Below are 46,131 nucleotides of genomic sequence, written 5' to 3'. Positions count from 1 at the left end.
GGAGTCAGAAAACAAGGCTACAACGTTATAATGTGACTCCTGAGTAAAAACCCTGTTTACTCTACCCCCACCCTGTCCCGCCCCCTCAATAGGGGGCGGAGACGTAGCATGAAGTGTAGTCTTAATTACTGACTTATGAGTAACTAATACCAAGAAACTCTCAAAGACATGAATCGCAAACGTCTTCTCTTTACGCTGATCACAGCGGGCTTGTTCGGTATTGTCTTTGTGACGTTCGGCATGCGCACAAGCGATGACAAAAAGCCTGCGCCGGTAGCGGCCATCAAGCCGGCGCTGACAGTGACCACCACGCAACCGCAAGACACGAATCTGCCTGTGACGATTAGCGCCAACGGCAATATCGCGGCGTGGCAAGAGGCCAGCATCGGCACCGAGACCAATGGCTTGCGACTGGACGAGGTGCGTGTCAATGTGGGCGACGTTGTCCAACGCGGTCAGGTGCTGGCCACCTTCGCGTCCGACACGATGGAGGCCGACCTGGCGCAAGTGCGCGCCGCTCTTGCCGAGGCCGAGGCCGCGTTGGCCGAGGCAGCCGCGAATGGACAGCGTGCGCGCAATCTTCAAACCAGGGACGCCCTGAGTGCGCAGCAGATCAACCAGTACCTCACCGCCGAGCGTACCGCCCAGGCGCGGCTAGAGGCGCAGCGCGCGGCGATCAAGGTGCAACAGCTACGCTTGCAGCAAACGCAAGTGCTGGCGCCTGACGATGGTGTAATCTCGGCACGCAGCGCCACGGTGGGCGCCGTCCTGCCGAGTGGGCAGGAGCTGTTTCGCATGATCCGTCAGAGCCGGCTTGAGTGGCGTGCTGAAGTTTCATCCGCCGAACTCGCGTCGTTGAAACCCGGCATGAGCGTGATCGTCAGGCCCGCTAATGTGACCCCTATCAAGGGTATAGTGCGCATGGTGGCGCCGACCGTCGAAGTGCAGACCCGCAACGGCTTGGTATATGTTGACTTACCGACACCAGGTGCGGCCAAGGCAGGCATGTTCGCACGCGGCGAATTCGAGGTCGGCAGCGGTCAGGGGCTGACGCTGCCGCAAAGTGCGGTGTTACTGCGTGACGGCTTCAGCTATGTCTTCCGTGTCGGCCCCGACTCGAAGGTCGCTGAGGTCAAGGTTACAGTTGGACGCCGTGTGGGTGACCGCATCGAGATCATCAGTGGACTCGATGTCTTGGCGCACGTGGTTGCCGCCGGTGGCGGCTTTCTGGCCGATGGTGACAGGGTGCGAGTGGTCGAGGCGGCGGCGGTAAAGTCAGCAGCGTCCAGCATTACCACGGCAACTCAGTAACAGAGATAAGGGCGCCTCTAAAAATGAACGTTTCCGCCTGGTCAATCCGCAATCCGATTCCGGCGATCCTGTTGTTCATTATGCTCACGTTGGTGGGCCTGATGAGCTTTCGGGCGATGAAAATCCAGAACTTCCCCGACATAGACCTGCCCACCGTGACGGTGACAGCGTCGCTGCCGGGCGCCTCTCCCGTGCAACTCGAAACCGAGGTCGCGCGCAAGATTGAAAATTCGATCGCCACGCTGCAAGGCGTGAAGCACATTTACACCAAGGTGCAGGACGGCGCCGCCATCATCACGGTGGAGTTCCGGCTGGAAAAACCCACCCAGCAGGCATTGGATGACGTGCGCGACGCCGTCACCCGCGTGCGCTCCGATCTGCCAGGTGACCTGCGCGACCCGATCATCTCGAAAATGGAATTGTCGGGCGCGCCAATCCTTACCTACACCGTGGCTTCCAGCCGCATGGACGATGAAGCCCTGAGCTGGTTTGTAGACAACACCATTACTAAATCCATGCTCCACGTGCGCGGTGTGGGCGCGGTCGCGCGGGTGGGGGGTGTGACGCGTGAAGTGCGTGTCGAGCTTGACCCGGCGCGGTTGCAGGCGCTCAATGCCACGGCAGCCGATATTTCACGTCAGTTGCGCCAGATACAGCAAGAGGCCTCGGGCGGCCGCACCGACGTGGGCGGCGCCGAACAGTCGGTGCGCACTATCGCTACCGTACAGTCGGCTGAAGAACTGGCGCGCATGGAAATCGCGTTGTCCGATGGCCGTCGCATTCGCCTCAACCAGGTGGCGCTGGTGACGGACACGGTGGCAGAGCAGCGCTCTGCGGCGCTGCTCAATGGCCAGCCGGTGGTCGGTTTCGAAGTCACGCGCAGCCGCGGCGCCGGTGAGGTGGACGTGGCGGCCGGCGTGCGCAAGGAGCTGGAAAAGCTCAAAGCCGCGCACCTCGATGTCGTTGTAACGGAAGCGTTCAACTTCGTAGACCCGGTGCAGGAAAACTACAACGGCTCGATGTTGCTGCTGTACGAGGGCGCCATCCTCGCGGTGATCGTGGTGTGGCTCTTCCTGCGCGACTGGCGCGCCACTCTGGTGGCCGCCATCGCACTGCCGTTGTCGGCGATCCCGACGTTCGCGCTCATGCACCTGTTCGGCTTCACCATCAACGTGGTCACGCTGCTGTCGTTGTCGCTGGTGGTGGGCATTCTGGTGGACGACGCCATCGTCGAGATCGAAAACATCATGCGTCACCTGCGCATGGGCAAGACGCCGTTCCAAGCGGCGATGGAGGCGGCCGACGAGATTGGTCTTGCGGTCATTGCCACCACCTTCACGCTGATTGCCGTGTTTCTACCCACCGCGTTCATGAGTGGCGTGCCGGGTAAGTTCTTTGTGCAGTTCGGCTGGACGGCAGCCATCGCCGTGTTCTTCTCGCTGGTGGTCGCGCGCATGCTGACGCCGATGATGGCGGCCTACATCCTCAAGGCGCCGAAGCGCGAATACCGCGAGCCGAGCTGGATGGCGCTATACATGCGCTGGGCCCGGTGGTGCCTGAAACACCGCGTGCTCACCACGCTGGCCGCGGTCGGCTTCTTGGTGGGCTCGTTCGCGCTGGTGCCGTTGCTGCCTACCGGCTTCATCCCGCCCGACGACCTGTCGCAAACGCAGGTGATCATTTCTTTACCGCCGGGCAGCACTTTCACGCAGACTTATGCGGCGGCAGAACAGGCGCGCGAGATCGTGCAGCAGAACCCGCATGTGAAGCTGGTGTACACGGCCATAGGCGGCGGCAACACCGGCGGCGATCCGTTCGCGCCCGGCGGTGCGGTCGAGGTGCGCAAGGCCACCCTCACCATCAACATGACGCCGCGCGGCGAGCGCCGGGGCTTAAGCAAACAAACCATTGAATCGCAGTTGCGCGAAGCGGTGAGCGTGCTGCCCGGCGCACGTATCAAGGTGGGCTTAGGCGGCTCAAACGAGAAGTATGTGCTGGTACTGGCTGGAGAAGACGGGCGCGTGCTCACCGACTACGCGCGCCGGGTGGAACGTGATCTGCGCACCATTCCCGGCATCGGCAACGTGACCTCCACCTCCAGCCTGGTGCGGCCCGAACTGATGGTGCGACCTGATTTTGCGCGCGCCGCCGACCTTGGTGTGACGTCTGCGGCCATCGCTGACACGTTGCGCATTGCGACATCTGGTGATTACGATCAGAGTCTGGCCAAGCTCAATCTGTCGCAACGCCAGGTGCCGGTGGTGGTGAAGCTCAAAGCCGATGCACGCACCGATCTCGATCTGCTGTCACGCCTGGCCGTGCCGGGCGCGCGCGGTCCGGTGATGCTCGGCAACGTAGCCACACTGGCCATTGACAGCGGGCCGGCCGAGATTGACCGTTACGACCGGCTGCGCAACATCAACTTCGAGATTGAGCTGAACCAGCAGCCGCTGGGCAGCGTGGAGAGGCAGGCGCTTGCGCTGCCCAGCCTGCGGAATCTGCCTGCTGGCGTGATTCAGACTAGCGTAGGCGATGCCGAGGCAATGGCTGATCTGTTTTCGAGCTTTGGTCTGGCCATGCTCACTGGCGTGCTGTGTATCTACATCGTACTGGTGCTGCTATTCAAGGACTTCGTGCAGCCCGTGACGATTCTGGCAGCGCTGGTGCTCTCGATCCCCGGCGCTTTCCTTGCACTGTTCATCACTCAGACTGCCATCTCAATGCCGTCCATGATCGGTTTGATTATGCTGATGGGCATTGCCACCAAGAACTCAATTCTACTGGTGGAGTACGCCATCACGGCGCGACGTGACCGTGGCCTGACGCGCGGAGAAGCGCTGCTCGATGCCTGCCACAAACGCGCACGACCCATCGTGATGACCACCATCGCCATGGGTGCGGGCATGCTGCCCATTGCGCTGGGTATCGGCGTTGATCCGAGCTTCCGTGCCCCGATGGCCATCGTCGTGATCGGCGGGCTGATTACCTCCACCTTCCTGAGCCTGCTCATCATTCCGGTGCTGTTCACCTATGTAGACGACATGGTGCAGTGGCTGTTACGGCACATCAAGCGCGGACCTGCGGCGCCTTCTGCGCCGAAGGCGGGCGATGGTCTGGAACAGGCGAAATTATCATGACCAGCGGAGAGAATAAATAATTGGCGCGCCCTAGAGGATTCGAACCTCTGACCTTTGGGATCGGAACCCAACGCTCTATCCAACTGAGCTAAGGGCGCAAGTAAAGAACAAGTTGCGCGCAGCGCCTCGGCTCGCCCCCTTCTCCCCCTGGGAGAAGGGGTGGGGATGAGGGCAAGGGAGGGCTAGGATACCTACTCCCGACTTAGCCGTCTATGCAGGTATTCCTGGTTACCGCCCTGGTCGCGCTCAAAACAAATCACAATACAATGCTAACATGTTGTTTTATATATTTTTTATAAACAACATCTTGACTCTCCGGTATTTGCCGCTATCATTATTAGCACTCGATGTAGATGAGTGCTAATAACCCCCATCTATTGTATTATAGAGAGCCACACGCACAGATATTAACCCCTTTTTTGCTTTGTAAGGAGATAGAAGACAATGAATATTCGTCCGTTGCATGATCGCGTGCTGATACGCCGGCTGGAAGAAGAGCGTACCACTGCCGGTGGTATCGTGATCCCTGATAACGTCGCCGAGAAGCCCAGCCGCGGTGAGGTAGTCGCCGTGGGCAAGGGCAAGATTCTCGATAACGGGAGCGTGCACCCGCTGGATGTAAAGGCCGGTGACAAGGTCCTGTTTGGCAAATACGCCGGCACCGAGGTGCCCGGCAGCAAGGAACTGCTCATGATGCGCGAAGACGACATCATGGGTGTCATCCAGTAAGTCCTGACAGGCCTGGATCCATTAACTTTCTAATCAAGAGGAATTCGCTATGGCAGCAAAAGACGTAAAATTTGGATATGACGCGCGTAGCCGCATGGCCAAGGGCGTTAATATTTTGGCCGATGCCGTGAAGGTTACCCTCGGGCCGCGTGGCCGGAACGTGGTGATAGATTCGAGCTATGGCGGCGCACCCACCGTCACCAAGGACGGCGTGTCCGTGGCCAAGGGCATCGAGCTGAAGGACAAGTTTGAGAACATGGGCGCCCAGATGGTGAAAGAGGTCGCTTCCAAGACCTCCGACGTGGCCGGCGATGGCACGACGACCGCCACCGTATTGGCGCAATCCATCCTCAAGGAGGGCCTGAAGGCCGTGGCCGCCGGGATGAACCCGATGGACCTGAAGCGCGGCATAGACAAGGCCGTCACCGCCGCCGTCGAGGCGCTGAAGAAGATGTCCAAGCCCTGCACCGACGATAAGGCGATCGCCCAGGTCGGCACTATCTCCGCCAATGCTGACAAGGACATCGGCGACATCATCGCCAAGGCCATGTCCAAGGTCGGGAAGGAAGGCGTCATCACCGTGGAAGAGGCCTCCGGCTTTGAAAATGAGCTGGATGTCGTTGAAGGTATGCAGTTCGACCGCGGTTATCTCTCTCCCTATTTCGTCAACAACCAGCAGCTCATGAGCTGCGACCTCGAAAACCCGCTGATTCTGATCTACGACAAGAAGATCTCCAACATCCGCGAGATGTTGCCGGTGCTGGAAGGCGTCGCCAAGGCCGGCCGCCCCCTGCTGATCGTCGCCGAGGACGTGGAAGGCGAAGCGCTCGCCACATTGGTGGTGAACAACCTGCGTGGCGTGGTGAAGTGCTGCGCGGTGAAGGCGCCCGGTTTCGGCGAGCGCCGCAAAGCCATGGAGTCGGATATCGCTGTGCTCACCGGCGCGAATCTGATTGCCGAGGAGCTGGGCTTGACGCTGGAGAAGGCCGGCATCGGCGATTTGGGTTCCGCGAAGCGCGTCAACGTGACCAAGGAATACTGCACCATCATTGACGGCGCCGGTAATGCCAAGGATATCCAGGACCGCATCAAGCTGATCCGTAATCAGATCGAAGAGGCGACCACCGACTACGACAAGGAAAAACTGCAAGAACGCGTAGCCAAACTGGCGGGCGGTGTGGCCGTCATCAAGGTCGGCGCCGGCAGCGAGATCGAGATGAAGGAAAAGAAGGCGCGCGTGGAAGACGCCCTGCATGCGACTCGTGCGGCCGTTGAGGAAGGTGTGGTGCCGGGCGGCGGTGTGGCCCTGGTGCGCGCGCTGAAGGCGGTTGACAAGCTCAAGGGCGATAACGAAGACCAGAATGTCGGCATCACTATCGCGCGCCGCGCGATGGAAGAGCCGCTGCGCCAGATCGTGGAAAACGCCGGCGTCGAAAGCTCCGTGGTGCTGGCCAAGGTGGCCGAGGGCGACGGCAATTTCGGTTACAACGCGGCGAGCGGCGAGTACGGCGACATGGTGGCCATGGGTGTGATTGACCCGACCAAGGTGACGCGTACCGCGCTGCAGAACGCTTCATCGGTGGCCGGCTTGATGCTTACCACTGAGGCCATGATCGCCGAGTTGCCTAGCGACAAGGGTGAACCGAAGGATATGGTTGACCACGGCGGCATGGGCATGATGTAAACAAACCAAGCTCCTGTATAGGGTGCTGAGCCCCATCTGGCGACAGATGGGGCTTTTTTTTGCTATATAACTTCGCCTTTTGATCCGATGCTGTGTTGCAGCTTGTCTGCGCTCCTCACATACTTCTCTGTATGCTGTGCTGTACACGGAGGTACGAATGTCGCGAGCGCAGGACGCGCAGGAGCGACCGGTGCTCGACTGCGCTGCGCCTTGCCTCGGATCAAAATTCTCGTTCTATCGCTTTGGGTTCTTTAAGATGTTTCTTTCAAAAAATGTACTAGAAGCCTTACCCTCTGCGCTAAGCGAGCACGTCGCCATCTATTGGCAGACCTTTGTGGAGGCCGCCACAGAAAGTGGTGTAGCCATCCCTGCTCATCCCGATTTTTTGAAGGTCTTGCATCGGGTGTGGGCATGCAGTGAATTTGTGGCGCAAAGCTGTATCCATTCCCCGACGCTCCTGGCTGACCTCCTGCATAGCGGTGACCTGCTGAGGGAGTATTCGCCCCATACCTATCGGCGGCAACTGCAAAGTGTACTGGGCACAAGCGCAGATGAGCGCGAACTGGGGGTGGTCCTGCGGCAGGTGCGGCGGCGCGAGATGGTGCGTATCGCCTGGCGCGACCTGGCCGGCTGGGCCAAGTTGGACGAGACCCTGCGAGACCTCTCGCTGTTTGCGGAGGCCTGTGTCGAATCGGCGCTGGACGCGCTGCATGCCTGGCAGGCGGCTGAACTGGGTTGGCCCTGCAGCGGAAGCGGCGAGCCGCAGTCGCTGGTGGTCATCGGGATGGGAAAGCTGGGCGGGGGTGAACTGAATTTTTCATCGGATATTGATCTGGTCTTCGCCTACCCCGATGAAGGTGAGACGCTCGGCCGCCGGCGTCGTGTCAGTAATGAGGAATATTTCGTCAGGCTGGCGCAGCGCCTGATCGCGGGGCTTGATACGCCGACCGGCGAGGGCTTGGTGTTCCGGGTAGACAGCCGGTTGCGTCCGTTCGGCGAGAGCGGTCCGCTGGCCCTGAGTTTTGAGGCGATGGAGGATTATTACCAGACCCACGGGCGCGAGTGGGAACGCTATGCCTTTATCAAGGCGCGCGTCGTGGCGGGCGACCGCGTGGCGGGGTCGCGCCTGATGCGGACGCTAAAGCCGTTCGTCTATCGCCGCTACCTGGACTTCGGCGCCTTCGAGTCCCTGCGCGACATGAAGGCGTTGATTGCGCAAGAGATCCGGCGCAAGGGCATGGAGGGTAATATCAAGCTGGGCCGGGGCGGAATACGTGAGGTCGAATTTATCGGACAGGTCTTCCAACTCATCCGCGGCGGGCGGGACGCCAGGCTGCAGCGGCCCGAACTGCTGCCTATTTTAGAGACTCTCAGCGCGACCGGGTATCTGCCCGATTACGTGGCACGCGAACTCGCGGAGAGTTATGTCTTTCTGCGCCAAGTGGAAAACCGTCTGCAAGAGGCCGCCGACGAGCAGACCCACAGCCTGCCGGCGGACGAGGCCGGGCGGCTGCGCCTGGCCTACTCGATGGGCTATGACAATCGGGAGGTTTTTGAGCACGCTTTAGATATGCACCGCAGACGCGTGCAAAGCCATTTTGAGCAAGTGTTCACCGCGCCCCAGGCCGAGCAATCAGTTGACGCGAACCGGCCGGACTTGACCGGTCTCTGGCTGGGGTCGCTGGAGGAAGGGCGTTCTCGGGAGCTGCTCACCTCGATGGGTTTTGCGCAGGCCGATGACGTCCTGCGTTGGCTCACCGAGTTACGTGAGGGATATGGCTACCGCGTGCTCAGTGAGCGTGGCCGCGCCCGCATGGACACACTCATGCCTCTGTTGATTGCGGCGGCGGGATTGGGCGCCGGCCCTGATGTTACGCTGCTGCGCGTGGTACGTCTCATCGAGGCTATCGCACAGCGCAGCACCTACCTTTCCTTGTTGATCGAAAATCCGATGGCCTTGTCGCAGCTCGTGAAGCTGTGCTCCGCGAGTCCCTGGATCAGTGCCTTGCTGACCCGTCACCCGTTGTTGCTCGATGAGTTGTTGGATACGCGCACTCTGTACGCCGTGTTGGACAAGGCGGGCATGGAAGAAGAACTGCGCCGGATTTTATCTTCTATCCCGGAAGACGACCTGGAGCAGCAGATGGAGGCGTTGCGCCATTTCAAGCAGGTGCAGGTGTTGCACATCGCCGCGGCCGATACCGCGGGTGAGCTGCCGCTGATGAAGGTGAGCGATCATCTCACCTGGCTCGCCGAGGTGGCGTTACAACAGGTGTTGAATCTGGCATGGAACTATTTGGCGGCGAGGCATGGTACGCCGCGGTGCAGTATCGAAGGCAAGCCTCACGAACCCGGCTTTGCCATCGTCGGTTATGGAAAACTCGGCGGGATCGAGTTGGGCTACGGCTCCGATCTGGACCTGGTGTTTTTACACGATAGCCAGGGCGATGAGCAGCGCACCACGGGGACCAAAAGCATTGACAACAGCGTGTATTTTGCGCGGCTGGCGCAGCGTGTCATCCACATACTCAATGCCTCTACGCCCGGCGGCGTGCTCTATGACGTGGATGTGCGGCTGCGACCGAGCGGCGCCTCCGGCCTGCTCGTGAGCAGCGTCGCCGCCTTCGCCGACTATCAACAGGGCCAAGCCTGGACGTGGGAACATCAGGCGTTGGTGCGTGCCCGTGTGGTGGCGGAAATCGGCCCGGACAAGGGGGCCATAGCCGCGCAGTTTGAACGGCTGCGCACCGATATCCTGGGGCGCAAGCGCGACCCGGCGGCGCTGCGTACCGAGGTGTCTGACATGAGGGAGCGGATGTACGCCGAACTCGGCCGGCCGGTGGAGGGGCAGTTCGACCTCAAGCAGGGCAGGGGAGGTATCGCGGACATCGAATTTATGGTTCAATACACAGTTTTACTAGCAGCTCACCGACACCCTGCACTGTTGGTCTGGACCGACAACATCCGCCTGCTGCAGGGCTTCGCTGCGGCGGAGTTAATGAGCGCGCCGGATGTGCAAGTATTAAGTGACGCCTACCGTGCTTATCGTGCCTCATTGCATCGCGCAGCCTTGCAGGATGAAGCGGCGCTCGTGTCCGACACCGAGTTTCGGGATTATCGGGCAGCGGTGGTGCGGATCTGGCATGAGTTAATGGGGAGGTAGGTGCGACAAATTCGCATTCGGCCGAATGAATTCGGCCCTACGACAAGATTAAAGGAGAACTTTGCATGACAACAATGGATGACCGCGACGGCGTCATCTGGTTCGACGGGAAGCTGGCGCCCTGGCGCGATGCCAAGGTGCATGTGCTGACGCATACGCTGCATTACGGCATGGGAGTGTTCGAAGGCGTCCGCGCGTATAAAACGGAAAAAGGCACAGCCATCTTCCGTCTCGATGCGCACATGGATCGTTTATTCCGCTCCGCGCACATCCTGGGCATGGACATGCCTTACGATAAGCGCACGCTGAGCGAGGCATGCCGTGTCGCGGTGCGCGAAAACAGTTTGGAGTTGTCGGGTTCCAAGTCGGTCTATATTCGTCCCATGTGTTTCTACGGATCGGAGGGCATGGGGCTGCGCGCCGATAACCTCAAGGTGCACGCCATCGTCGCGGCCTGGTTGTGGGGTTCGTATATGGGCGAGGAGGGCGTGGAGAAGGGCATACGCGTCAAGACCTCATCGTTCACGCGCCATCATGTCAACATCACCATGTGCAAGGCCAAGGCCAACGGCAATTACATGAACTCGATGATGGCGCTGCGCGAGGCGCTTTCCTGCGGTGTGGACGAGGCGCTGCTGCTCGACGTGGATGGCTATGTGGCGGAAGGGAGTGGCGAGAACATCTTTATCGTGCGCGACGGTGTGCTTTACACGCCGGAACTGACTTCGGCGCTGGACGGCATCACCCGCGACACGATCTTCAAGCTCGCCGCAGAGATCGGCGTCGAGGTGCGCGAAAAGCGCATCACTCGCGACGAGGTGTATATCGCCGACGAGGCCTTCTTCACCGGCACCGCGGCGGAAGTCACGCCGATCCGCGAACTGGACGGCCGCAGCATCGGCGACGGTACGCGCGGACCGATCACCACACGCCTGCAATCGTTATATTTCGACCAGGTGCACGGGCGGCGCAGTCAGTACCCCGAGTGGCTGACCTTGTGTAATTACTAATGAGTTCATCATTAAGTCTACACTCTCCGACCCGTTCCCGCCCCCTGTTCAGGGGGCGGGACAGGGTGGGGGTAGAGTTAACAGGGTTTTTACTCAGGAGACACCCGGTCGGCGGTGTATCCTTACTTTGTGGCTCCTGAGTGGGTAGAGAGAGCCGTGGCTGAAAAACATAACTCCTCGCAAAAGAAATACGTCGAGCCCAATGCGCAAAATCTCTATCACGTGACGCGCGCTGATTTACCTTTGAACTGCCCTATGGACAGCATGAGTCTGTGGAACTCCCATCCGCGCGTGTATCTGCCGATTGAAGCTACCGGTAAAGCGAAGTGTCCATACTGTGGTGCGGATTATGTCCTCAAAAGCTAATCTGGCATAAGGCTTAGAACATATTCATAAGGGACGCATTTTTAGAGGTGCCCATAAATAGTTCCCCTGTGTCTCTTGCGATGAAAAGGCTTCACCACGGAGGGCGCGGAGGAGAAAAAACCCTTCTTGAGGGTATTACTCTGCGTCCTCTGCGGTAAATTATTTATGGATAAGTTCTTAGTTACTCTGCAGCGGTGAACAGAAAAAAAATCCTGGTCGTCGGTGCTTCCTGGATAGGCGACATGGTGATGGCGCAGAGTCTGTTCAGGCTTATTAAGCAGCGTCATCCGAGCGCGCAGATTGATGTCCTTGCCCCCTTCTGGACCTTGCCGCTGCTCCACCGCATGCCGGAGGTGCACGAGGCGCTGGACCTACCCTTCAAGCATGGGCAGTTGAAACTCGCGGCGCGTTACCGGTTTGCACGTAACCTGCGCGATCGCGGCTATGACCAGGCGATCGTGTTACCTAATTCCCTCAAGTCCGCATTGATCCCCTTTTGGGCGAAGATCTCCGTGCGCACCGGCTATGTCGGTGAGTGGCGCTGGGGCTTACTCAATGATGTCCGTCGCCTCGACAAGACCCGATTGCCGATGACGGTGCAACGTTTCGTCGCGCTGGGCATGGAGGACGGTGATCCTCTGCCTGCCGAGTTGCCGTATCCGCGTCTGGCGGTGACCGAGGGCGGCGTGGAGACAGCCTTGACGCGGTTGAATCTTGCGCCTCCCGGCGCGCCGCTGCTGGCGCTTTGTCCCGGAGCGGAATACGGCCCGGCCAAGCGTTGGCCGGCGGAATACTTCGCCGAGATCGCCCGGACTAAACTTATGCAAGGCTGGCAGGTCTGGTTATTCGGTTCCGAAAAAGACGCCGCGATCACCGCCCAGGTGCGTGCCCTCGCGGGCATGGAGTGCGTAGACCTTGCCGGCCGCACCACGCTCGCCGAGGCGATAGACTTGCTGTCACTGGCCGACCGGGTGGTGACCAACGATTCCGGTCTGATGCATGTGGCCGCCGCCCTCGGCCGAAGATTGATAGCGATTTACGGGTCTTCCGACCCGGGGTTTACGCCGCCGCTCAGTACACAGGCGAAGATACAATGGCTGAAACTTTCCTGTAGTCCTTGCTTCCAGCGCGAGTGTCCGCTGGGTCACTTGAAGTGCCTGCGCGATCTGAAGCCGGAGCAGGTACTGAGGGTAATGGACGAGGCGACGGAGATATGAAAATCCTCGTCGTCAAAACCTCATCGCTGGGCGATGTCATTCATACCCTGCCTGCGCTGAGTGATGCTGTGCATGCCATGCCGGAGGTCCGTTTTGATTGGGTGGTGGAAGAGACCTATGCCGAGATTCCCGCCTGGCATCCGGCCGTGGCGCGCGTGATCCCGGTGGCCCTGCGGCGTTGGCGCAAACGCCCGATGACAGCCGTAATGAGCGGCGAGTGGCAGCGTTTCCAGCGCCAATTGCGTGTCGAGACCTACGATAAAATTATTGATGCCCAAGGTCTCATCAAGAGTGGGCTGCTTACTCGCATGGCGCGCGGCCCGCGCTATGGGTTGGATCGTCACTCCGCGCGGGAGCCGCTTGCGGCACTGGCTTATGGGCACAGGTTTTCAATAGGAAAAAATAAACACGCCATCGCCCGCGTGCGCGAATTATTTGCCGCCGCGCTGGGTTATCCCTGTCCGGTCACGCCGCCTGACTATGGTATATCGCGCGGCCGCTTCAGTCCTATTCCGGCGGATGAGAGATATGTGGTCTTCCTGCACGGCACGGCATGGGCAAGCAAACAATGGCCAGTGGAATATTGGGTACAATTGGCGAGTCTCGCCACGGAGGCGGGCTATAAAGTCTATCTGCCGTGGGGAAACGAGGAAGAACAACAGCGCGCGCAGCATATCGCCGTACAGTGTTCAGGTGTTACGGTGTTGCCTAAGATGAATCTCGCAGGGCTGGCCGCTGTGCTGGCCCATGCCCGTGGCGTGGTGGGTGTGGATACCGGTCTCGCCCACCTGGCGGCGTCACTGTCGGCGCCGGCCGTGACTATTTACGGCGCGACCCGGCCGGAGTTGACTGGAACCGTTGGGTCTGGTCAGGCGCACCTGTGCGCCGAGTTCGTCTGTGCCCCCTGCGGCAGGCGTATCTGTACCTATCGCGGCGCGGCCGATGTGCAACCGGCGTGTTATCAGACTGTCTCTCCCGCCAAGGTTTGGGATACCATCACTCCTTATATTACAGGGTGAGGGAGGTTCCCGGTGAGGAATTCCTTGGCTGACGCGATAGATCCGGATCTCTTGCGCCGGGCGTTGGTGATCAAGTTGCGTCATCACGGCGATGTCCTGCTGACCTCGCCGGTGTTTTCGGTGCTCAAAAATCACCTGCCGCAGGTAGAGGTGGATGCACTGGTCTATCAGGATACTCAAGAGCTGTTGACCTTACACCCGGCGATACAGCGCGTGTTCACCATAGACCGGGACTGGAAAAGACAGAGTTTGGGCAACCGGATAAAATACGAGTTGAGCTTGTTAAAAGAATTGCGAAACCGACGCTATGATTTGATCGTTCATCTCACCGAACACCCGCGTGGGGCATGGCTGACACGGTTGCTGGCGCCGCGTTACAGCGTAGCGGGAGAATTCTCGCACCGGCGCGGGACATTGTGGCGCAGCAGTTTTTCGCACCTCTATCGCCAGCCGGCGACGCCGCGCCACACCGTGGAACAACACCTGGACGCCTTGCGGAGACTGGGAATTTATCCAGACGTCGAGGAGCGGCGTTTGGTCCTGATCCCCGGGCAGGAAGCGGAGGCGTTCATTGACCGGTTGCTGAAGCAGCGGGGCCTGAACAAATTTATTCACCTTCATCCTAGCTCGCGCTGGTCGTTCAAGACCTGGCGGAACGATTACTATGTCGACTTGATCAACGCCCTGCATGAGGCCGGTGAGCAGGTGGTTATCACGGCGGCGCCTGATGAAAAAGAAATGGCGGCCGTGCGCCGCATCACCGAGAGACTAACTCGCCCCGCGATAGATCTTTCCGGCCGATTGACCCTGAAGCAATTGGCCGCGCTCACCGCACGGGCAAAATGCTTCGTCGGTGTGGATTCCGTGCCCATGCACATCGCCGCGGCCATGCAAACACCCGTCGTCGCCTTGTTCGGGCCGAGCAGTGAACAGGTGTGGGGTCCCTGGCAAGTCAGACATCGGGTGATAGCCTCAGACCACTCCTGCCGGCCGTGTGGCCTGGACGGCTGCGGAGGCGGAAAGGTAAGCGAATGCCTCACTACGCTGCCGGTTCTCGGTGTCTTGCAGGCGGTGCAGGATCTGCTTTCGGATCAGACGTGAAAAAATTCAGTATGGCGCTGGTACGGCAGCGCTACCAATCAGACGGTGGCGCGGAGCAATTCGTTTCGAGGGTGATGTCTTTACTGCATAACGCAGGCGTAAACGTGTCGCTGGTCACGCGCTCCTGGGGTCAGGAATCGTCGCAACCGGTGCTGCGCTGCAATCCTTTTTATTTGGGAAGTCTATGGCGTGACGCCGGATTTGCATTCAGCGTGTGCCGGGTGCTCAAAAAGCAGAAATTTGATCTGGTACAGTCCCACGAGCGCATCCCCTGCTGTGACATTTACCGCGCGGGCGATGGTGTGCATCGTGAATGGCTGAAACAACGCCGCCGCGCCTTGGGACGTTGGGGAAAGTTACGTCTTGCCTTAAATCCGTACCATTACTATGTGCGGTTTGCGGAAAAGCGGCTATTCAACAGCGCCCGATTGCGTGCAGTGATCTGTAATTCGTATAGGGTCAAGCAGGAGATCAACCACTATTTCGCATTCCCCGAGAACAAGCTGCATGTGATCTATAACGGCGTAGACAGTACTCAGTTTCATCCTGACCTGCAACGTTTCCGTTCCTCAATCCGCGCCCACTACGCGATCCCTCCTGATGCGATGTTATTCCTTTTTGTAGGTTCCGGTTTCGAGCGCAAGGGGATACCTATTTTACTTGAGGTTATGACACAGTTACCTGACTCTACACATTTATTGGTGGTGGGAAGAGACAAAAACCTGCCTCGCTTTATCATCCTGGCCGAAACCCTGATGCTGAAAGACCGCGTGCATTTTGCCGGGGCGCAGCAGGATGTCAGGCCGTACTACGGAGCCGCCGATGCCTTTGTGCTGCCGACCTTGTACGATCCTTTCCCCAACGTCGTGTTAGAGGCATTGGCTACAGGCTTACCGGTCATTACCAGTACCCAGTGCGGCGCCGCTGAGATTATTGAAAAAAATAACTGCGGCCTGGTATGCGATGCCTTGGATAAGGGGGGATGGGTGGAGGCCATGGAAACGATGTCTGGATCAGAGTACAGACGTGCCGCCGGCGGCGCGGCACGTAAGGTCGCGGAGATGCTCAGCGAGGAGAATATGGGAAAGCAGTTACTGCCGCTTTACGAAAGTCTGCTCAGCAGGTAATTAAACCTGCATGCACATCCTGCACACAGAATCCTCGCTGGGTTGGGGCGGCCAGGAGATTCGTATCCTTACAGAGGCCGAGGGTATGCTGGCGCGCGGGCATACAGTCACTTTGTTGTGCCCGCGCGAATCCACTATTTATCACGAGGCCATCAGCCGCGGTGTCGCTGTGGTAGCGCTCCCGATAGCGCGCAAGTCCCCGCAAGGACTTTATGCGATAGTGCAATGGTTAAAAAATCATCGAGTCAGCATCGTGAATACCCATAGCTCTACAGACAGTTGGCTGGTTGCCCTCGCTGCGTGTTTGCTCAGAAATCCGCCGCCGATAATTCGTACCCGACATATCTCGGCGGCGATACCCGATAATGCCCCTACGCGCTGGTTGTATACCAAGGCGAGCCGTCACATCGTCACCACCGGCGAGGCCCTGCGCCAACAGCTTATCGCCGTTAATGGCTATTCCAGCGGGCGGATTACCTCGATCCCAACCGGGATAGATACCGGGCGCTTTGTGCCCGGCGACCGAATGAAGGCGCGCCGTAAACTCGGGTTGGTCGAAAATGTTTTCCTGATCGGCATTGTGGCCACGCTGCGGAGTTGGAAAGGGCATTGCTATCTCATCGAGGCGTTCGCCAAGTTGGCTGACGAACATACTTGGCTGGTAATCGTCGGCGATGGACCGCAGCGGGAGGCCTTGAAAAAACAAATCGCTGAACGGGACCTCGATGATCGTATCATCATGGCGGGCAATCAGCACGATGTTTTGCCTTGGTTGCAGGCGATGGATATTTTTGTGCTACCCTCCTATGCCAATGAAGGTGTGCCGCAAGCGTTGGTGCAGGCCATGCTCTGCGCGCTGCCGGTGATTACCACTTCGGTAGGCAGCATCCAAGAGGCGGTTCAACATGAACAGACCGGGCTTATCGTTGAACCGAAAAATCCTCAGGCGTTGGCCGGCGCCATGGAGCGGTTGCTTTCCGATGCCTCATTGCGGCAGAGGCTGGGTGAGGCCGCGCGCAGATATGCGCAGGAAAGATTTGGATTGACCGCCATGCTGGATAAAATGGAGGCGATTTTTACCGAGGTGGGTGACGCATGATTTTTGATGACGTGACGGCGCAACGAATCAGTCTGTTTCACGATACCTGTCTCGCGACTTTGGGTTGGGCTAGTTCCTCCGCAGCGGAATTTGCTTCAGGGATGTGGGGCTATATTGAGCTCAATCACCGCTATAATTGCCTGCTATGGGCCGAGGAAGATTTGGCCCGGCGCAGAGATGTCGCTGATAGCGAAATTGCCGCCAACAAGCGCGCCATTGATGGCTATAACCAAAAACGCAACGACGCCATTGAAAATATTGACGTGCTTCTATTGCAGCGCCTGAGTCATGTTACGCCAGATGCGGATGCCTGGTTAAATAGCGAGACAGCGGGTGCCATGATTGATCGTCTGTCTATCCTCAGCCTGAAGATTTTTCACATGCGGGTGCAAGCAGAGCGTACCGACGTTGATGATATGCACATAGAAAACTGTAAGCAAAAATTATCGAGATTGATGGAGCAGCGCAACGATCTGCAAAAATGTCTGGGTACCCTGCTTGCGGCTGCGGAACAGGGGCGAGCCTACTTTAAAATTTACCGGCAATTCAAGATGTACAACGATCCGAGCTTAAATCCCTGCCTGTATCAAACTAAAGGTTAGTGGTCTCTGGAACGCGTCGGAAAATCAGTTTTTCTATTCTTTGATAGAGTTCCGCGTCGCTTATGTCTGGGACGGTTGTTTCCGCCTCGAGATAGTCCGCCTTGATCCCTCGTGGTCCCCATTGTTTGGGGGAAGGTGAACTGCGGCTCGCGGCGAATAAACCCAATACGCCTCCGGGACTTGCGGCGGCGAAATGCATGAAGCCGCTGTCGGGGAAGATCGAGGTGCGCGCATGCCAGATCAGGCCTAAGGCGGGCATGATAGGGCCTCGAAAGGGGTGAATGTAAGGCACGTGGTTGTCCAATACAGGCTGCGCGATGTCATCATCGCCCGGATAGAGCGGGTTATCGCTTTTTCCGGGTGTCCACATGAAGACAGTGGTCAGGTTATAGCGTTCCTTGAAGTGCGCACACCAGCGTAAAACTTGCTGCGGGGTGGGTTGCCTATTGGAGCGCCGCGCCCCAAGGCCAAGCACGATATAGGTATTAGATTTTAGGTTGCGTTCAGTCACCCAATTGACGGCAAATTGATGCCAGACGGCCGGCAAATCATAATGAGGGTAAATAGGCGAAGCGGGCAGCGGGATTCCTAATGGAATCAATAGACCCAACATGCGGTCTATCTCGTGGTTGCTGTTTGGGGCTTTCAATGGATCTGTTAATTGGTTTTTCAGTGCCTCGTCATCGCAGTAGGCGATGACACGCTTCGCACCGACACGCAAGGCGCGCCGTATGGCTCGCAGAGACTCTTCGCCGCCCGCAGCCAGGGCAACATCGAAATGCTCGCGGCGCAACTGTAAGATTTGCCAAAGCTGTTTGAATGCGGCGGTGAGGCGGATTTTTCTGCCGATACGCACCCGAGGGTATACCCACAACCTGTCAATGTTAGGGTTGTTGCTGACCACCCAGGCATTGTAGTCATTGGCAAGCAAGTGGATCTCCGCACTCGGCAGGGATCGCCGCAGGTGCTGCAGCATCGGTGTGGTAAGCAGCATATCTCCAATCTTGTCGCGCTTTATTATCAGGATCTTCATGGGTTGATTCAGTGCGGAGGTATAATCGGAAAATTATTTACTCAGGAGTCACAAAGTAAGGCAACACTGCTTATGATGTGACTCCTGAGTAAATACCCTGTTTTACCTACCCCCACCCTGTCCCGCCCCCTACATAGGGGGCGGGGACTTAGCGGGAAGTGTAGCGTTACTTATTGACTTATGAGTATTTCGCTGAAGCGATTTAGCGAATTATACTTCACTTGCCTATACGCACATATTCAAAATAAAAGAAATGTTGAAAAAGATCTGCAGAACAATAGCCTGGCCTGCGCCGAACGGCTCGTTGAGTTGCGCGCTCAATTGCTGGGCGTTTTTTTTAATGGGGGCCTATTTATTGGTTTTGCCCATCGCCCACACCATCGCCGTACGCCACATCGCCTTCTACTCGCTGTTGCTTTTGACGCTGTGGGCGACATGGAGATACCGCTTAAGGCTCTCCTTCCCGGTCGCATGGGCTTGGGCGGTGTATGCGGCCATCGCATTATTTTCCGTGATGTACGCCATAGACCCGGCCTACTCGTTGAGTGAAGTCAAGCGCGAGTTGGGCTACGGTATCCTTGTCTTGGTGCTTGCGGCGTCGTGGGTGCGCAGCACTGAAGCTCTGTCACGAATCATGGGCGTCGTCGTAGCGGGCAATCTGCTCATGGTGGGTTATGCCGTTTTTAATATAGTAGTTTCCGGACTGGGACAGTCGTATTTGCAAGAAGGCTCGTTCAGCGGTGTCGGGATGTTCAGCACGTATCTGATTACGGTGTTGCCCTTTGTAGCCGCTTATGCCCTGCAATTGAAAGACACTCATAAAACGATATATTACCTTTTATTGGCTGTGTTGGCGTTGAATATCATTGCGCTCTACTTCAGCGGGAATAGGGCGGGTCTTGTTTCATTGCTGGTCGAGCTGCTGCTCGCGGTATATCTCCTCAGAGATTCCATTTTTCCACGCGCACAACGTAGGTTCCTGGTAACAATAATCGTACTGGCAGTCGTTCTTACAGGCTTATTCGTAAAGCAGATGAATGAGCGCATCGTGTTGCACCAAGCGGAGCTTGGAGCCACCTCTGCAGACGAACCTGATCAGCGCTGGATAATTTGGCGCGTGGCCGTCGAGAATATTCGCGCTCACCCCCTAATCGGCGCGGGGTTCGGCCGTGAGGTATTCAGACTGCGCAATCCGGAATTTTTCAAGGAGAACACCAACTACTGGCATGCCCATAACATACTCCTCAACAAAGGCGTGCAAATGGGTATACTCGGCATGTTGGCCTTTCTAGGTTTGATATTCGCGGTGCTGCGTGCTGTTTGGGTTCCACGCACGCGGCGTCAGCAGATCTCACCGCTCCATGCCTACGCAACAGCCTGTGCGGTCATGATAGTGGGGTTGCTAACAAAAAATATGACCGACGATTTTTTTGTGAGAGATGGGGCGCTGTTATTCTGGATGTTGACCGGCACGGTGCTGGGCGCCATCGGGGGTGAAAGAGCGGCCGCTCCCCATGAGTAATAAAATCCTCGTCGTGCGCCGTGACAATATCGGCGATCTCGTCTGCACTACACCCGTAATCGCCGCCCTGCGCTCGCGTTTCCCGGACGCCCGTATCTGTGCGTTGGTCAACAGTTACAATCTGCCTGTTCTGGAAAATAACCCGGACATTGATGAGGTATTCGCCTACACCAAGGCCAAGCATAAGCCGCAAGGCAAGAGCATCCTTGCCGTCTATTGGGATCGGTTCCGATTGTTGCTGCGATTACGCAGGGAGCGTTTTGATTACGCCATCATAGCGGCCCCTGGGTTTTGGCCGCGCGTAGTACGAACATTATCGTGGATCAAGCCCAGGCATATCATAGGTTTTACCGAGGAGGGGAGGCCTGGAATTGAGCGCATAGATATCGCGGCTCCATACTCCACGGAAAGGGCGATGCATGAAGTGGAGGACATCTTTCGCTTGCTGGCGCCATTGGGCATCCAGTCACCGCCACCACCGGCACACCTCATCCCCAGCCCGTCGAAAGTGATGCGGGTGCAACAGAAATTAAAACAGCATGGATTGTTGGCCGCCAGGATGTTGTTGGGCGTGCACATCAGTGCGCGCAAACCCAGCCAACGTTGGCCGGTGGAAAAATTTATCGAGTTGATAAAAAAGCTGCGTGAGAAATACGATGCAAACTTTGTGCTGCTCTGGTCACCCGGCGCCGCCGACAACCCCATGCACCCCGGTGATGACGGCAATGCGCAGGCGATCATGACTCAGTTGGCGGGCTTCCCGATTATCGCCTATCCGACTGGGGATCTCGGCGACTTGATCGGGGCGCTGTCACTCTGTAACGAAGTGATTTGCAGTGATGGCGGGGCCATGCATATCGCAGCCGCCTTGGGAAAACCCATTGTGTGTTTCTTTGGTAAATCGGATGTAACGCGCTGGCACCCATGGGGTGTGCCTTATGAACTGTTGCAGCCACGCAGTCTGGATGTAAAAGATATTAGTGTAGATGAAGTGATGGTTGCCTTTGAGCACTTGCTTACCAAAACGCTATTTTCTTGAGCGCCTGTTCAATTCCATCAGCTTTACATATTTAATAAAAGAATTGAAACAGCCTATCATGATATGAACAAGGCCGGGGAGCCCATCAAGAAAACCGAGGCGAATAAAATAGAACTTGATGAAACGCACCATCGGACTGAACAGCAGTTGCACGATACCGGTGCGCACACCCTGCTCATACAGCTTCTCTGCTTGCAAGCTGGTGTAGTGATTCTGCTTCTCCAGATAAGCCGCAATGCCATTTTCTGATTTATGCATCAGGTCGCCTGCCAATTCTCCTGCGCGACCGTCATGAATAACCTTCTCGTGGATGACATCAACGCTCCAGCGCGCATGACGGCGATCAAACAGCCTCAGCACCAAGTCAGGATAACCCTCGCCGTGTTTCAGCCACTGCCCCATGAATTGATTGCAGCGTCTCAGAGTGTAGGCATAAAAAGGCGGTCTCTCTTGCAGAACGCGCCGGATATTTCCAACCAACTCGGGACTAAGTGATTCGTCGGCATCCAGGCTGAGTATCCAGTCGTGCTTCGCCTGGCTGACGGCAAATTGCTTCTGCGGACCATACCCTACCCAATCACGATGCACGATACGATCGGTAAACTCCCTCGCTATGGTCAGCGTATCATCCGTGCTGCCCGAATCCACAATCACGATCTCATCCGCCCAGCGCACACTCTCCAGGCACTGCCGGATATGTTGTGAGGCATTCAGTGTAATAACAGTGACGGTCACCGGATAAGCCACACGCGGCTCCTTAAGATTCATAAAAACTAGCTTCGCCTGGAGGCCGATCCTTGAACCGCCGGTGTACCCAGAGATATTGCTCCGGCGCTTTGCGCACCTGTGTTTCGATCAATTGGCTGATGCACAACATGTCACGTTTCAGGTCATCGCCGGGTATCCCATCCATCGCGGGCAACAGGGTGAGGAGATAATCATGCCGGTCGTCGCGCCTTTGAATCATGAAGGGGACAATCGGCGCCCCGCTGAGCCGCGCCAGTCGCGCCGGCGCGGGGTTGGTGGCCGCCATGATTCCAAAGAAAGGGACAAACACGCTGTGTTTGAGTCCGTAATTCTGGTCAGAGGCGTACCAGACCGGGATGTTCTGTTTCAGGCTGTTCAGCATGCCGCGCACGTCGTCGCTGGAGATGGCCTTTTCACAACGCGCCTCGCGCGCGCGCTTCATGACCGCATCGAATAACGGGTTCTTGTGCGCCCTGTACATGGCGTGGAATCGGGTGTGGATGGCCAATAAATGCGTGCCGATTTCCAGATTGGTAAAGTGGGCGCTGAGCAAGATCACGCCCTTGCCGTATCGCAAGGCCTGCTCCAGGTGTTCGAGTCCTTCGATGCGCGCCAGCTTGCGCATGCGTGCATCGGACGTCCACCAGGACATCGCCGTTTCCACCAGACCCATTCCCAGTGAAGCGAAGTGCTTTTTCAATAAGTGCGTGCGCTGATTTTCATCGAGTTCTGGGAAGCACAGTTTGAGATTGATTTCAGCGATATGTCTGCGCCGCCGGGAGCTCAGATACATCATCCGTCCGATGAGTTTTCCGATTTGAAATTGCCAGCGATGAGGAAGTTGTGCGATGCACCAGAGGATCCCCAATCCGATCCAGGTTGGCCAGTAACCAGGCGCCAGAAATTTTTTTACGGGAAACGGGCCGCTAAGTGAGATGCCTGATGGGCTCATTGTGTTCGCCAACCTATGACGCGTTAGCGGTTGATAGGCGCAGGTCATTGATGGCGTTCATGACCAACGCAGTGTCCATCGCCTGCATGCAGCGCGGCGCGGCGCACTTGTCTATGCCGCGGCCACAGCGGCGTACCCAGGCGATTTCGCGCTTGAACAGGACGCGTTGGTCGCGGCATGGGAAGTCTGGAATGGTGACCGCGCGGTAGGGTGCGTTGCGCCAGAAATCGCCGGCGCCACAGATGATACTCGATCCGGGCCCGAACAGGGTGACGGTGGGTGTGCCGGTAAGACGCCCCAGGTGCGCCACGCCCGTGTCGTGTGACACCAATAGCTGCGCGCCCTGCACGAGATGCCAAAGCTGAGCCAGATCGAGCCGGCCCGCGTAGGATTGAAAATCTCCGTCCGGGTCTATTTGGGCAACGATGCGCTCTTCGTATTTGCCACCGCTCCAGATGACTTGCAGGCCGCGCTGCGTGAGCATGTTGGCAAGGATGCGCCATTTGTCTGGTTCCCACAGCTTGAGCGGTGTACTCGCCCCGACGTGCAACACACAATAGGGGCTGGTGGGGGTGTCGAAAGATCTAAAGGGTGGCGCAGGCCAGTCGCCGGGTGCATAGGTCTGTGGCGCTGGCCCTGGCGCCAGTTGTGCGACCATGTCGCCCCAGGCGGCGGGGGTATTGGGGTAGGGTATCAGTTCGTCTACTGGCCAACTTTTGTAGGCAGGCCGGTCGCCCGCGAATGCGACGATCCAGCGTGCACCGAGCGCCAGCGAAAGCCACGCATGGCGGTTGTCGCCGGGTACGATGGCGAGATCGAAGCCGGACTCGGCAAACAGCGGTGGCAGCGTTGCGGCGTCGCGCGGATCGAAGGGCAGGGCGCGCACGCCATAGGGTGATTTTGCGTACAAAGGCGTGATGGCCTTGGGCGTGGTCATCACGATCTCGGCTGACGGAAAATTCTGGCGCAGCTTGGCGAGGAGGGGTGTCAGCATCAGTGTGTCGCCGAGTAGTAGATGATGGGCAATCAGGATGCGCTGCGGCACAACGGACGGTCGGCGACACCCGAATCTGACTAGCCGCGGCAGGGCGCGGCTGATGACCGTCAATCTGGATTGAAGACGGCTAGCCAAGGTACGGGGCGCTTTGCAAAAGGATTTTCATTGAGCCGGATATTTCAGCCGTCGGATCGCTTGTGTCTATTATGCTATGATTTACTCAGGAGTCGCAAAATCAGATTACAATCCTTATGATGTGACTCCTGAGTAAATACCCTTTTTACCTATCCCCACCCTGTCTTTTGCGCTATGCTTCCTGCGCCGCGCAAAAGTCCAGGGTGCACATCCTTGTGCACCCGTTCGGCAGCTTTGCTGCCTCACCCCCCTACATAGGGGGCGGGAACATAGCGGGAAGTGTAGACTTATTTATTGACTTATGAGTAACCCCTAAAATCGACACGCAGAGGGATTCGTGACTCACCTACCTGACTTTACCGCCGCCCGGGTGCTCGTGGTTGGGGATATCATGCTCGATCGTTACTGGCATGGTGTGACGGTGCGTATCTCGCCCGAGGCGCCGGTGCCGGTGGTGCGCATCGAACAGGCGGTGGAGCGCGCCGGGGGAGCGGGTAACGTAGCATTAAACATTGCCGCACTGGGGGCGCAGGTCACCCTCCTGGGCCTCACTGGGCAAGACGAGGCGGCGGACATTTTGCAAACCCAGCTCTCGGCCGCCAACGTGAGCTGTGCGTTTGAACAGGTGCAAGGTTACTCCACGATCACCAAGCTGCGCGTGCTGAGCCGCCACCAGCAACTGATCCGCCTGGATTTCGAGGATGGCTTCACGGACCATATCCCTGCGAACCTGGTGGAGCGGTTCAAAAAATTACTGCCGCAAGCCGGCGTGGTCGTATTGTCGGATTATGGCAAAGGGGCGTTGCGTGCAGTAGGTGAATTGATTGAGCTTGCCCGCCAGGCCGGCAAGCGCGTGTTGGTGGACCCTAAAGGCGCGGATTTCGACATCTACCGCGGCGCGACATTGATTACGCCCAATCTTGCGGAGTTTGAGACCGTCGTCGGTCATTGCCGCGATGAGCAGGAGTTGGTCGCCAAGGGTGAACAACTGCGTCGCCGTCTCGATCTGCACGCTCTGTTGATTACCCGCAGCGAACGCGGCATGACCTTGTTGCGTGAAGGGACCGCGGCCCTGCATCTGCCCGCGCACGCACGTGAAGTCTATGACGTGACCGGCGCCGGCGATACCGTCGTCTCCGTGCTGGCGGCCGCCTTGGCGGCAGGTGAAGATTTTGCCGCCGCCACTGCCTTGGCGAATGCGGCCGCCAGCATTGTGGTGGGCAAGCTCGGTGCGGCGACTGTAAGCACTGATGAGTTGCGCAGTGCGATGGGGGAGGGTGCTGCTGTGAGCTCTGCGCTGCCGACGGAGGATGAACTGCTGGCGGCGGTGGCGGAGGCGCGCGCGCGCGGCGAACGGGTGGTGATGACCAACGGCTGTTTCGATATTTTACACGCCGGACACGTGAGTTACCTGGAGCAGGCCAAGCGGCTGGGAGATCGCCTGATTGTGGCCGTGAATGACGACGCCTCGGTTCGGCGCTTGAAGGGCAATGGTGACGCCCAGCGGCCGGTCAATCCGCTCGCACAGCGCATGCGTGTGTTGGCGGCATTGAAAAGCGTGGACTGGGTCGTGCCCTTTTCGGAAGACACGCCGGAGCGGCTCATTTGCCGCGTATTACCCGATATCCTGGTGAAAGGCGGCGACTACCGGCCGCAGCAGATTGCGGGCCATCAATGTGTCACGGCTCATGGTGGCCAGGTGCGGATTCTAGGCTATGAACAAGGCATTTCAACAAGCCGCATCATCGAAAACATTCGTACCGATAACAAAGGATCAACGGCATGATTGTGATCACTGGCGGCGCCGGCTTTATCGGCAGCAACCTCGTCAAGGGCTTGAATGAGCAGGGACGTACCGATATTCTCGTCGTTGACGATCTGGAGAACGGCGCGAAGTTTGTCAATCTGGTGGACTGCGAAATTCAGGACTACATGGATAAGGACGAATTCCTGTCCGCGATACAGTCGCAGAAGGAATTCATGCCGCCCATCGAGGCCATCCTGCATCAGGGGGCGTGCTCTACAACCACGGAGTGGGATGGCCGTTACATGATGCGCAACAACTACGACTACTCCAAACACCTGCTGCATTATTGCATGAAGCACAAGATATCCTTCATCTATGCTTCCAGCGCCGCGGTTTATGGGGGTGGCAAGGTGTTTAAAGAGAGCCGCGAGTGCGAAGCCCCGCTCAATGTCTACGGCTACTCGAAGTTTCTGTTCGATCAATACGTGCGCGGGTTACTGCCTACGGCTAAGACCCAAATAGTCGGACTGCGGTATTTTAACGTCTATGGTCCGCGTGAACAGCACAAGGGGGCGATGGCCAGCGTCGCGTTTCATTTTCGTAATCAGATTCGAGATGCCGGCAAGGTCAGATTATTCGAAGGCAGCGACGGCTATGCGAATGGCGCGCAGCGCCGCGACTTTATCTACGTCGGCGACGCAGTAGCGGTGAATCTGTGGTTTCTGGCGCAGCGTGATAAATCTGGAATTTTCAATCTAGGCACCGGCAAGAGCCATTGCTTTAACGATGTGGCGCGCGCCGTCATCAAAGCAGAGGGGAAGGGCGAAATCGAGTACGTTCCATTCCCCGATCATCTGCGTGGTCGCTATCAAAGCTTTACCGAGGCCGATATGTCCGCGCTGCGCGCTATCGGCTACACTCAACCGTTCAAGGATATTGAACAGGGTGTAGATGCCTACATGGACCAGCTTCGAGTCCGTTGACGCGGTCCATCTACACCTTCCTTTTATATCTGCTCACGCCTCTGGTCGTGTTGCGTTTGCTATGGCGCGGGCTGCGCGCACCCGCCTATTGGCGGCGTTGGCCGGAGCGCTTTGGCTGGATACCGCAGGCGCGTGAGGACTGCCTGTGGGTGCACGCCGTTTCAGTAGGCGAAGTCCAGGCCGCTGTGCCGCTGGTCAAGGCCTTGCGCGTGCGTTATCCCGAATGGCGCATCGTTGCCACCACCATGACTCCGACCGGCGCGGAGCGCGTGCAGGCCGCGCTGCATCAAGATGTTACCCATTATTACCTCCCCTATGATCTGCCCGGAGCGGTGCGGCGCTTTGTGCGGCGCTTGCGCCCGCGCTTGCTCATCATCATGGAGACCGAGCTCTGGCCCAATCTTATCCATTACTGCTACACGCAACATATACCGGTGGTGCTCGCCAATGGACGCCTCTCGGAGCGTTCCGCGGCGCGCTATCGGTATGTGAAAAAACTGGCGTCGGAAATGCTGGCCATGCTTTCCGCGATTGCGGCGCAAACTCAGCAGGATGCGCGGCGTTTCATCGAACTGGATGCCCCCTCCGGGATCGTGCGCGTCACCGGTAATATCAAATACGATATGAAGCCGCCCGCGAGCCTGCGGGAAGAGGCTGAAGTGTTGCGGCGCTCCTGGGGCGTCGAGCGCGGTGTGTGGATCGCCGCCAGCACCCACGAAGGCGAAGAGCAGAAAGTCCTAGATGCCTACGCAGCAGTGCGCAGCGAGCTACCTCACGCGCTGCTGGTAATCGTGCCGCGTCACCCCGAGCGCTTCGCCAAAGTCGCCGCGCTGTGCGAAAGGTCAGGCTACCGCATTATACGGCGCAGCGATCAGCGTGTCTGTGACGCAAGTACCGAGATAGTCATCGGCGACAGCATGGGTGAGCTGAATTTATTCTACGCCGCCTCCGATGTGGCCTTTGTCGGCGGCAGCTTGGTACCCACAGGAGGGCACAATCTCATTGAACCCGCCGCGCAGGGGGTCCCGGTCATCACCGGCCCCTACACATTTAATTTCGCGGAAATCGCCCAACAGTTGTGTGAAGCGGGCGCCGCCATGGAGATCCACACTACGCAGCAATTGAGTGATGCCGTAGTGATGTTCCTCAAGGACGCCAACCAGCGCTATATGACGGGTCAGAAGGGAAGGGAATTCGTTGAGGGTAATCGGGGCGCTTTGGATGCGCTGGTAGAAATTATTTTATCTTTTGCGTCGACTAGAGTATCAACTTAGAAATCTTTTTAAAATGCTCGTGCCGCGCATCGCGTAACCATTCAAACAATAGCGATTCTGTGTTGGTGACGATAACACCCGTGTTGCGCAGCCGGGCGAGGGCGTTGGTCTTATTTCTCATGCGGCGTGAACAGACTGCATCCTCAGCCACGAATACCTGCGTATTGGTTGATTGTAATTCCAGCGCGGTTTGTAACACGCACACATGCGCCTCCATGCCGGCCAATATGATTTGATTTCTGCGGCTACGCCGCACTGCCTCCATGAAATCTGCCGCGCCACAACAGGAGAAGCACGTCTTTTCGATGACGGGAGTGGCGGGGGACAGGTGTTGGATAAGGGCAGCCTCGGTTTTTCCCAGACCCTTGGGATACTGCTCGGTGATCAGCACGGGCACACTGAGTAAACCCGCCGCCTGTAGCAGTATCGCGGCGTTACGTAATATCTCGTCGCGCTTGGGGGGCGGCATCGCAGCCGCGAGCTTGGTCTGAGTGTCCACCACGACCAGCAGACTCTGGCCGGCGGAGCATAGGGCAGCCGTGGCCGTCATGAGTAGGGCTACTTCAGCCAGCCGTTGATCTGCTCAAGATCAGTAGGGCTCAAGGTTCCTGCGGCCTGCTTGAGTCGTAGCGTCTCGATAATATAGTCGTAACGCGCCCTGGCATGGTCACGCTCGGCGCGAAACAGTTCGCGTTGGGCATCGAGCACGTCAACCTGGGTGCGTGTTCCCACTTCAAGGCCGGCCTCAGTCGCCTCTAACGCAGTCTTGCTGGATGTCACTGCCTGTTTAAGCGCGTTGACGCGGCTGATGTTGGCGACCACACCGGTATAAGAGTCGCGCGTCTGGCGCACGGCGGCGCGTTGCTGCTGCTCCAGGTTTTCTCGTGCCTGGCTGTGTCTGTATTCCGCTTCGCGGGTACGCGAAGTGATCAGGCCGCCTTGATAAATCGGTATATTAAGTTGCAGACCGACCGCGTTGCCGTCCGTCTCACTGGCGCCGAACCGACCGCCGCCTGATTTGGAGTAGACGTGGGTGCCCACTACATCCACGCTGGGATAATGGCCTGAACGTTGCCGCTCGATCTCCTCGCGGGCGATCTCCGCGGCGTATAGGGCGGCGGTAAGTTGCTGGTTCTGTTTGAGCGCAGTTTGCGTCCATTGTTCGATATCCGCGGGCTCGGGGGTGAGGAAGGGAATCTGCTCTCCGAGCATCGCCAAGGCGGCATGATCCTGGCCGGTGATTTCACGCAGCAGTTCGCGGCTGGTAGAGAGCTGCCTTTCAGCGGCGATTTCCTGTGCAATCGCCTGATCGTAACGCGCCTGCGCCTCCTGCACATCGGTGATTGCGACGAGGCCGACATCAAACCGCTGCTGACTCTGCTCCAGTTCGCGTGCAATGGCCTTTTTTTCCGCGCGGGCGAACTCCAGATTATCCTGGGCGGCAAGCACATCGAAATAGCGGCCGGACACACGCAGGATTAAATCCTGTTCTGCTCCGGCCAACTGAGAGTCGGCCTGAGCGATGCGCGCGTCGGCTTGGCGCAACTGCACATAGGTGTCACGATGGTAGACCGGCTGCGTAAGGCTCAAGGTGTAGCCATTGCTGTTGAAATAGGTCTCTCCCGCCACGGAGGTGGGTTGCGTGATGTTCAAACGGTTGCCGGTTGTATTGGCACTGGCGCTGATGGTGGGATATAACAAGGCCTGGCTCTGCGGTTTGATCTCCAGCGTCGCCAACCGCGACGCCTGCGCTGCCTTGAGTTGCGGGTCGCTTTGCTGCGCGAGCTGATAGATCTGAAACAGGTCCTCGGCGTAAGCGCCGCCGTGAAAAAGGAGTGGAATCAGCAACAAGACTTGAGTGAGCTTAGGCATGGTGGTTATTATCCTTGAGTTGCCTCTGCCGGATATGTTACCTGTTTCCGGGCGCGCGATACCAGTGTGTAAACGCTGGGGATGACGAACAGGGTGAGAAAGGTGCCGAGCAGAAGCCCCCCCACGATCACCCAGCCGATCTGCTGACGGCTCTCGGCGCCGGCGCCGGTGGCCAGCGCCAGCGGCAGCGTACCCAACACCATCGCGGCGGTGGTCATCAGTATGGGGCGTAACCGGAGACTGGCCGCCTCGATGACCGCGTCGCGCAGATCGTAGCCGCGCCCCTGTAACTGATTGGCGAACTCGACGATCAGGATGCCGTGTTTGGTGATAAGACCTATCAACATGACCATACCGATTTGACTGTACACATTGAGGGTCCCGCCGGTCAGTTTCAGAGACAATAAAGCACCCGTCATGGCGAGCGGCACGGTGAGCATGATAATGAACGGCGAAAGGAAACTCTCGAACTGCGCCGCCAGCACTAAATAGATAAAGATCAGCGCAAGCACAAACGTCAGGTACAAGGCGGCGCCCGACTCCTTAAACTCGCGCGATTGACCGTCCAGCGAGGTCTTCGCGCCGGTGGTGAGCACTTCCTTGGCGGCGCCTTCCATAAACTCCAGCGCCTGTCCCAGTGAATAACCCGGGGCAAGGTTCGCGGAAATCGTGGCGGAGCGCAGCCGGTCGAAATGGTTGAGTTCCTTCGGCGCAACGGTTTCTTTTATGCGCACCAGATTCGCCAGTTGAATCAACTGACCGTCATTACCGCGCACGAAGATGGAAGAGAGGTCATTCGGATTGGTGCGTTCTTCCTCCCTGAGCTTGACGATCACGTCGTACTGTTCACCCTCGCGCTTGAAACGCGTCACCTGCCGTCCGCCTAACAATGTTTCCAGCGTGCGGCCCACCTGGCCCACCTCGACCCCCACGCTGGCGGCCTTGTCGCGGTCCAGCATCACCTTGAGCTGCGGTTTGTTGAGCTTGAGGTCACTGTCCACGTTGACCAGCCCCGGAAACCTGAAGGCCTTGGCGAGGAGGGCGTCCACCATGGTTTGCAACTCTGCATAAGAGTTGCCCTGCACCACGAACTGCACCGGTGGATTGCGGAAGCTCTGGCCGAGCGAGGGCGGACTGATAGGGAAGGCCAGCACGCCGGGCAGCATGAACATCTTCGGTCCGAGCGCCGTCGCGATCTCCTGCGCGCTGCGGCTCCGTTGTTCCCAAGGTGTGAGATTGACGAACGAGAGTGCAAAGGTGACGGGATTGGGCCGCTCCAGGCCCGGTGCGACCACCATGAAATAGTTGAAGATCTCGGGCGCCTGGGAGTAAAAGTCTTCCACCTGCCGCGCGTAGCGGTCGGTGTAGCTCATGGTCGCGCCCTCGGGCGCGATCATGATGCCGATCAGCAGGCCGCGGTCTTCCAGCGGGGCGAGTTCCGATTTGAGTCCCGTGAGCAACGGGACGCTATTGCCTTTGGGAGCAGGGATGCTGATGCCTGTGAATAAAGGGACGCTAATACCCGCAACAATGCCGCCCAGCAGGATAATCCACCAGCGTTTGTTCAGTGCGGCCGTAAGCAGCCGGCGATAACCATTGTTGAGGCCCAGCAGCCACTGTTCACTGATCCGGTACACGCGGCCGTGGGTTTTTTGAGGGCGTAGAATTTTTGAGCACATCATCGGCGTCAGCGTCAGTGCGACGAAGCCGGACACCAGCACCGCGCTCGCCACGGTGAGCGCGAACTCGGTAAACAAGCGGCCGGTATTGCCGGTCATGAACGCAAGCGGCACGAACACCGCGGTGAGGGTGAGCGTCATGGCGATCACCGCAAAGGCGATCTCCTTGCTGCCCTCGAATGCGGCCTGCAGCGCATTCATGCCATGCTCGATGCGGCGCTGGATGTTTTCCAGCATCACGATGGCGTCATCCACCACCAGGCCAATGGCCAATACCAGACCCAGCAGGGTGAGGACATTGATAGAGAATCCCATCGCATAAAGAAAGATAAAGGCCCCGATCAGAGAGACCGGAATGGTGACGAACGGAATGAGAGTGGCGCGCAGCGTGCGCAGAAACAGAAAGATCACCACCACGACCAGGATGAGCGCCTCACCCATGGCCTTGAACACCGCGGAGATAGATTCCTCAATGAACAGGGATTGATCGAAGGCGACCTTGAGCTTCATCCCCTCCGGTAATGCCGCGATGATCTTGGGCAATTCACTTTTAACGGCCTGGGCGACGGAGAGCGTATTGGCGGTGGATTGCTTGACAACGCCCAGCCCCACAGCGGGGTTACCGTTCACGCGCACCGCGTTACGCTCATCGGCGGCGTCAATCTCGGCCCGGCCTACGTCGGAGAGGCGTATCGGATACCCGTTCACTTCGCGGATAATGAGACGGTTGAATTGTTCCGGCGTCTGCAAGTCGGTCTGCGTGAGCACGGTGAATTCTCGATTCCTGCTCTCGATGCGCCCGGACGGGACTTCGAGATTTTGATTGCGCAGCGCGCCCTCCACATCTTGCGGGGTCAATTGATACGCCGCGAGGCGGTCGCGATCCAGCCAGATGCGCATCGCATAGCGCCGTTCGCCGCCGATGATCACGCTCGCCACGCCGGGCAGGGTCTGCAGACGGTCTTGCACCACTCGATCCGCGTAATCGGTGATCTCAAGCGCGTTGTGTCTATCGCTGGAGAAGGCGAGCCACAGGATGGCCTGGGCGTCGGCCTCTACCTTGGCGATCACCGGCTCATCCACGTCGTCCGGCAGCCGCCCGCGCACTCTGGATACACGGTCGCGCACGTCACTGGCGGCGTTATCCGGGTCGCGCGAGAGTATAAATTCCACGGTGATCTGGCTCACCTCTTCGCGGCTCACCGATTTGATGGTCTTGATGCCCTCGATGCCCGCCAGTGAATCCTCCAGCGGGCGCGTCACCTGGCTCTCGATGATCTCCGCGCTCGCGCCGGTGTACACGGTGCGTACCGACACCACCGGCGCGTCGATATTCGGATATTCGCGCACCGAGAGGCGCTGGTAGGAAATGACGCCGATCAGGATCAGCATCAGGCTCATCACGGTGGCGAGCACCGGGCGGCGGATAGAAAGATCGGAGAGCACCATGCAATCAGCCTCGGGCCGGAAGCCTAACCTGGTTTTTATCAGCCGGACTGACCACCATTACCGGCGCGCCGTCGTGAAGCTTGGTCTGCCCGGCGGTGGCGACGGTATCGCCGGAACTGAGCCCCTCTAAAATCTCTACCATGCCGTTGCGGCGCTGGCCGGTCTTGACCATGCTTTGCAACGCCTTGCCTTCGACAATACGATACACAAATTGCTCGTCACCCTTGGACACCAGCGCCTCTTCAGGGATCAGCAGCGCCGCGCTGCGCTGTTCGAGCACCAGATTTACGCGCGCGAACATGCCGGGACGCAACAGCAGATCGGTATTGGGGATGTGGGCGCGCAGCAACACGGTGCGCGTCTGCGCATCAATGCGCGGGTCTATGGCGTAGACCTTGCCGCTGAATGTCCTGCCGGGATAGGCATCTACTTCTATGTTGACCTCTTGATCGAGCTTGATCTCGGCGAAGTACGTCTCCGGGACACGGAAATCCAGCTTCAATGAAGCAATGTCTTCGAGATTGACGATATCTTGTCCCTCTTTGATGTAATCGCCGGGGCTCACCTGCCGCAACCCCAGCACACCCGCAAACGGAGCGAATAGTTTGGTCTTGGCGAGGCGCGCCTCATCGACGTTTTGCTGTGCACGCGACTCCGCCAGCTTTGCCTGCGCCTCATCGTAGCTCTGGCGGCTCAGCAGATTTTTGGTCTGCAATTCCTGCGCGCGCCGGAAATTAAGCTCATTGAGTTTTACCGTGGCGGTCGTCTCGGCGAGTTGCGCTCGAAATTCGGTCGCGTCAAGCGTTACCAATTCGGCGCCTTGCGTGACGCTCTCGCCTTCGGAGAAGTGAATCGCCTGAATCCGTCCTGCGATTTCCGAGCGGATGATCACCGATTCGTTGGCGCGCATTGATCCTACGGCCGTGATGTCGCGCGTGACGGCGCCGGTCTCGACCGTCACTGCCTCGACCGGCATCGCCATAGGGCCTTGCGGCTTGGCGTCCTTGCCCGGCGTAGCGCCCTTCTGTCCTCCTGAGTCGGTGCAGGCGCCGACTGCCAGACTGAGCACGAAGCCGGCTGCTATCGCTTTGATTATTTTTTTATCCATGAAAACCCTCGTTTGGGTGAGTTACTAAGAAGTTCATTAGTAAGACGACACTTTCCTATACGTTCACTCCCCCTGTCTAGGGGGAGAGACAGGGTGGGGGTAAGTAAAACAGGGTTTTTACTATGAAGAAACAAAGTAAGCGATGTCCGCTTACTTTGTTTCTTCATAGTACGTTTTTGATTCCTGCACTCCCGTGAGGATGACCTCGACGACCTTGCGGCTGTAACGCGCCGGGTCCTCCGCGAAATCCAGGTCGGGCGAGTGGCGCAGCATGTCGCGGGCCTGCATGAAAAAGATGTTCGCGCTCACCAGCAGATGGGCAATGATGGCCGGATCGCAATCCTTACTCAACTCACCTCGCGCCCGGTCGTCGCGCAGCATGTCCACCAGGCGGGTGAAATTTTCACTGCATACCCGCTCGGCCAGGACCTTGCCGCGACGCGGGCCGTCCTCGAACATCTCACGCTGTATCAGCGTTGCAATGTGATGATGCTTCTTTAGGTGGGCGAGATGTGCCTGGGTAAAATGCACGAGCCGGTCAGCCAGGCTGCCGTTGATGTTCCCCAAGTCGTCCATCAAGCGGGTGGATTCGGCGCACGCCGATTTCAATACCGTAAGATAGAGGGCATCCTTGGAGGCGAAGTGATGGAAGATATTGCCTTTGCTCACGCCGGCCTGTTCGGCGATCATGTTCATGGAAACGGCGTCAAAACCCAACTCGGCGAATAGCCGTTCGGCGGTGGCCAAGATGCGCTGTGTGGCGTCCGCCGCGCCAAGCGGGATGGATGCGTCTATGGAATGGTCCGGGGGTGAATGGGGCGACACGAAATAGCCTTAATACCTTGAATAAAGGGCAGTATAAAGTCTACAGACCGGACGGTCGGTTTGCAACAGTCTCCTGGCGTGTCTTAAGGGGTTCGCAGAGGTTACCTAAGGAAGCTCTGAAAAATATATCGCCAACCGCCAAGGCGCCAAGATCACCAAGAAAAAAAGCTTGAATTGTAAGGAAAAATTTTGGCGTTCTTGGCGGTTCAGCACGAATAAATCAGAGATGCCTTAAAACACGAAGGACTGAGGCTGCGGTGCGTTAATCAACGCTGGGATGTCGGTCTCGAACAGGCTCTCACGCATCCAGTCCGCCTCACCTACCCGGGTGACGAGCAGGGCCTCCATCGCGGGCGCACGGCCCGCAATCACAAACATCCGCCCGTTGACGCGCAGGCTACGCTGATAATGTTCGGGATAGAGGGGGAAAGAGCCGGTGATGACGATGACGTCATAAGGGCCATGTCGCTCCCACCCCAGCGCGGCGTCTCCTGTCTCAATAGTGACGTTGGAGAGCCCCAGCGCGGCGAGTTTTTGCTGGGTCTGCGTCTTGAACTCCGGGAAGATATCCACGCTGTAGACATGCTTGGCCAGGCTAGCGAGAAGCGCGGTGAGGTAACCACTGCCGGTGCCCACCTCGAGAACGGCGTCATCCGGCTTGATGCCGAGCGCCTGAATCAACCGGCCTTCGACCTTGGGCGCCATCATGACCTGCCCGTGCCCCAAGGGGATATTAAGATCCGCAAAGGCCAGGTTGCGGTATTTCATCGGCACGAAATCCTCGCGCGGGATGCGGCCCAATAAATCCAGCACGGCGGGATCGAGCACCTCCCAGGTACGGATCTGCTGCTCGATCATGTTAAAGCGGGCCTGTTCCATATTCATCGTTGCTACCTATTCAGGATCCAAAAATCGCAACGCAAAAGGGTACGGGCTTTGCAGGCGCGACGCAAGTCTAAGCATATTGCAAATGCATGTACTATAAGCTACGGTGGGCAGTGCAGCTAGGGGTGCCCCCGCCTCGAAATCCGATCAAAGCGCGGGGCTGAGAGAACCCTTTGAACCTGATCCGGTTAATCCCGGCGTAGGAAAGCGGCGTCGCCGGCCTGTCCTGCGCCTATCGAGGTGAGTTATGAGCGCAGCGCCTGAAAAAATCTTAAGCAAGACCGTCACGTTGGACAAAGCGGTCACCCAGCCGTTTCCGAATTCGCGCAAAGTGTACATACCCGGTAGCCGGGCCGACATCCGCGTGCCCATGCGCGAGGTGACGCTCGCGCCCACGCCCGCGAGTTTCGGCGCCGAGTCCAATCCGCCGGTGTATGTGTACGACACCTCCGGCCCGTATACCGATCCGGACGCGTTGATTGATCTACGCCACGGCCTGCCCGCGTTGCGTGAGGCATGGATCGTGCAGCGCAATGATACCGAGGTGCTGCCGGAGATAAGCTCGCGCTACGGGCGAGAGAGGGCGCGCAACCCCAAGCTCGCCCACCTGCGCTTCGCGCACATCCGCAAGCCGCGCTGCGCCAAGCCGGGCATGAACGTCACGCAGATGCATTACGCGCGTCAAGGCGTTATCACGCCCGAGATGGAATACATCGCCATACGGGAAAACCAGCGCCTGGAGCTTGCGCGCGAGCAGGCCCTCGGCCAGCACGAGGGCGAATCATTCGGCGCCAGCATCCCACAGCGCATCACGCCGGAATTCGTGCGCGACGAAGTCGCGCGCGGGCGCGCCATCATCCCCGCCAACATCAATCACCCGGAACTGGAGCCGATGATCATCGGCAGAAATTTTCTGGTCAAGATCAACGCCAACATCGGCAACTCCGCGCTCAGTTCCGGCATCGAAGAAGAAGTGGAAAAAATGGTGTGGGCCACGCGCTGGGGCGGCGACACGGTGATGGATTTGTCTACCGGGAAAAATATCCACGAGACGCGCGAGTGGATTATCAGGAATTCGCCCGTGCCCATCGGCACCGTACCCATCTATCAAGCGCTGGAAAAAGTGGACGGCAAGGCCGAGGATCTCACTTGGGAGATTTTCCGCGACACGCTCATCGAGCAGGCCGAGCAGGGCGTGGACTATTTCACCATTCACGCCGGTGTCAGGCTGGCCCACATACCGCTCACCGCCAAGCGCGTCACCGGCATCGTGTCACGCGGTGGCTCGATTCTGGCCAAGTGGTGTCTCGCGCATCACAAGGAAAATTTCCTCTACACCCACTTTGAGGACATCTGCGAGATCATGAAGGCCTACGACGTGAGCTTCTCGCTCGGCGACGGCCTGCGTCCCGGCTCCATCGCCGACGCGAATGACGAAGCGCAGTTCGCCGAACTGAGAACCTTGGGCGAGTTGACCAAGATCGCCTGGAAGCACGACGTGCAAACCATGATCGAAGGCCCCGGCCACGTGCCCATGCACCTCATCAAGATCAATATGGAAGAGCAGCTCAAGCACTGCCACGAAGCGCCATTTTACACCCTGGGGCCGCTCACCACCGACATTGCACCGGGTTACGATCACATCACCTCCGGCATCGGTGCGGCGATGATAGGCTGGTACGGCTGCGCCATGCTGTGTTACGTTACGCCCAAGGAGCATCTTGGCCTGCCGGACAAAAACGACGTGCGCGAAGGCATCATCACCTACAAGATCGCCGCCCACGCCGCCGATCTTGCCAAGGGCCACCCCGGCGCGCAGTTACGCGACAACGCATTGTCCAAGGCGCGCTTCGAGTTCCGCTGGCAAGACCAGTTCAACCTCGGCCTCGACCCGGACAAGGCGCGCGAATTCCACGACGAAACGTTACCCAAAGAATCCGCCAAGCTCGCCCACTTCTGCTCCATGTGCGGCCCGCACTTCTGCTCCATGAAAATCACCCAGGACGTGCGTGATTATGCGGCGCAACAGGGAATACAAGACGCCGAGCAAGCGCTGGAAACGGGTATGCAGGAAAAGGCGCGGGAGTTTACCGCTCAGGGCGGAGACGTGTATCGAAAGATATAATGGCTAAGGAATCCCTGAATAAATCAGGGATTCCTTAGTTCAGCACCAATAACTCCAGTTCCGCGACGCGCTTCAGTTGAACATCATTGGCGATCAAGCCCGTTGCCCCGGAATCCAGGGCCGTGGCCAATATGATTGCGTCGGGTGTTTTTAGCCGGTATTGAGCTCGCAGTTGGGCGGCCAGATCGGCGATTGCAACCGATAACTCCACCCAGGCAAGGTGAGGGTAGGTGGTCAGTAAGCCGTAACAGCGGTTTACCGTTTCATCATCCTTTTTGCGGTAGGGCTGGACCAGAATTTCAAGCAGTGAAACCGTTGAGCAAATACCGAGGTTGCGGCCGGATTCTATCGAAGTAAATATTTTTTTGCAGAAGTCCTGGTATTGCGGATGAGCTTCGATGAGATAAATCAGGATATTAGAGTCGAGCCCGACCACCTTGTGGCGCCGGAGAAATCGCTCCATATCGGCAAGGCTCACCACGCGCGGCGTTCGCGCTTGAGGTGGTTTTTCGGGTACATCCCCTTACCGATGCCCGCCAAGGCTTGCATGTAGCTTTTTGGCTTGGGCATTAAAATCGTGACTTTACCTTTGACCACTACCAGTACCCGGTCGCCCGCCTTGACCTGCATGGCGGCGCGCGCCTCCTTAGGGAGCACGATCTGGTTCTTGGAGGATAATTTTAAATAAGTCATCTGCCTGGCGCCTTGCTTGCATTGTATGTTCCTTTACTTTATATTGAAAAGTAAAGCGGCGCAAGCCGCCCAGGACATGGCAGCTCCGCATGCTTACTCTATACCCCGACATCAAACCTTACGTGCAGCACAGCCTGGCGGTGGACCCCCAGCATGTGCTCCACGTCGAAGAATGCGGCAATCCTCAGGGTTTACCGGTGTTGTTCGTGCATGGCGGGCCGGGCGCAGGTTGCGAACCGTATCATCGGCGGTTTTTTGATCCAAACGTCTACCGCATCATTTTATTCGACCAGCGTGGCTGCGGTCGTTCCGTTCCTCACGCGGAACTTGCAGGGAATAACACGCAAGCGCTGGTCTCGGATATCGAGCGTATACGCGATCATCTGGGCATCGAGCGCTGGGTGTTGTTCGGCGGTTCGTGGGGCTCGACGCTTGCTCTAGTCTATGCGGAGACGCATCCAGAACGTGTTTTAGGATTGATCTTGCGCGGTATTTTTTTGTGCCGTCCGCGCGAGATCCGGTGGTTTTATCAGGAAGGCGCCAACCACATCTTCCCCGATTACTGGCAGGATTTCTTACGCCCTATTCCCGAGAAAGAACGTGACGATTTGCTGCATGCTTACTATCGCGTGTTGACAGGAGCGGACGAAATCGCGCGCATGGCGGCGGCCAAGGCCTGGTCTTTGTGGGAAGGGCGCACCTTGACGCTGCTGGAGAATCGTTCCGTGGTGGATCATTTCAGCGATCCCAGGACGGCGCTCAGCCTGGCGCGCATCGAGTGTCATTATTTCGCGCATGACAGCTTCCTTGCGCCAAATCAGATATTGCGCGACGCGCATCGTTTACACAACATCCCCGGTGTGATCGTGCACGGCCGTTACGACATCGTCTGCCCGTTGGAGAGCGCTTGGGATTTGCACAAGGCCTGGCCGCAGGCGGAATTCAAGATTATCCCCAACGCCGGGCACGCCGCGAGCGAAAAGGGCATAACCGACGCCCTGATGCGGGCGGCGGAAGACATGGCGCAGCGCCTTATATGATCGCCCTGTTGCAGCGCGTTGCGCAGGCGCAGGTTGATGTTGACGGACAAACCATCGCGCGCATCGGCAAAGGGCTGTTGGTGTTCATCGGCGTCGAACGCGCCGACGGCGAAGCACAGTCGGAGCGGTTGCTGGAACGTCTGCTTGGCTACCGCGTGTTTGCCGACGCCGCCGGGAAAATGAATCTCAGCCTGCGCAATATTCGGGGAGAGTTACTGCTCGTTCCGCAATTCACGCTCGCCGCCGATACGCAGAAAGGGCTGCGCCCCGGCTTTACCCCCGCCGCAGATCCTGCGCACGGCGCGCATCTGTTTGATTATCTACTGCAACAGGCCCGGGGCCTTCATGGTAAGGTAGAAAGCGGCCTATTCGGTGCGGACATGCAGGTGAGTCTGATCAACGACGGCCCGGTGACTTTTCTGCTACGTACTAATCAGGTAAAGGAGAAATGTGATGATCGGTAAAAAGAACATCGTATTTGGATTTTTCTATCTGGTGCTGACAGCGGCGCTGGGTCCTTACATGGTGGTGACTTTTTTGGGCGACGTGGACAAGACCGAGGCGGTCAAACAGGAAAAGCTGGGCGCCTTGCAACAGGCGGCCGAGAATCAATTCGAGACGAATCTCACCCCGATGAACGCGGACGAGATCGCGAAACAAACGGCGAACGGACTGCTGGCGCTGTCCGCGCGCCTCAACAGCTACGCCCCCATACAAGGCATCAAGGGCGGGCCGCACGCGCACGGAAATCTGGAGGCTATGTTGAATATCGTGGTGGGACTGGTGCTTGGTTTTTTGACAGTGTCCGCTACATTCAAGCAGGTGATCAGCTGGGTGTTTATACTGGGCGCTCTGCTCCATTCCGGCCTGCTTTATCTCGCCGTGGCGCTGGGTTTGCCCTGGGCCGGCGCGATATTGGGTAGCCCATTCGGTATTGTTGGACCGGCCTTGATACTGCTGGGGCTTCTGCTGATGGGAATCGCCAGTCTTACGGGCTTTCAGGGTAAACCGGCCAGTCAATAAAGCGTCCAAGGTTAAACTTTTCAGTCAGATCTTGATCTAACTGACATTATCCGCGCCTAAAATCCGGTTTTGGGCACGGATATTCAACGGAGCGAACTCAATACAAACATCTTCATATAGGAGGTTTTATGAAACTAGTCAAATCTGGAACCCTGCTGGGCTTGCTGTTAGGTGCAGCTTCACTGGCGTTCGCCGGGGCGGGCTCGGTCACCATCAAATCCCCCGCCGACCGCGCCAAGCTCAAAGTGGGTGCGGAAAACAAGGTGGAATATGAAATTGATCCCGGCCCTAACGGCGATCACTTTCATATGTATGTCAACGGGAAGGAAGACGTGGTGCGCTCGCTCAAAGGCAGCTACGCCTTGTCAGGGCTGAAGACGGGTGAAAACACCATCACCCTTAAGGTGGTAGACAAGGGCCATACGCCGGTAGGTATCGAGAAGACAATCAAAGTCATCGGCGAGTAGTGGCATTACTCGAAAACCTCGCCTACAGCGGGGTACAACTCGCACATAACTTTGGAGCCGTGGCGGTGGTGGGCAGTTCCGCCGCCGCCGCCTGGCTCGTCTCCGACTCCTCCTCGCAACGTCGCCTTGCCTGGCTCATGGCCCTGGGTTGGGTCATACAAGGCCTGACCGGCGCCGGTTTTGGCGTAACCAGTTATTACTTCTACGGCAAATTTCCTGATATCAAAGCCATCGCTATCGCTGCGCTGTTGATAAAAATCGCGTGCGCTGTCGCCGGTTTTATTTTAGTGCTCCGCTATCTCGCAAAATCATCCGCGTGGGATGAGACGGTGCGGCATGAGCGATGGCGAATACTGTTCTGGGTGGCCGCCACCCCCCTCGCCGCCGCCGCGGTACTGCGCTGGTTTTCCTGATCGTGAGACAAATAAAAAACCCCGCGTGAGCGGGGCTTTTGGGGATTGCCAGTAGATGGGTTTAACCGGCAACGATGCTTACGTATTTGCGGTGTTTCGGACCCTTGCGGTGGAACAGCACCTTGCCGTCGGCCTTGGCGTAGAGAGTGTGGTCATTGCCCAGACCCACATTGACGCCGGCATGAACTTGAGTGCCGCGTTGCCGTATGATGATGTTGCCCGCGATGACCTGCTCGCCGCCGAAGCACTTTACGCCCAGCCGTTTGGATTGGGAATCGCGCCCGTTGCGGGTACTGCCGCCTGCCTTTTTATGTGCCATTGCTGAACCTCGTTAGCCGGCGCTGATGCCGGTGATCTGTAATTCGGTGTAATACTGCCGGTGTCCCTGCTGTTTCATGTGGTGTTTGCGGCGGCGGAATTTGATGATCCGGATCTTGTCGTGACGGCCGTGCGCCGTGACGGTGGCAGTGACGGCGCCGCCCGTGAGATACGGGGCGCCGACCTTGACATCAGTGCCTTCGCCAGCCAGCAGTACCTTGTCGAAGGTCACCGTGGCGCCTTCCTCGGCGGGCAGCTTCTCGACCTTCAGGGTGTCGCCTTCGGCCACACGATATTGCTTACCACCGGTTATAATGACCGCGTACATGTTGAATTCCTAAATACTTGAGTTTTGAACCGCAAATTTTAACCTGTAGCCAACGCCACGTCAAACCCGGCTTGACACTTGCTGGTCCGGCCACCTAGGATGCGCAAAGCCCCCGCCGCCCCAAATTCCATGAATTTAGCCCCTATTCAGTCCTTAATCGCTGCGGATATGCGCGCCGTGGATGCCTTGGTCCAGCAGCGCCTGCACTCGGATGTAGTACTCATCAACCAGATTAGCCACTACATCGTCAACAGCGGCGGCAAGCGGCTGCGCCCCGCGCTCGTGCTGCTCTGCGCCCGCGCCTTGGGCTATGAAGGTGCGCAGCACGTTGCCCTGGCGGCCGTCATTGAGTTCATCCACACCGCGACCTTGCTGCACGACGACGTGGTTGACGCCTCGGAACTGCGCCGCGGCCGTGAGACGGCCAATACGGTGTGGGGGAACGAGGCCAGCGTACTGGTCGGTGATTTTCTTTATTCACGCTCCTTTGAAATGATGGTCGAGATTGGCAATCTGCGCGTGATGGAAATCCTCGCTCATGCGACCAACGTCATTGCCGAGGGCGAGGTGTTGCAGTTGCTCAATTGCCGCGATCCCGAGACCACTGAAGAACGCTATTTGCAGGTCATCCGTTATAAAACGGCAACGCTGTTCGAGGCCGCGGCCCGGTTGGGGGCTGTGCTGAGCGGGCAGGCCGTATCGATCGAACAGGCTCTGGCGAGCTATGGGTTGCACCTCGGCACGGCCTTTCAGCTCGTGGATGATGCACTGGATTACAGCGGTGCGGCGCCGCAATTGGGCAAGAATATCGGCGACGATCTCGCCGAGGGTAAACCGACCCTGCCCTTGATCCACGCCCTGCGGCAGGGCACACCACAACAGGCTGCGATCATCCGTCAGGCGATCGAGAGCGGGGGGGCAGGGGACATGGCAGCGGTCGGTCTGGCCATTGAATCCACCGGCGCCATCGCGTACACTGCGCGCTTGGCTAGGGAAGAGGCGGATAAGGCGATTGAGGCCTTGGCGGCAGTGCCGTCTTCTCCCTACCGGGATGCGCTGCGCGCCCTGGCCGAATTTTCCGTAAATCGCACGTACTGACCACGGGGTGTAGCTCAGCTTGGTAGAGCACTAGCTTCGGGAGCTAGGGGCCGGAGGTTCAAATCCTCTCACCCCGACCAACCTCCATGTTGGGTGATCGGATTCCCGGCCCGGCGCTCCAAGCGTCGGGCGTTCGTTGCTTCGTACCTCACCCCCCGACCAACGCGATTGGTTAAGGTCATCTCCGCCGTCCCTGGCGCTATAAATAATCTACCGCAGAGGTCGCAGAGGAATACCCTCAAGAAGGGTTTGTTTCTTCTCCGCGCTCTTCGCGGTGTGGCTTTTACTCAGGAGTCAGAAAATAAGGCTACAACGTTATAATGTGACTCCTGAGTAAAAACCCTGTTTACTCTACCCCCACCCTGTCCCGCCCCCTCAATAGGGGGCGGAGACGTAACATGAAGTGTAGTCTTAATTACTGACTTATGAGTAATACTTCATCAGCTTTTTACATAATTCCCGGTCGAGGCCGGCGACGAAGCGTTTAATACCTTTGCGGTGGACAGGGGTAAGGCCGATAAACCGGCGCGTTGCACCACTTGGAGTTGCAGGTGGCCGATGTGCGGATGTAGTTCATCCAGGAGTAAGCTGCCAGTATCACGGCTGACCCCGAGCAGGGCGCTGTTATAAAGGCTGTCGGAACCCGGAAGGGCGACGGTGAGCAGGGTGATCCTGTTCGATGTGGGCCAGCATGGTGATGATGCGCGCCGGGTCCCGGATTTTTTCGGCGCCGAGGGAAAGCATGTTACGCGGCTCACGCCGCTCAGGGTCGCCGCAGCTATCCTTGGATTGCATAGGCTGCCGGAGGGTGCGCCGGAAGCTTAAGCGGTGGTAAGGGTGTTGGGGAGATGTAGGGAACGAGTCTTGCCTGCCGGGCCATACAGCTCGGCGTCAGGGCTGACACCGCGCAGGATGGCAAGCGCCCGCTGGATATGGTGACGTCCTGCCTCCACGATGCCGCCGTTGACCTGATTCTGGTGATGGCATTTACCGCTGAGGCTGAGGAGCTGCTGCCACAAACGGTCGAGCCGGGGGTTATTCTGCGCCTTGAGGTACTGCTCCATCCCATGTTGCGTCGCAGGATAGCCGCCGGAGGTCAGCAGATGGTTGCGCTCCTGTTCCCAAGACTCTACCTTGGAAAGCTGCTGTTGTTTATCCTGAGCGGCCTTTTCCAGCGCGCCGGCGTCGTGCGCGGCAAGGGCTTCGCGCTCTTGCAGCAATAATTCCATGAGTCGGGATACGACCTCGACCTCGTGCTGCAGGGTCACGCCCATCAACTGGATATGCTCAGTAGGATTCATGAAGGTCAGCGTCCGGCGTTAGGATTTAAGCAGTTTCTCGAACTCGATCATTTTCTGCGCCACGCGCCCGGCATCCACCGTATAGTCGCCGTCCTCGATGGCCTTTTTGACGCCTTCCACTCGCTGAGTATCGGTCACGGGCAGTGCGGACAGAGTGTTCCCCAGGGCGCGTAGCCGTGCGGCGGTGTCTGTCAGGGTCACCGTGTCGGACGAGGCGGGCTTACCCGTCTCCTCTTGGGCCGGGGCAGGTTTGTTGCGCCCTGTATCTACCTGCGGCCCATCCTTGGGATTTTTCAGGACCGTTATAGGTAAGCCATTGATTTCAATAGGCATATCACTCACTCCTAAATATAGTACTTCTTCTAGCTCAAATTAGCGGCAGATTTTACAAAAACTTTAGCATTCTTAAGGAAGCTCTGAAAAATATATCGCCAACCGCCAAGGCGCCAAGGCCGCCAAGAAAAGAGCTTGAATTGTAAGGAAAAGTCTTGGCGTTCTTGGCGTCTTGGCGGTTCAGTATGAATAAATCAGAGATCCCTTAATTTTACATCTGTACCTTCACGATCCCAGGGGCCGCGATGACGCCGCCCACGATCCGCTTGGACACCAGGTTACGCACCTTGATCGGCTGACCCAAGGCGCCGTCCTCGAGAGCTTGACCGGTCATGCGCACCTCTAATCCGCCCTCCTCGGCCAGTATCGTCACGCGCTCATCCCGGCGCACCATCAGGGGCGTACCCAGCATCCCTGCGGCCACCGCCATGCCGATCGAGAGGGGCCGCTTGAGCTGCTGGCCGACAGCCTGCTGCGGATCGGTCAGATAGTCGGGCGGCAGACTGCCCGCGTCAAGCGTGGAGGTGGTGAGGTCCGCCCCACTCAACTGCGCTCCCCGCATCAGCGGCCGGGCCGCGACCACCACGGCGGTGGATATCTTAATCTTTACCGGAACATACACGGACCAGGGTTTTGCCCCCGGGCAGCGCACGCCGACAGTGGTGTTGCCATACGTCGAACTGCCAGGAGGCATAAAGGCCTCCAGAGGGACTTCGCAGGCGGTCAAGGCCAGACGCGCATCGAGCGGACCGGCTTCGATCTGCTGGGCCTGTTGTTGCCCCGGATTCCGGCTGACGAGGAAATCCTTCGCTGCGGCATAAATCGTATCCAGCGGCTGGATGCCTTCAGCGTGCACCGCTGCAACCCCGATCAGGCTAGCCATCATGATTCGCTTGGCTACAGTCAAATAATCGGCATTTGTCCTGGATAGCTTTAGGGTCATATTGGTAAGTAATTGAATAAATGTAAAAAATAGTTTCAATCTGAGCCTTCGGGGCAGCCTTCATCGGTTAAATGCAAAGGCTATGCCGCATTTTCTTCTAGAGCATTTTTGATTTAAGCACATACATATCCAGAAGACGCAAAATAGTTTTTGCATTCGTCTAGCGAGAACGCATCAAGGAGTTTTCCGATTTCATCCCACAAATCGCTGACTGTACGTTTGGCGGCCTTGCGCAAT

43 protein-coding genes, 2 tRNA genes and 1 riboswitch are annotated in these 46,131 nt (G+C 58.0%); of the genes, 27 read left to right on the top strand and 18 right to left on the bottom strand.

The genetic code is table 11. The features are described from left to right. Positions 1 to 168: 168 nt before the first annotated feature. A complete protein-coding gene (locus tag HY028_11265) occupies positions 169 to 1,311 on the top strand; it encodes an efflux RND transporter periplasmic adaptor subunit (protein ID MBI3345413.1) in 1,143 nt (380 codons plus the stop codon). 23 nt (positions 1,312 to 1,334) lie between these two features. Continuing rightward, on the top strand, positions 1,335 to 4,448 hold the full coding sequence (locus HY028_11260) for an efflux RND transporter permease subunit (GenBank protein ID MBI3345412.1): 3,114 nt from the start codon (positions 1,335 to 1,337) through the stop codon (positions 4,446 to 4,448). Positions 4,449 to 4,469: 21 nt separating this feature from the next. Here the strand turns inward: HY028_11260 and HY028_11255 are convergent. Further along, positions 4,470 to 4,546: transfer RNA gene (locus tag HY028_11255), tRNA-Arg, on the bottom strand. Between the two features lie 346 nt (positions 4,547 to 4,892). Here HY028_11255 and HY028_11250 point away from each other — a divergent pair. The 11 genes from HY028_11250 (at position 4,893) to HY028_11200 (ending at position 17,565) form a co-directional block, all read left to right on the top strand. Continuing rightward, positions 4,893 to 5,177 (top strand): co-chaperone GroES, encoded by a 285-nt coding sequence (locus tag HY028_11250; protein ID MBI3345411.1) that lies wholly within the window; start codon positions 4,893 to 4,895, stop codon positions 5,175 to 5,177. Positions 5,178 to 5,226: 49 nt separating this feature from the next. Beyond that, the gene (gene groL, locus HY028_11245; protein MBI3345410.1) at positions 5,227 to 6,861 is read left to right on the top strand and encodes a chaperonin GroEL; all 1,635 of its coding nucleotides are present in this window, start codon (positions 5,227 to 5,229) and stop codon (positions 6,859 to 6,861) included. Between the two features lie 256 nt (positions 6,862 to 7,117). Next, the gene (gene glnE, locus HY028_11240; protein ID MBI3345409.1) at positions 7,118 to 10,024 is read left to right on the top strand and encodes a bifunctional [glutamate--ammonia ligase]-adenylyl-L-tyrosine phosphorylase/[glutamate--ammonia-ligase] adenylyltransferase; all 2,907 of its coding nucleotides are present in this window, start codon (positions 7,118 to 7,120) and stop codon (positions 10,022 to 10,024) included. Positions 10,025 to 10,089: 65 nt separating this feature from the next. Next, positions 10,090 to 11,034 (top strand): branched-chain amino acid transaminase, encoded by a 945-nt coding sequence (locus HY028_11235; GenBank protein MBI3345408.1) that lies wholly within the window; start codon positions 10,090 to 10,092, stop codon positions 11,032 to 11,034. 255 nt (positions 11,035 to 11,289) lie between these two features. Next, positions 11,290 to 11,400 (top strand): zinc-finger domain-containing protein, encoded by a 111-nt coding sequence (locus HY028_11230; GenBank protein ID MBI3345407.1) that lies wholly within the window; start codon positions 11,290 to 11,292, stop codon positions 11,398 to 11,400. Positions 11,401 to 11,642: 242 nt separating this feature from the next. Then, complete coding sequence (waaF, locus tag HY028_11225) at positions 11,643 to 12,617, top strand: lipopolysaccharide heptosyltransferase II (GenBank protein MBI3345406.1); 975 nt, start codon at positions 11,643 to 11,645, stop codon at positions 12,615 to 12,617. Next, positions 12,614 to 13,636, top strand: a complete 1,023-nt coding sequence (gene waaC, locus HY028_11220; GenBank protein ID MBI3345405.1) for a lipopolysaccharide heptosyltransferase I — start codon at positions 12,614 to 12,616, stop codon at positions 13,634 to 13,636. Before waaF ends, waaC begins: the two co-directional genes overlap by 4 nt. Before the next feature lie 12 nt (positions 13,637 to 13,648). Further along, a complete protein-coding gene (gene rfaQ / locus HY028_11215; protein ID MBI3345404.1) occupies positions 13,649 to 14,737 on the top strand; it encodes a putative lipopolysaccharide heptosyltransferase III in 1,089 nt (362 codons plus the stop codon). 11 nt (positions 14,738 to 14,748) lie between these two features. After that, the gene (locus tag HY028_11210; protein MBI3345403.1) at positions 14,749 to 15,864 is read left to right on the top strand and encodes a glycosyltransferase family 4 protein; all 1,116 of its coding nucleotides are present in this window, start codon (positions 14,749 to 14,751) and stop codon (positions 15,862 to 15,864) included. Positions 15,865 to 15,874: 10 nt separating this feature from the next. Beyond that, positions 15,875 to 16,963: a glycosyltransferase gene (locus HY028_11205; GenBank protein MBI3345402.1), complete on the top strand. Its 1,089-nt coding sequence runs from the start codon at positions 15,875 to 15,877 to the stop codon at positions 16,961 to 16,963. Continuing rightward, entirely contained in the window at positions 16,960 to 17,565 is a 606-nt protein-coding gene (locus HY028_11200) for a DUF4254 domain-containing protein (protein MBI3345401.1), read from the top strand. Before HY028_11205 ends, HY028_11200 begins: the two co-directional genes overlap by 4 nt. Here HY028_11200 and HY028_11195 read toward each other — a convergent pair. Further along, entirely contained in the window at positions 17,555 to 18,598 is a 1,044-nt protein-coding gene (locus tag HY028_11195) for a glycosyltransferase family 9 protein (GenBank protein ID MBI3345400.1), read from the bottom strand. The two genes, HY028_11200 and HY028_11195, sit on opposite strands and share 11 nt — an antisense overlap. Before the next feature lie 340 nt (positions 18,599 to 18,938). Between HY028_11195 and HY028_11190 the strand changes: the two genes are divergently transcribed. Both HY028_11190 and HY028_11185 read left to right on the top strand, forming a co-directional pair. Beyond that, on the top strand, positions 18,939 to 20,120 hold the full coding sequence (locus tag HY028_11190) for an O-antigen ligase family protein (protein MBI3345399.1): 1,182 nt from the start codon (positions 18,939 to 18,941) through the stop codon (positions 20,118 to 20,120). Then, a complete protein-coding gene (locus HY028_11185; GenBank protein MBI3345398.1) occupies positions 20,113 to 21,159 on the top strand; it encodes a glycosyltransferase family 9 protein in 1,047 nt (348 codons plus the stop codon). Before HY028_11190 ends, HY028_11185 begins: the two co-directional genes overlap by 8 nt. On the opposite strand, the gene HY028_11180 is transcribed toward HY028_11185, so the two are convergent. Genes HY028_11180 through HY028_11170 form a run of 3 tightly spaced genes read right to left on the bottom strand, consistent with a single transcriptional unit; the run spans position 21,148 to position 23,852 of the window. Further along, positions 21,148 to 21,927, bottom strand: coding sequence for a glycosyltransferase family 2 protein (locus HY028_11180; protein ID MBI3345397.1), 780 nt, complete (start codon positions 21,925 to 21,927; stop codon positions 21,148 to 21,150). The genes HY028_11185 and HY028_11180 overlap by 12 nt on opposite strands. Further along, a complete protein-coding gene (gene lpxL / locus HY028_11175; protein ID MBI3345396.1) occupies positions 21,917 to 22,858 on the bottom strand; it encodes an LpxL/LpxP family Kdo(2)-lipid IV(A) lauroyl/palmitoleoyl acyltransferase in 942 nt (313 codons plus the stop codon). Before lpxL ends, HY028_11180 begins: the two co-directional genes overlap by 11 nt. Before the next feature lie 13 nt (positions 22,859 to 22,871). Continuing rightward, positions 22,872 to 23,852 (bottom strand): glycosyltransferase family 9 protein, encoded by a 981-nt coding sequence (locus HY028_11170; protein ID MBI3345395.1) that lies wholly within the window; start codon positions 23,850 to 23,852, stop codon positions 22,872 to 22,874. A gap of 475 nt (positions 23,853 to 24,327) precedes the next feature. On the opposite strand from HY028_11170, the gene hldE reads away from it, so the two are divergent. Genes hldE through waaA form a run of 3 tightly spaced genes read left to right on the top strand, consistent with a single transcriptional unit; the run spans position 24,328 to position 27,994 of the window. Beyond that, positions 24,328 to 25,776 carry a bifunctional D-glycero-beta-D-manno-heptose-7-phosphate kinase/D-glycero-beta-D-manno-heptose 1-phosphate adenylyltransferase HldE gene (gene hldE / locus HY028_11165; GenBank protein MBI3345394.1) on the top strand — a complete coding sequence of 483 codons (1,449 nt, stop codon included), beginning with the start codon at positions 24,328 to 24,330 and terminating at the stop codon, positions 25,774 to 25,776. Beyond that, on the top strand, positions 25,773 to 26,720 hold the full coding sequence (gene rfaD / locus HY028_11160) for an ADP-glyceromanno-heptose 6-epimerase (protein ID MBI3345393.1): 948 nt from the start codon (positions 25,773 to 25,775) through the stop codon (positions 26,718 to 26,720). The genes hldE and rfaD overlap by 4 nt, the downstream gene beginning before the upstream one ends. Further along, positions 26,717 to 27,994 (top strand): lipid IV(A) 3-deoxy-D-manno-octulosonic acid transferase, encoded by a 1,278-nt coding sequence (waaA, locus tag HY028_11155; protein ID MBI3345392.1) that lies wholly within the window; start codon positions 26,717 to 26,719, stop codon positions 27,992 to 27,994. Before rfaD ends, waaA begins: the two co-directional genes overlap by 4 nt. On the opposite strand, the gene HY028_11150 is transcribed toward waaA, so the two are convergent. From HY028_11150 to HY028_11125, 6 genes are all read right to left on the bottom strand, one after another. Beyond that, positions 27,978 to 28,544: an isochorismatase family protein gene (locus tag HY028_11150; GenBank protein MBI3345391.1), complete on the bottom strand. Its 567-nt coding sequence runs from the start codon at positions 28,542 to 28,544 to the stop codon at positions 27,978 to 27,980. The genes waaA and HY028_11150 overlap by 17 nt on opposite strands. A gap of 8 nt (positions 28,545 to 28,552) precedes the next feature. Then, complete coding sequence (locus tag HY028_11145; GenBank protein ID MBI3345390.1) at positions 28,553 to 29,866, bottom strand: TolC family outer membrane protein; 1,314 nt, start codon at positions 29,864 to 29,866, stop codon at positions 28,553 to 28,555. Positions 29,867 to 29,874: 8 nt separating this feature from the next. Next, positions 29,875 to 32,994: an efflux RND transporter permease subunit gene (locus tag HY028_11140; protein ID MBI3345389.1), complete on the bottom strand. Its 3,120-nt coding sequence runs from the start codon at positions 32,992 to 32,994 to the stop codon at positions 29,875 to 29,877. 4 nt (positions 32,995 to 32,998) lie between these two features. Continuing rightward, positions 32,999 to 34,102 (bottom strand): efflux RND transporter periplasmic adaptor subunit, encoded by a 1,104-nt coding sequence (locus tag HY028_11135; GenBank protein ID MBI3345388.1) that lies wholly within the window; start codon positions 34,100 to 34,102, stop codon positions 32,999 to 33,001. 150 nt (positions 34,103 to 34,252) lie between these two features. After that, complete coding sequence (locus HY028_11130) at positions 34,253 to 34,897, bottom strand: TetR/AcrR family transcriptional regulator (protein MBI3345387.1); 645 nt, start codon at positions 34,895 to 34,897, stop codon at positions 34,253 to 34,255. A 261-nt stretch (positions 34,898 to 35,158) separates the two neighbouring features. Then, positions 35,159 to 35,812: a protein-L-isoaspartate O-methyltransferase gene (locus HY028_11125; protein MBI3345386.1), complete on the bottom strand. Its 654-nt coding sequence runs from the start codon at positions 35,810 to 35,812 to the stop codon at positions 35,159 to 35,161. A gap of 111 nt (positions 35,813 to 35,923) precedes the next feature. Next, positions 35,924 to 36,035, top strand: a riboswitch (TPP riboswitch). Positions 36,036 to 36,059: 24 nt separating this feature from the next. Between HY028_11125 and thiC the strand changes: the two genes are divergently transcribed. Beyond that, positions 36,060 to 37,937 (top strand): phosphomethylpyrimidine synthase ThiC, encoded by a 1,878-nt coding sequence (gene thiC, locus HY028_11120; GenBank protein ID MBI3345385.1) that lies wholly within the window; start codon positions 36,060 to 36,062, stop codon positions 37,935 to 37,937. Between the two features lie 34 nt (positions 37,938 to 37,971). On the opposite strand, the gene HY028_11115 is transcribed toward thiC, so the two are convergent. Together HY028_11115 and HY028_11110 are read right to left on the bottom strand one after the other, a co-directional pair. After that, complete coding sequence (locus tag HY028_11115; protein ID MBI3345384.1) at positions 37,972 to 38,415, bottom strand: PIN domain-containing protein; 444 nt, start codon at positions 38,413 to 38,415, stop codon at positions 37,972 to 37,974. Next, entirely contained in the window at positions 38,412 to 38,630 is a 219-nt protein-coding gene (locus tag HY028_11110; protein ID MBI3345383.1) for an AbrB/MazE/SpoVT family DNA-binding domain-containing protein, read from the bottom strand. Before HY028_11110 ends, HY028_11115 begins: the two co-directional genes overlap by 4 nt. Positions 38,631 to 38,719: 89 nt before the next feature. Here HY028_11110 and pip point away from each other — a divergent pair, with 89 nt between their 5' ends. The 5 genes from pip to HY028_11085 all read left to right on the top strand — a co-directional run bounded on the left by pip (position 38,720) and on the right by HY028_11085 (position 41,573). Continuing rightward, the gene (gene pip / locus HY028_11105; GenBank protein ID MBI3345382.1) at positions 38,720 to 39,670 is read left to right on the top strand and encodes a prolyl aminopeptidase; all 951 of its coding nucleotides are present in this window, start codon (positions 38,720 to 38,722) and stop codon (positions 39,668 to 39,670) included. Continuing rightward, positions 39,667 to 40,134 (top strand): D-tyrosyl-tRNA(Tyr) deacylase, encoded by a 468-nt coding sequence (locus tag HY028_11100; GenBank protein MBI3345381.1) that lies wholly within the window; start codon positions 39,667 to 39,669, stop codon positions 40,132 to 40,134. Before pip ends, HY028_11100 begins: the two co-directional genes overlap by 4 nt. After that, positions 40,124 to 40,693: a hypothetical protein gene (locus tag HY028_11095; GenBank protein MBI3345380.1), complete on the top strand. Its 570-nt coding sequence runs from the start codon at positions 40,124 to 40,126 to the stop codon at positions 40,691 to 40,693. The genes HY028_11100 and HY028_11095 overlap by 11 nt, the downstream gene beginning before the upstream one ends. A 128-nt stretch (positions 40,694 to 40,821) precedes the next feature. After that, on the top strand, positions 40,822 to 41,160 hold the full coding sequence (locus HY028_11090) for a hypothetical protein (GenBank protein ID MBI3345379.1): 339 nt from the start codon (positions 40,822 to 40,824) through the stop codon (positions 41,158 to 41,160). Next, complete coding sequence (locus HY028_11085) at positions 41,160 to 41,573, top strand: hypothetical protein (protein ID MBI3345378.1); 414 nt, start codon at positions 41,160 to 41,162, stop codon at positions 41,571 to 41,573. The genes HY028_11090 and HY028_11085 overlap by 1 nt, the downstream gene beginning before the upstream one ends. Before the next feature lie 61 nt (positions 41,574 to 41,634). Here HY028_11085 and rpmA read toward each other — a convergent pair whose 3' ends face one another. Both rpmA and rplU read right to left on the bottom strand, forming a co-directional pair. After that, entirely contained in the window at positions 41,635 to 41,892 is a 258-nt protein-coding gene (gene rpmA / locus HY028_11080; GenBank protein MBI3345377.1) for a 50S ribosomal protein L27, read from the bottom strand. 12 nt (positions 41,893 to 41,904) lie between these two features. Further along, the gene (gene rplU / locus HY028_11075) at positions 41,905 to 42,219 is read right to left on the bottom strand and encodes a 50S ribosomal protein L21 (GenBank protein MBI3345376.1); all 315 of its coding nucleotides are present in this window, start codon (positions 42,217 to 42,219) and stop codon (positions 41,905 to 41,907) included. A 129-nt stretch (positions 42,220 to 42,348) separates the two neighbouring features. Here rplU and ispB point away from each other — a divergent pair, with 129 nt between their 5' ends. The 3 genes from ispB to HY028_11060 all read left to right on the top strand — a co-directional run bounded on the left by ispB (position 42,349) and on the right by HY028_11060 (position 44,142). Beyond that, positions 42,349 to 43,317, top strand: a complete 969-nt coding sequence (gene ispB / locus HY028_11070) for an octaprenyl diphosphate synthase (protein MBI3345375.1) — start codon at positions 42,349 to 42,351, stop codon at positions 43,315 to 43,317. Positions 43,318 to 43,320: 3 nt separating this feature from the next. Continuing rightward, a tRNA-Pro gene (locus HY028_11065) sits at positions 43,321 to 43,397 on the top strand. A gap of 577 nt (positions 43,398 to 43,974) precedes the next feature. Then, positions 43,975 to 44,142 (top strand): hypothetical protein, encoded by a 168-nt coding sequence (locus HY028_11060; protein ID MBI3345374.1) that lies wholly within the window; start codon positions 43,975 to 43,977, stop codon positions 44,140 to 44,142. On the opposite strand, the gene HY028_11055 is transcribed toward HY028_11060, so the two are convergent. The 3 genes from HY028_11055 to flgA all read right to left on the bottom strand — a co-directional run bounded on the left by HY028_11055 (position 44,139) and on the right by flgA (position 45,834). Then, positions 44,139 to 44,618 carry a flagellar protein FlgN gene (locus HY028_11055; GenBank protein ID MBI3345373.1) on the bottom strand — a complete coding sequence of 160 codons (480 nt, stop codon included), beginning with the start codon at positions 44,616 to 44,618 and terminating at the stop codon, positions 44,139 to 44,141. The genes HY028_11060 and HY028_11055 overlap by 4 nt on opposite strands. 18 nt (positions 44,619 to 44,636) lie before the next feature. Then, on the bottom strand, positions 44,637 to 44,951 hold the full coding sequence (gene flgM / locus HY028_11050; GenBank protein MBI3345372.1) for a flagellar biosynthesis anti-sigma factor FlgM: 315 nt from the start codon (positions 44,949 to 44,951) through the stop codon (positions 44,637 to 44,639). A 211-nt stretch (positions 44,952 to 45,162) separates the two neighbouring features. Next, on the bottom strand, positions 45,163 to 45,834 hold the full coding sequence (gene flgA, locus HY028_11045) for a flagellar basal body P-ring formation protein FlgA (protein ID MBI3345371.1): 672 nt from the start codon (positions 45,832 to 45,834) through the stop codon (positions 45,163 to 45,165). Positions 45,835 to 46,131: the final 297 nt, after the last annotated feature.

The sequence above is a fragment of the Gammaproteobacteria bacterium genome (genome assembly GCA_016195665.1).
Classification (GTDB): domain Bacteria; phylum Pseudomonadota; class Gammaproteobacteria; order SURF-13; family SURF-13; genus JACPZD01.
The sequence above is the reverse complement of the archived record's forward strand: the minus strand, read 5'-3'. Positions and strand labels throughout refer to the sequence as shown.

Excerpts from the sequence above, each read along its gene's own strand:
- HY028_11265 (MBI3345413.1), top strand. The coding sequence starts at position 169 with ATGAATCGCAAACGTCTTCTCTTTACGCTGATCACAGCGGGCTTGTTC.
- HY028_11260 (MBI3345412.1), top strand. The coding sequence starts at position 1,335 with ATGAACGTTTCCGCCTGGTCAATCCGCAATCCGATTCCGGCGATCCTG.
- HY028_11250 (MBI3345411.1), top strand. The coding sequence starts at position 4,893 with ATGAATATTCGTCCGTTGCATGATCGCGTGCTGATACGCCGGCTGGAA.
- groL (MBI3345410.1), top strand. The coding sequence starts at position 5,227 with ATGGCAGCAAAAGACGTAAAATTTGGATATGACGCGCGTAGCCGCATG.
- glnE (MBI3345409.1), top strand. The coding sequence starts at position 7,118 with ATGTTTCTTTCAAAAAATGTACTAGAAGCCTTACCCTCTGCGCTAAGC.
- HY028_11235 (MBI3345408.1), top strand. The coding sequence starts at position 10,090 with ATGACAACAATGGATGACCGCGACGGCGTCATCTGGTTCGACGGGAAG.
- HY028_11230 (MBI3345407.1), top strand. The coding sequence starts at position 11,290 with ATGGACAGCATGAGTCTGTGGAACTCCCATCCGCGCGTGTATCTGCCG.
- waaF (MBI3345406.1), top strand. The coding sequence starts at position 11,643 with ATGGTGATGGCGCAGAGTCTGTTCAGGCTTATTAAGCAGCGTCATCCG.
- waaC (MBI3345405.1), top strand. The coding sequence starts at position 12,614 with ATGAAAATCCTCGTCGTCAAAACCTCATCGCTGGGCGATGTCATTCAT.
- HY028_11210 (MBI3345403.1), top strand. The coding sequence starts at position 14,749 with ATGGCGCTGGTACGGCAGCGCTACCAATCAGACGGTGGCGCGGAGCAA.
- HY028_11205 (MBI3345402.1), top strand. The coding sequence starts at position 15,875 with ATGCACATCCTGCACACAGAATCCTCGCTGGGTTGGGGCGGCCAGGAG.
- HY028_11200 (MBI3345401.1), top strand. The coding sequence starts at position 16,960 with ATGATTTTTGATGACGTGACGGCGCAACGAATCAGTCTGTTTCACGAT.
- HY028_11195 (MBI3345400.1), bottom strand. The coding sequence starts at position 18,598 with ATGAAGATCCTGATAATAAAGCGCGACAAGATTGGAGATATGCTGCTT.
- HY028_11190 (MBI3345399.1), top strand. The coding sequence starts at position 18,939 with ATGGGGGCCTATTTATTGGTTTTGCCCATCGCCCACACCATCGCCGTA.
- HY028_11185 (MBI3345398.1), top strand. The coding sequence starts at position 20,113 with ATGAGTAATAAAATCCTCGTCGTGCGCCGTGACAATATCGGCGATCTC.
- HY028_11180 (MBI3345397.1), bottom strand. The coding sequence starts at position 21,927 with ATGAATCTTAAGGAGCCGCGTGTGGCTTATCCGGTGACCGTCACTGTT.
- lpxL (MBI3345396.1), bottom strand. The coding sequence starts at position 22,858 with ATGAGCCCATCAGGCATCTCACTTAGCGGCCCGTTTCCCGTAAAAAAA.
- HY028_11170 (MBI3345395.1), bottom strand. The coding sequence starts at position 23,852 with ATGCTGACACCCCTCCTCGCCAAGCTGCGCCAGAATTTTCCGTCAGCC.
- rfaD (MBI3345393.1), top strand. The coding sequence starts at position 25,773 with ATGATTGTGATCACTGGCGGCGCCGGCTTTATCGGCAGCAACCTCGTC.
- HY028_11150 (MBI3345391.1), bottom strand. The coding sequence starts at position 28,544 with ATGACGGCCACGGCTGCCCTATGCTCCGCCGGCCAGAGTCTGCTGGTC.
- HY028_11145 (MBI3345390.1), bottom strand. The coding sequence starts at position 29,866 with ATGCCTAAGCTCACTCAAGTCTTGTTGCTGATTCCACTCCTTTTTCAC.
- HY028_11140 (MBI3345389.1), bottom strand. The coding sequence starts at position 32,994 with ATGGTGCTCTCCGATCTTTCTATCCGCCGCCCGGTGCTCGCCACCGTG.
- HY028_11135 (MBI3345388.1), bottom strand. The coding sequence starts at position 34,102 with ATGGATAAAAAAATAATCAAAGCGATAGCAGCCGGCTTCGTGCTCAGT.
- HY028_11125 (MBI3345386.1), bottom strand. The coding sequence starts at position 35,812 with ATGAATATGGAACAGGCCCGCTTTAACATGATCGAGCAGCAGATCCGT.
- thiC (MBI3345385.1), top strand. The coding sequence starts at position 36,060 with ATGAGCGCAGCGCCTGAAAAAATCTTAAGCAAGACCGTCACGTTGGAC.
- HY028_11110 (MBI3345383.1), bottom strand. The coding sequence starts at position 38,630 with ATGACTTATTTAAAATTATCCTCCAAGAACCAGATCGTGCTCCCTAAG.
- pip (MBI3345382.1), top strand. The coding sequence starts at position 38,720 with ATGCTTACTCTATACCCCGACATCAAACCTTACGTGCAGCACAGCCTG.
- HY028_11100 (MBI3345381.1), top strand. The coding sequence starts at position 39,667 with ATGATCGCCCTGTTGCAGCGCGTTGCGCAGGCGCAGGTTGATGTTGAC.
- HY028_11095 (MBI3345380.1), top strand. The coding sequence starts at position 40,124 with ATGATCGGTAAAAAGAACATCGTATTTGGATTTTTCTATCTGGTGCTG.
- HY028_11090 (MBI3345379.1), top strand. The coding sequence starts at position 40,822 with ATGAAACTAGTCAAATCTGGAACCCTGCTGGGCTTGCTGTTAGGTGCA.
- rpmA (MBI3345377.1), bottom strand. The coding sequence starts at position 41,892 with ATGGCACATAAAAAGGCAGGCGGCAGTACCCGCAACGGGCGCGATTCC.
- rplU (MBI3345376.1), bottom strand. The coding sequence starts at position 42,219 with ATGTACGCGGTCATTATAACCGGTGGTAAGCAATATCGTGTGGCCGAA.
- ispB (MBI3345375.1), top strand. The coding sequence starts at position 42,349 with ATGAATTTAGCCCCTATTCAGTCCTTAATCGCTGCGGATATGCGCGCC.
- HY028_11055 (MBI3345373.1), bottom strand. The coding sequence starts at position 44,618 with ATGAATCCTACTGAGCATATCCAGTTGATGGGCGTGACCCTGCAGCAC.
- flgM (MBI3345372.1), bottom strand. The coding sequence starts at position 44,951 with ATGCCTATTGAAATCAATGGCTTACCTATAACGGTCCTGAAAAATCCC.
- flgA (MBI3345371.1), bottom strand. The coding sequence starts at position 45,834 with ATGGCTAGCCTGATCGGGGTTGCAGCGGTGCACGCTGAAGGCATCCAG.